Origin of the sequence: Anaerolinea thermophila, from assembly GCF_020723905.1 — a bacterium.
Taxonomy (GTDB): Bacteria; Chloroflexota; Anaerolineae; order Anaerolineales; family Anaerolineaceae; genus Anaerolinea; species Anaerolinea thermophila_A.
Window position 1 is genome coordinate 1 of sequence record NZ_DYHZ01000001.1, and the last position, 57,671, is coordinate 57,671.

Annotated in this window: 54 protein-coding genes (1 of these 54 running past the window's edge); 21 read left to right on the plus strand and 33 right to left on the minus strand. The window is 52.5% G+C overall.

The window, feature by feature from the left end; genetic code table 11:
- Positions 1 to 91: 91 nt before the first annotated feature.
- The 7 genes from fusA to LHF31_RS00035 form a co-directional block, all read right to left on the minus strand.
- Positions 92 to 2,164 carry an elongation factor G gene (fusA, locus tag LHF31_RS00005; protein ID WP_298004916.1) on the minus strand — a complete coding sequence of 691 codons (2,073 nt, stop codon included), beginning with the start codon at positions 2,162 to 2,164 and terminating at the stop codon, positions 92 to 94.
- Between the two features lie 26 nt (positions 2,165 to 2,190).
- Positions 2,191 to 2,658 carry a 30S ribosomal protein S7 gene (gene rpsG / locus LHF31_RS00010; protein WP_298004912.1) on the minus strand — a complete coding sequence of 156 codons (468 nt, stop codon included), beginning with the start codon at positions 2,656 to 2,658 and terminating at the stop codon, positions 2,191 to 2,193.
- 27 nt (positions 2,659 to 2,685) lie between these two features.
- On the minus strand, positions 2,686 to 3,102 hold the full coding sequence (gene rpsL, locus LHF31_RS00015) for a 30S ribosomal protein S12 (RefSeq protein ID WP_298004909.1): 417 nt from the start codon (positions 3,100 to 3,102) through the stop codon (positions 2,686 to 2,688).
- A gap of 153 nt (positions 3,103 to 3,255) precedes the next feature.
- Positions 3,256 to 7,203 (minus strand): DNA-directed RNA polymerase subunit beta, encoded by a 3,948-nt coding sequence (locus tag LHF31_RS00020; protein WP_298004907.1) that lies wholly within the window; start codon positions 7,201 to 7,203, stop codon positions 3,256 to 3,258.
- 147 nt (positions 7,204 to 7,350) lie between these two features.
- Positions 7,351 to 7,839, minus strand: a complete 489-nt coding sequence (locus tag LHF31_RS00025) for a low molecular weight protein arginine phosphatase (protein WP_303773034.1) — start codon at positions 7,837 to 7,839, stop codon at positions 7,351 to 7,353.
- Positions 7,840 to 7,850: 11 nt separating this feature from the next.
- Complete coding sequence (gene gmd, locus LHF31_RS00030; RefSeq protein ID WP_298005451.1) at positions 7,851 to 8,924, minus strand: GDP-mannose 4,6-dehydratase; 1,074 nt, start codon at positions 8,922 to 8,924, stop codon at positions 7,851 to 7,853.
- Between the two features lie 88 nt (positions 8,925 to 9,012).
- Entirely contained in the window at positions 9,013 to 9,909 is an 897-nt protein-coding gene (locus tag LHF31_RS00035; RefSeq protein WP_298005454.1) for a TIGR01777 family oxidoreductase, read from the minus strand.
- Positions 9,910 to 9,979: 70 nt separating this feature from the next.
- Here LHF31_RS00035 and LHF31_RS00040 point away from each other — a divergent pair, with 70 nt between their 5' ends.
- On the plus strand, positions 9,980 to 10,483 hold the full coding sequence (locus LHF31_RS00040) for an HNH endonuclease (protein ID WP_298005457.1): 504 nt from the start codon (positions 9,980 to 9,982) through the stop codon (positions 10,481 to 10,483).
- Between the two features lie 71 nt (positions 10,484 to 10,554).
- On the opposite strand, the gene LHF31_RS00045 is transcribed toward LHF31_RS00040, so the two are convergent.
- The 10 genes from LHF31_RS00045 to LHF31_RS00090 form a co-directional block, all read right to left on the minus strand.
- Positions 10,555 to 11,976, minus strand: a complete 1,422-nt coding sequence (locus LHF31_RS00045; RefSeq protein WP_298005460.1) for a stage II sporulation protein M — start codon at positions 11,974 to 11,976, stop codon at positions 10,555 to 10,557.
- On the minus strand, positions 11,966 to 12,895 hold the full coding sequence (locus LHF31_RS00050; protein ID WP_298005463.1) for an ABC transporter ATP-binding protein: 930 nt from the start codon (positions 12,893 to 12,895) through the stop codon (positions 11,966 to 11,968). Before LHF31_RS00050 ends, LHF31_RS00045 begins: the two co-directional genes overlap by 11 nt.
- 46 nt (positions 12,896 to 12,941) lie before the next feature.
- Positions 12,942 to 13,754 carry a prolipoprotein diacylglyceryl transferase gene (lgt, locus tag LHF31_RS00055; RefSeq protein WP_298005468.1) on the minus strand — a complete coding sequence of 271 codons (813 nt, stop codon included), beginning with the start codon at positions 13,752 to 13,754 and terminating at the stop codon, positions 12,942 to 12,944.
- Positions 13,755 to 13,769: 15 nt separating this feature from the next.
- On the minus strand, positions 13,770 to 14,402 hold the full coding sequence (locus LHF31_RS00060; RefSeq protein WP_298005471.1) for a CDP-alcohol phosphatidyltransferase family protein: 633 nt from the start codon (positions 14,400 to 14,402) through the stop codon (positions 13,770 to 13,772).
- A gap of 79 nt (positions 14,403 to 14,481) precedes the next feature.
- Positions 14,482 to 16,638, minus strand: a complete 2,157-nt coding sequence (locus tag LHF31_RS00065) for a DNA translocase FtsK (RefSeq protein ID WP_298005474.1) — start codon at positions 16,636 to 16,638, stop codon at positions 14,482 to 14,484.
- Positions 16,635 to 17,582, minus strand: coding sequence for a 30S ribosomal protein S1 (locus tag LHF31_RS00070; RefSeq protein WP_303773040.1), 948 nt, complete (start codon positions 17,580 to 17,582; stop codon positions 16,635 to 16,637). Before LHF31_RS00070 ends, LHF31_RS00065 begins: the two co-directional genes overlap by 4 nt.
- 56 nt (positions 17,583 to 17,638) lie before the next feature.
- Complete coding sequence (locus LHF31_RS00075; RefSeq protein WP_298008997.1) at positions 17,639 to 19,540, minus strand: histidine kinase N-terminal 7TM domain-containing protein; 1,902 nt, start codon at positions 19,538 to 19,540, stop codon at positions 17,639 to 17,641.
- 39 nt (positions 19,541 to 19,579) lie between these two features.
- Positions 19,580 to 20,122: a GNAT family N-acetyltransferase gene (locus tag LHF31_RS00080; protein WP_298009000.1), complete on the minus strand. Its 543-nt coding sequence runs from the start codon at positions 20,120 to 20,122 to the stop codon at positions 19,580 to 19,582.
- 9 nt (positions 20,123 to 20,131) lie between these two features.
- A complete protein-coding gene (locus LHF31_RS00085) occupies positions 20,132 to 20,815 on the minus strand; it encodes a hypothetical protein (RefSeq protein ID WP_298009004.1) in 684 nt (227 codons plus the stop codon).
- A 51-nt stretch (positions 20,816 to 20,866) separates the two neighbouring features.
- Positions 20,867 to 21,703: a purine-nucleoside phosphorylase gene (locus tag LHF31_RS00090; RefSeq protein ID WP_298009007.1), complete on the minus strand. Its 837-nt coding sequence runs from the start codon at positions 21,701 to 21,703 to the stop codon at positions 20,867 to 20,869.
- Positions 21,704 to 21,971: 268 nt separating this feature from the next.
- Between LHF31_RS00090 and LHF31_RS00095 the strand changes: the two genes are divergently transcribed.
- Positions 21,972 to 24,161: an HD domain-containing phosphohydrolase gene (locus tag LHF31_RS00095; RefSeq protein WP_303773044.1), complete on the plus strand. Its 2,190-nt coding sequence runs from the start codon at positions 21,972 to 21,974 to the stop codon at positions 24,159 to 24,161.
- Positions 24,158 to 25,735 carry a diguanylate cyclase gene (locus LHF31_RS00100; protein ID WP_303773046.1) on the plus strand — a complete coding sequence of 526 codons (1,578 nt, stop codon included), beginning with the start codon at positions 24,158 to 24,160 and terminating at the stop codon, positions 25,733 to 25,735. Before LHF31_RS00095 ends, LHF31_RS00100 begins: the two co-directional genes overlap by 4 nt.
- 39 nt (positions 25,736 to 25,774) lie before the next feature.
- Here LHF31_RS00100 and ltaE read toward each other — a convergent pair whose 3' ends face one another.
- From ltaE to LHF31_RS00160, 13 genes are read right to left on the minus strand one after another with little or no spacing between them, the layout of a single operon-like run.
- Positions 25,775 to 26,833 (minus strand): low-specificity L-threonine aldolase, encoded by a 1,059-nt coding sequence (gene ltaE, locus LHF31_RS00105; protein WP_303773048.1) that lies wholly within the window; start codon positions 26,831 to 26,833, stop codon positions 25,775 to 25,777.
- Entirely contained in the window at positions 26,830 to 27,762 is a 933-nt protein-coding gene (locus tag LHF31_RS00110; protein ID WP_303773050.1) for an RluA family pseudouridine synthase, read from the minus strand. Before LHF31_RS00110 ends, ltaE begins: the two co-directional genes overlap by 4 nt.
- Entirely contained in the window at positions 27,762 to 28,292 is a 531-nt protein-coding gene (gene lspA, locus LHF31_RS00115; RefSeq protein ID WP_369685040.1) for a signal peptidase II, read from the minus strand. Before lspA ends, LHF31_RS00110 begins: the two co-directional genes overlap by 1 nt.
- On the minus strand, positions 28,180 to 28,719 hold the full coding sequence (locus tag LHF31_RS14585) for a DUF123 domain-containing protein (protein ID WP_369685041.1): 540 nt from the start codon (positions 28,717 to 28,719) through the stop codon (positions 28,180 to 28,182). The genes lspA and LHF31_RS14585 overlap by 113 nt, the downstream gene beginning before the upstream one ends.
- Before the next feature lie 47 nt (positions 28,720 to 28,766).
- Complete coding sequence (gltX, locus tag LHF31_RS00120; protein WP_303773054.1) at positions 28,767 to 30,260, minus strand: glutamate--tRNA ligase; 1,494 nt, start codon at positions 30,258 to 30,260, stop codon at positions 28,767 to 28,769.
- A 21-nt stretch (positions 30,261 to 30,281) separates the two neighbouring features.
- Entirely contained in the window at positions 30,282 to 31,409 is a 1,128-nt protein-coding gene (locus LHF31_RS00125) for an FtsW/RodA/SpoVE family cell cycle protein (RefSeq protein ID WP_303773055.1), read from the minus strand.
- Positions 31,410 to 31,447: 38 nt separating this feature from the next.
- Entirely contained in the window at positions 31,448 to 31,711 is a 264-nt protein-coding gene (minE, locus tag LHF31_RS00130; protein ID WP_303773057.1) for a cell division topological specificity factor MinE, read from the minus strand.
- A 1-nt stretch (position 31,712) separates the two neighbouring features.
- A complete protein-coding gene (gene minD / locus LHF31_RS00135) occupies positions 31,713 to 32,516 on the minus strand; it encodes a septum site-determining protein MinD (protein WP_303773059.1) in 804 nt (267 codons plus the stop codon).
- Between the two features lie 15 nt (positions 32,517 to 32,531).
- On the minus strand, positions 32,532 to 33,218 hold the full coding sequence (gene minC, locus LHF31_RS00140; protein WP_303773061.1) for a septum site-determining protein MinC: 687 nt from the start codon (positions 33,216 to 33,218) through the stop codon (positions 32,532 to 32,534).
- A 4-nt stretch (positions 33,219 to 33,222) separates the two neighbouring features.
- Complete coding sequence (mrdA, locus tag LHF31_RS00145; protein WP_303773063.1) at positions 33,223 to 35,325, minus strand: penicillin-binding protein 2; 2,103 nt, start codon at positions 35,323 to 35,325, stop codon at positions 33,223 to 33,225.
- On the minus strand, positions 35,322 to 35,822 hold the full coding sequence (locus LHF31_RS00150; protein WP_303773064.1) for a hypothetical protein: 501 nt from the start codon (positions 35,820 to 35,822) through the stop codon (positions 35,322 to 35,324). The genes mrdA and LHF31_RS00150 overlap by 4 nt, the downstream gene beginning before the upstream one ends.
- Positions 35,823 to 35,828: 6 nt before the next feature.
- Positions 35,829 to 36,677, minus strand: a complete 849-nt coding sequence (gene mreC, locus LHF31_RS00155; protein WP_303773065.1) for a rod shape-determining protein MreC — start codon at positions 36,675 to 36,677, stop codon at positions 35,829 to 35,831.
- Between the two features lie 29 nt (positions 36,678 to 36,706).
- The gene (locus LHF31_RS00160) at positions 36,707 to 37,771 is read right to left on the minus strand and encodes a rod shape-determining protein (protein ID WP_298007080.1); all 1,065 of its coding nucleotides are present in this window, start codon (positions 37,769 to 37,771) and stop codon (positions 36,707 to 36,709) included.
- Positions 37,772 to 37,997: 226 nt separating this feature from the next.
- On the opposite strand from LHF31_RS00160, the gene LHF31_RS00165 reads away from it, so the two are divergent.
- From LHF31_RS00165 to modA, 10 genes are all read left to right on the plus strand, one after another.
- The gene (locus tag LHF31_RS00165) at positions 37,998 to 39,935 is read left to right on the plus strand and encodes a molybdopterin-dependent oxidoreductase (protein ID WP_303773067.1); all 1,938 of its coding nucleotides are present in this window, start codon (positions 37,998 to 38,000) and stop codon (positions 39,933 to 39,935) included.
- 29 nt (positions 39,936 to 39,964) lie between these two features.
- The gene (locus tag LHF31_RS00170) at positions 39,965 to 40,507 is read left to right on the plus strand and encodes an NADP oxidoreductase (protein WP_298008118.1); all 543 of its coding nucleotides are present in this window, start codon (positions 39,965 to 39,967) and stop codon (positions 40,505 to 40,507) included.
- A gap of 13 nt (positions 40,508 to 40,520) precedes the next feature.
- Entirely contained in the window at positions 40,521 to 41,948 is a 1,428-nt protein-coding gene (locus LHF31_RS00175) for a Ni/Fe hydrogenase subunit alpha (RefSeq protein WP_303773071.1), read from the plus strand.
- 95 nt (positions 41,949 to 42,043) lie between these two features.
- A complete protein-coding gene (locus tag LHF31_RS00180; RefSeq protein ID WP_303773072.1) occupies positions 42,044 to 42,553 on the plus strand; it encodes a hydrogenase maturation protease in 510 nt (169 codons plus the stop codon).
- Positions 42,554 to 42,627: 74 nt separating this feature from the next.
- A complete protein-coding gene (prfA, locus tag LHF31_RS00185; RefSeq protein WP_303773074.1) occupies positions 42,628 to 43,701 on the plus strand; it encodes a peptide chain release factor 1 in 1,074 nt (357 codons plus the stop codon).
- The gene (gene prmC, locus LHF31_RS00190) at positions 43,691 to 44,545 is read left to right on the plus strand and encodes a peptide chain release factor N(5)-glutamine methyltransferase (protein WP_303773076.1); all 855 of its coding nucleotides are present in this window, start codon (positions 43,691 to 43,693) and stop codon (positions 44,543 to 44,545) included. The genes prfA and prmC overlap by 11 nt, the downstream gene beginning before the upstream one ends.
- Before the next feature lie 298 nt (positions 44,546 to 44,843).
- Positions 44,844 to 45,749: an ABC transporter ATP-binding protein gene (locus LHF31_RS00195; RefSeq protein WP_303773078.1), complete on the plus strand. Its 906-nt coding sequence runs from the start codon at positions 44,844 to 44,846 to the stop codon at positions 45,747 to 45,749.
- Complete coding sequence (locus tag LHF31_RS00200; RefSeq protein ID WP_303773080.1) at positions 45,746 to 46,954, plus strand: ABC transporter permease; 1,209 nt, start codon at positions 45,746 to 45,748, stop codon at positions 46,952 to 46,954. Before LHF31_RS00195 ends, LHF31_RS00200 begins: the two co-directional genes overlap by 4 nt.
- Positions 46,955 to 46,964: 10 nt before the next feature.
- Positions 46,965 to 48,197 carry an ABC transporter permease gene (locus tag LHF31_RS00205; protein WP_303773082.1) on the plus strand — a complete coding sequence of 411 codons (1,233 nt, stop codon included), beginning with the start codon at positions 46,965 to 46,967 and terminating at the stop codon, positions 48,195 to 48,197.
- A 37-nt stretch (positions 48,198 to 48,234) separates the two neighbouring features.
- Positions 48,235 to 49,029, plus strand: coding sequence for a molybdate ABC transporter substrate-binding protein (modA, locus tag LHF31_RS00210; RefSeq protein ID WP_303773084.1), 795 nt, complete (start codon positions 48,235 to 48,237; stop codon positions 49,027 to 49,029).
- Positions 49,030 to 49,038: 9 nt separating this feature from the next.
- Here modA and LHF31_RS00215 read toward each other — a convergent pair whose 3' ends face one another.
- A complete protein-coding gene (locus LHF31_RS00215; protein WP_303773086.1) occupies positions 49,039 to 49,746 on the minus strand; it encodes a hypothetical protein in 708 nt (235 codons plus the stop codon).
- 159 nt (positions 49,747 to 49,905) lie between these two features.
- Between LHF31_RS00215 and LHF31_RS00220 the strand changes: the two genes are divergently transcribed.
- From LHF31_RS00220 to LHF31_RS00250, 7 genes are read left to right on the plus strand one after another with little or no spacing between them, the layout of a single operon-like run.
- The gene (locus LHF31_RS00220) at positions 49,906 to 50,790 is read left to right on the plus strand and encodes a DUF4129 domain-containing protein (protein WP_303773087.1); all 885 of its coding nucleotides are present in this window, start codon (positions 49,906 to 49,908) and stop codon (positions 50,788 to 50,790) included.
- Positions 50,787 to 51,443, plus strand: a complete 657-nt coding sequence (locus LHF31_RS00225; protein WP_303773088.1) for a hypothetical protein — start codon at positions 50,787 to 50,789, stop codon at positions 51,441 to 51,443. The genes LHF31_RS00220 and LHF31_RS00225 overlap by 4 nt, the downstream gene beginning before the upstream one ends.
- On the plus strand, positions 51,443 to 52,405 hold the full coding sequence (locus tag LHF31_RS00230) for a MoxR family ATPase (RefSeq protein ID WP_298008094.1): 963 nt from the start codon (positions 51,443 to 51,445) through the stop codon (positions 52,403 to 52,405). Before LHF31_RS00225 ends, LHF31_RS00230 begins: the two co-directional genes overlap by 1 nt.
- A gap of 1 nt (position 52,406) precedes the next feature.
- A complete protein-coding gene (locus tag LHF31_RS00235) occupies positions 52,407 to 53,696 on the plus strand; it encodes a DUF58 domain-containing protein (protein ID WP_303773089.1) in 1,290 nt (429 codons plus the stop codon).
- Positions 53,693 to 54,241 carry a hypothetical protein gene (locus LHF31_RS00240; RefSeq protein WP_303773091.1) on the plus strand — a complete coding sequence of 183 codons (549 nt, stop codon included), beginning with the start codon at positions 53,693 to 53,695 and terminating at the stop codon, positions 54,239 to 54,241. The genes LHF31_RS00235 and LHF31_RS00240 overlap by 4 nt, the downstream gene beginning before the upstream one ends.
- A 3-nt stretch (positions 54,242 to 54,244) precedes the next feature.
- Complete coding sequence (locus LHF31_RS00245; protein WP_303773093.1) at positions 54,245 to 55,078, plus strand: sugar phosphate isomerase/epimerase; 834 nt, start codon at positions 54,245 to 54,247, stop codon at positions 55,076 to 55,078.
- A 29-nt stretch (positions 55,079 to 55,107) separates the two neighbouring features.
- On the plus strand, positions 55,108 to 55,419 hold the full coding sequence (locus LHF31_RS00250) for a hypothetical protein (protein WP_303773095.1): 312 nt from the start codon (positions 55,108 to 55,110) through the stop codon (positions 55,417 to 55,419).
- A gap of 30 nt (positions 55,420 to 55,449) precedes the next feature.
- Here LHF31_RS00250 and LHF31_RS00255 read toward each other — a convergent pair whose 3' ends face one another.
- On the minus strand, positions 55,450 to 56,304 hold the full coding sequence (locus LHF31_RS00255; protein WP_298008084.1) for a CPBP family intramembrane glutamic endopeptidase: 855 nt from the start codon (positions 56,302 to 56,304) through the stop codon (positions 55,450 to 55,452).
- A gap of 48 nt (positions 56,305 to 56,352) precedes the next feature.
- On the minus strand, positions 56,353 to 56,778 hold the full coding sequence (locus tag LHF31_RS00260) for a DUF4870 domain-containing protein (protein WP_298008082.1): 426 nt from the start codon (positions 56,776 to 56,778) through the stop codon (positions 56,353 to 56,355).
- A 256-nt stretch (positions 56,779 to 57,034) separates the two neighbouring features.
- Here LHF31_RS00260 and coaE point away from each other — a divergent pair, with 256 nt between their 5' ends.
- Positions 57,035 to 57,671: the 5' portion of a dephospho-CoA kinase gene (coaE, locus tag LHF31_RS00265; RefSeq protein WP_298008080.1), read on the plus strand. 509 nt of this gene lie beyond the right edge of the window; the window shows 637 of its 1,146 coding nt (coding positions 1-637); the start codon lies at positions 57,035 to 57,037; its stop codon lies beyond the right edge, outside the window.

Below are 57,671 nucleotides of genomic sequence, written 5' to 3' on the forward strand. Positions count from 1 at the left end.
CCATCGTCCCTACGTTCAGATGCGGCTTCGTCCGTTCAAATTTCTGCTTCGCCATAAAAACACTCCTCCAAAATTTCTGGTGAATATCCGGTTATGAATTGAGAATCTTCTGCGCTACGGTGGCGCTCACGGGTGCGTAGTGATCGAACTCCATGGAGAAGACCCCACGTCCCTGAGTGGCTGAGCGCAACTCGGTCGCATATCCGAACATCTCTGCCAGCGGCACCATCGCCCGAACCGCCTGAGCGTTGCCAGGGCGAACTTCCATGCCCTGAATTTCACCACGGCGGGCGTTCAACTGCCCCAGCACATCGCCTAAAAACTCTTCTGGCACCACGACCTCAACCTTCATGATGGGTTCAAGCAAAACGGGCGAACCGCGTTGAATCCCTTCTTTGAAGGCAAAAATCGCCGCCATTTTGAACGACATCTCGTTCGAGTCAACCTCGTGATAGGAGCCGTCAATCAGCGTCACCTTGACATCCGTGACTGGATATCCGGCAAGAACGCCGCTCTCTGCGGCTTCAATCACGCCTTTTTGCACAGCAGGGACAAATTCCTGCGGTACAGCCCCACCGACAACTTTGCTCTCAAACTGAACACCATTCCCCCGCTCGACCGGTTCCATGCTGAGAACCACATGCCCATACATACCTTTTCCACCGGTCTGCTTGACATAGCGGTATTCCACCTTGGGCACCGGCCGGGTGATGGTTTCGCGGTAAGACACCTTGGGTTTCCCCACGTTTGCCTGTACGCGGAACTCCCGCAACATGCGGTCTACCAGCACATCCAGATGCAGTTCGCCCATACCGGAAATAATGGTTTGACCGGTATTTTCATCGGTGCGCACGCGGAAGGTTGGATCTTCTTCTGAAAGTTTGCGCAGGGCTTCTGCCATTTTGTCCTGGTCAGCAGTAGTCTTGGGTTCAATCGCCACCGAGATCACCGGTTCCGGGAACTGGATGCTTTCCAGCAGAATCTGCGCCTGCGGATCACACAGGGTATCGCCAGTAAAGGTGTCTTTCAACCCCAGAACGGCGCCGATATCACCCGCAGGAATTTCCTCCACGTCCTCACGCCGATCCGCATACATGCGCAAGAGGCGCCCAATGCGTTCCTTTCGCCCCTTGCCCGGGTTGTACACCATGGTATTGGTGGTCACCTTCCCCGAGTACACGCGGAAGTAAGCCAGCCGCCCCACATAGGGATCGGTGACAATTTTGAATACCAGCGCGCTCAACGGCGCATCATCGGAAACCGGTCGGGTAATCTCTTCGCCTGTATTGGGATCGGTTCCGCGTACCGGCGGAATATCCAGCGGCGAGGGCAGGTAATCAATGATCGCGTCCAGGACCGGCTGTACGCCTTTATTCTTTAACGAACTCCCGCAGAAAACCGGTGTGGCTCTATTCTCCAGCGTAGCCCGACGCAGTGCCGCTTTCAACTCTTCCACGGTGATTTCCTCACCCTCAAGGAATTTGACCGTAAGGTCATCATCCAGTTCGGCAATACGCTCCACCAGAATGGCGCGCCGTTCTTCGGCTTCATCACGGAGTTCCGCCGGGATTTCCCCATACACGGGTTCGCGGCCCAGTTCATCGCGCCAGGTGATGGCTTGCATGGTCAGCAAGTCCACCACACCAGAAAAGTTGGATTCAGCACCAATGGGGATTTGCATCGGAATCGGGTTGGCGCCCAACCGGTTGCGAATTGATTCAATCGAATACTCATAGGACGCACCGACCCGATCCATTTTGTTGATAAAACAAATACGCGGGACGTTATAACGATCTGCCTGTCGCCAGACAGTTTCGCTTTGTGGTTCTACCCCTTGAGTGGCATCGAACACCACCACACCGCCGTCTAAAACACGCAGGGAGCGCTGAACCTCCGCCGTAAAGTCAATATGACCTGGCGTATCAATGAGGTTAATCTGGTAATCTTTCCACTCGGCTGTGACTGCCGCAGAAACAATCGTAATTCCCCGCTCTCGTTCCTGCACCATCCAATCCGTTACAGTGGTGCCTTCGTCCACCGACCCCAACCGATAGGTTTTACCTGTGTAGAACAGGATCCGCTCGGTAGTCGTGGTCTTCCCTGCGTCAATATGAGCAATGATTCCGATGTTACGGCACCGCTCTAACGGAAATGTTCGAGCCATGCTTCACCTTTTTATACCTTGTAAAACTAAACCCGGAAGTGGGAGAATGCCCGGTTAGCCTCCGCCATCTTGTGGGTTTCTTCGCGCTTGCGCACGGCAGCACCCTGATTGTTATTGGCATCCAGCAGTTCAGCCGCCAACTTTTCAGAGAAAGACTTGCCCGAGCGGGCTTTGGCAGCCTGGATAATCCAGCGCATGGCTAACGTCATGCGGCGGCGCGCAGGAACTTCCAACGGCACCTGATAAGTAGCCCCACCCACGCGGCGCGGACGAACTTCCATGATCGGACCGACGTTCTTAATCGCCTGTTCAAAAATATCCACTGCAGGGCGACCAGTCTTTTCCTGCACCATTTCCAAGGCATCATAGACCAGCCGTGCCGCAAGGCTTTTCTTACCGCGGCGCATGACCCGGTTGATAAACTCCTGCACTAACACGCTGTTATAGCGCACATCCGGATTGATTTCTCGGACTTCAGGTTTGGTACGACGCATATTTCCCTACTCCATGATCCAAAAAGACTATTTCGGCCGCTTCGCGCCGTACTTTGAACGACCCTGGCGCCGCTTGGCAACACCGGTGGTATCCAGCGTGCCGCGAACGATGTGATAACGCACACCCGGCAAGTCTTTCACGCGGCCGCCACGCACCAGCACCACCGAGTGCTCCTGCAACTGATGCCCCTCACCCGGAATATACGCCGTGACTTCGATACCGTTCGTCAGGCGCACGCGGGCAATTTTCCGCAAAGCCGAGTTCGGCTTCTTGGGGGTCATCGTACGGACTACGGTGCAAACCCCACGTTTCTGCGGGGAGCCACCCTCCTTGGGAAGACGGCGCTGCTTGTACACATTGAGAATGTACTGCAGAGCAGGCGCTTTGCTCTTCACCTTTTTCGATTCGCGTCCTTTTCGAATGAGTTGATTGATGGTTGGCACCTTCTTGCCTCCAAAAAATATATATCAGTACGGTTTGATAGCGTTTCTTTTCTCCATAAAGGGAGGCCATCATTTCACCTTGCACAGATGGCCTCGCCTCTATTTCCGTGTCTATGACAGGCAACGGGCAAGGATTATATCACAACTCCCGGGCTATAGCAAGTCATCCTCGCCATCGCCGCTTCCCAGTCCTAAATCCTCACCCAAGCCAAGCAAGCCCGTCTCAATCTTTGGCGGTCGTACACGCTCTTCATCTTTACCAAAGCGCACCACCTCGCCATTTTCCATAATGGCTTCGACCGCTACACCCAGGCTTTGCAGTTCCTTGACCAGCACGCGGAAAGCCGCCGGTATGCTGGGCTCTTCAATGGGTTCGTTCTTGACAATTGCCTCATAGGTGGCGACACGTCCCTGAACATCATCAGATTTCACGGTGAGCATTTCCTGCAGGGTATGTGCCGCACCGTAGGCTTCCAGCGCCCACACTTCCATTTCACCAAAGCGCTGACCACCAAACTGCGCTTTACCACCCAGCGGCTGCTGAGTAACCAGACTGTACGGGCCTGTAGAGCGGGCGTGAACTTTGTCTTCCACCAGGTGGTGCAGTTTCAACATGGTCATCACGCCTACTGTCACCGGCTGATCGTAGTACTCACCGGTCTTACCATCGCGCAGACGTTGTTTGCCCAGCAACGGCATGGGGTTACCGGTCTGGCGCATGTAATCTTCTGCCACCTCACGGATTTTCTCATTGGCAACGTTGCTGACATCCACACCCTGCGATTCCAGCCAGATGCGCAGACAGACTTCAATGGCGTTGAGATCCTTAGACGAGATCGCCGGGGCTTTCAAGCCAACATCCTCAAATTGCAGGATGGAATCAGGGTCATAGCCCTTATCGCGGAGCCACTCAGTGAGGGTAGAGCGGCGAGCATATACCTCATCTTCGCCCAGTCGGTTTATGTCGTATCCGCGCTCACCCAACCATTGCTGAATGTACAAAGTGCGCACTTCATTATCATCCCGGAAATCTTCCGGAGCAGCGCCCTGCTCCTTGGCCATCTGCCAGGCAGCATCAACGGTTTCTTTCCATGCCAGGTCAATCAGATAGGCACGTGCCAGTTCGGCTTCAATTTCGGTTTCGTTTGCACCATCGAAGACAGGGGTAATGGCGCGGAACCCCAGACGCATTGCCGCCCAACCCAGATGAGTTTCAAGCACCTGCCCAATGTTCATACGTCCGGGCACACCCAGGGGGTTAAGGATGATATCCACCGGGGTACCATCTTCAAGGAAGGGCATATCTTCCACCGGCACGACCCGAGAGACCACGCCTTTGTTCCCGTGGCGCCCTGCCATTTTATCTCCCGCAGTGATCTTACGGCGCTGTGCAACCGACACACGCACCATCATATCCACACCGGCAGGCAAATCGGTATTGTCCTGACGGGTGAAGACTTTCACATCCACCACTTTACCCCGCTCGCCATGTGGCATGCGCAGGGAAGTATCTTTCACATCCCGGGACTTTTCACCAAAGATTGCCCGCAACAGGCGCTCTTCAGGAGTGAGTTCTTTTTCACCTTTGGGAGTAATTTTGCCAACCAGAATGTCGTTGGGTCCCACCTCAGCACCGATGCGAATGATGCCGTTTTCGTCCAGATCTTTGATGGCATCCTCACCCACATTCGGAATGTCACGGGTAATCTCTTCCGGTCCCAGTTTGGTGTCGCGGGCTTCGATTTCGTACTTTTCGATGTGGACAGAGGTAAATTTATCTTCCTGAACCAGGCGTTCAGAAATCAGGATGGCGTCTTCAAAGTTTCCGCCCTCCCAGGAAAGGAAAGCCACCACCACGTTTTGACCCAGAGCCAGATTCCCATTGACGGTGGAACTGGAGTCCGCCAGAACATCTCCCTTGCGGACAATCTGTCCCTTACGCACTGCAGGACGCTGATCAATACAGGTGGACTGGTTGGAACGCTGGTATTTGCGTAGTTGATACACCCGCACACCGCTGGGGGTTCGCAGGACAACCTGCCGCCCGTTGACCGAAATCACCTCGCCATCCTCTTCCGCAACCAGCACCTGTCCGGAGTCGCGTGCGGCATACAGTTCCATACCGGTAGAGACAATGGGGATCTCCGGGCGCACCAGAGGAACGGCCTGCGCCTGCATGTTCGATCCCATCAAAGCACGGTTGGCATCATCATGCTCAAGGAAGGGGATAAGCGCAGCGCTGATGCCCACCACCTGATTGGGAGCGACATCCATGTAGTTAATGCTATCCGGTGAGGCTTCGGTGAAGTCTGAGTGATAGCGGCAGGAAATCCGATCCTGAATGAATTCGTTGTATTCGTTGAGCAGGGAGTTCGCCTGCGCAATCATGAATTTATCTTCGGCGTCGGCGGAGAGGTACTCCACATCATCCGACACAAACGGCACCACAAAGATGGTCGATTTGTTCAGTTTCTGGATTGCCGGGAGCATTTCCGCGGTCACGCGTTCACCTTCGCGGGCAATCACCTCACCCGTTTCGGGATCGGTGAGGGTTTCGCGGAGTTTACGTCCTACCAGACGTTCATCTCTGGAAGAGAGCGATTTAATCACCCGGCGATAGGGCGTCTCAATAAAGCCGTATTCGTTCACCCGGGAGAAGGACGCCAGACGTCCAATCAAACCAATGTTTGGACCTTCAGGCGTCTCAATCGGGCAAATTCGGCCATAGTGGGAGTGGTGCACATCGCGGACATCAAATCCTGCCCGTTCACGGCGCAAGCCACCAGGACCCAGCGCCGAGAGAGTGCGCTTATGACGCAGTTCGGCAAGCGGGTTGGTCTGATCCATGAACTGAGATAACTGGCTGGAGCCAAAGAACTCACGCAGTGCCGCCACCACCGGTCGAATGTTGACCAGGCTCATCGGCGTCACCTGTTCCTGATCACGGATGGACATGCGTTCTTTGATGACCCGCTCCATGCGGCGCAGTCCAATGCGCAGTTTGTTCTGGATGAGTTCACCCACCGTCTTGACCCGGCGATTGCCGAGGTGGTCAATATCATCCTTGTCTTCGCGCTCGTTGTTGATAAGGATCATCCGTCGAATCAGATTGAGGATGTCCCACTTGGTAATGGTGCGGTGTGTGACGGGGATTTTATCGGACAAATCCAGTTTCTGATTGAGTTTGTAACGCCCCACCCGCTCCAGATCGTAATGACGCTGGTCAAACAACTGCTCTTCCAGGAACTGGCGGGCGTTTTCCAGGGTAGCGGGGTCTCCCGGGCGCATCCGCTTGAAGAACTCCAGCAACGCCGCCTGAGCAATTGTTAACCCGCCGGTCAAATCCCAAACCGGTTCCTGGCGCATCGTCGAGGCAATAAAGAGACGTTCAGGATTGTTATCCACATCCTGGAAGAGTGCCAGCAGTTCCTCATCCGTCCCTTCCTTAAGGGGACTTTCACCACCAAGACCATCGTCAACTGCCGCCAGAGCGCGCAGGAAAATGGTAATGGGTACGGTGCGCTTGCGGTTGAATTTGAGAATCAGGTAATCATTTTTACGGGTCTCAAATTCCATCCATGCGCCGCGATCGGGAATCAATTTTGCCATTGCCAGGCGGCGCCCTGTGGCACGATCCACGGGAGCGTCAAAATACACGCCCGGCGAGCGGATCAACTGCGAGACAACCACGCGCTCTGTACCATTAATGATGAACGTGCCTTTATCGGTCATTTCCGGGAAATCACCCAGGAAGATTTCCTGCCGGATGGGTTCAGGCACTTCGGGACCAGCCAGCAACACCCCCACGTACAGCGGGCTGGCATAGGTCAAATCCTTTTCCACACACTCTTCAATGGAGTGCTTCGGCTCCCCAAAGCGAATGCGCAGGTTAAACTGCTGAGCCTCCTGCGAACGCCCGGGGAAATACAATTTCATCCCCTTGTTGTAAGATTCAATTGGGGAAATCTCATCAAACAGATCAATCAATCCTTCTTGCTTGAGCCGTTTGAACGAGTCAACCTGAACATCAATCAGATCGGGAAGATCGAAAACAACCGGAATACGCGCGTAAGACTTCGTGGTTGTCAATTCGGAAGCCATGCTTTTCTCCTGCACCTCATACTTTAGACCGGATCCTGTCCTGCGATAAACACAATACGTGCATTTTACGCAAAAGGCAATTATACCCGAACGGATCTGTTTGGGTCAAGAAACTGGACATTCTTTTTTTTCAAATACCCCACTACTTTAATCCGACGAAACCTCACTGTCAAAGCCCGCTAAGGATAAGATCCGCGCTAACCCTCTTTCGATTAAGGAGTCCAACTCGGCGGCAGTTTTTTCATATTCCTCCAGCGAGGCGCCATACGGATCTTCAACAGGCAGGGATTCTCCTGCCATTTCACTCAACAAATAAATTCTTGAAGCCAGATGAGGAAATTCCACCTGTAAGGCTTCTTTGTGACCCGGCTCCATGACCAGAATGAGATCAAACATTTCCAGCAAATAACTGGAGACTGTCTTGGAACGGTGGGCACGAATGTTCAGACCGCGTTTTTCCATGGCGAGAATGGCGTTTTGCGACGCCGCCTGTCCATCGTAAGCCCATGTTCCGGCAGAATCCACCAGCCATTGTTCGGGATGAAGTCCATTTGAGTTCAAGCGCGCCAAAAAGAGCGCCGCTGCCATGGGCGAACGACAGATATTGGCTGTACAAACGAACAACACCGCGGGCATCGGTAATTTTCCTAATGATCATCCATGGAGATAACCTGCTTCTCCCAGCGGTGCCAGTTCCCGAAGCGTTCCTGGAGAATGCGTTTCCCTTCGCCTGGACATTCCAACCCCATCAATTCCAGATCGGCATCCACCATGATTCGCACCAGTTCGCGGAAGCGAACTTTCGGCTCCCAGCCCAGCACAGTACGGGCTTTTGTGGCATCGGCAAGCAGATAATCTACCTCGGTTGGACGGAAGTAACGCGGGTCAATTTTGACGTATTCATGCCAGTCCATATCGAGGTAGCCAAAGGCTTCATCCAGAAATTCACGCACCGTATGGGCTTCACCCGTTCCGATTACAAAGTCATCGGGTTCATCACGGTTGAGCATCATCCACATGGCTTCAACGTATTCCGGAGCATACCCCCAGTCCCGGCGGGAGTCCAGGTTACCCAGGTAAAGCACCTTTTGTTTGCCCGCCCGAATGGATGCCAGCGCGCGGGTAATCTTACGGGTCACAAAAGTTTCTCCACGCCGTGGACTTTCATGGTTAAAGAGAATTCCATTCACTGCAAAAATGTGATAGGCTTCCCGGTAATTGCGGGTGAGCCAGTAGGAATACAGTTTGGCTACAGCGTAGGGGCTGCGCGGTTCAAAGGGGGTGTTTTCATTCTGAGGAGGCTTGGCGCTCCCAAACATCTCACTGGAAGAAGCCTGATAAAAACGAGCCTTAACACCGCTTTTGCGAATGGCTTCCAGAATGCGTGCCGTACCTAACCCGGTGACATCGCCGGTAAACTCCGGCATATCAAAACTCACCCGCACATGGCTTTGAGCGCCAAGATGATAAATCTCATCCGGGCGAATGTTATAAATGATATCCAGCAGAGTATCCGAAGCGGTCAAATCGCCATAATGAAGGTATAAGTGCACCGGATCTCCGTTGGCATGGGGATCACGGTAAATGTGATCGATACGGCGGGTGTTGAAAGTGCTTGCGCGTCGAATCATTCCATGAACTTCGTATCCTTTGGAAAGGAGCAGTTCAGCCAGATACGAACCATCCTGTCCGGTAATCCCCGTGATGAGTGCCTTTTTCAATTTCTTGCCTCCCAAACAAAAGTAGAGCCAGTGCCAGAGTATACCATACTCTGGAAATGTGTTTGGAACAACCTCTCTTCAACTGGTTTCATTCCAATAAATTCCGCAAAGCCTCTTCCAGGTGGGGATACGCAAACACAAACCCCTCCGCCAGTAAGCGGGCAGGCACAACCCGTTGGCCATCCAGCACCAGTGTGCTCATCTCCCCCAGCAAGACACGCAGGGCAAATCCCGGAACCGGAAGCCAGCAGGGTCGGCGAAGTACCTTTGCCAGCGTGCACATGAAATCCTGATTTTGTACGGGAGTAGGTGCAGTCAGGTTATACACCCCCCGGGCAGAGGTTGTCTCAATGAGAAATCGCATGGCACGCACCTGATCCTGAATATGGATCCAGGATATCCATTGCCTTCCAGACCCCAGAGGACCACCCACCCCCAGGCGAACGGGCAACACCATACGATTCAGCACGCCTCCTTCACGCGCCAGCACCACCCCCGTGCGGATGATCACCCGGCGAACTCCCAGATCCTCCACTTCACGGGTAGATTGTTCCCACGCTCTCCCTACCTGAGCAAGAAAATCTTCCCCACCGGGTGCCGCCTCATCCAGCGCTAAATCGCCTGATTGAGTTCCATAGTATCCAATTGCAGAGGACTGAATCAGCACCTCCGGCTTGCGGCTTGCCTGAAAAAATGCCTGCGAGACCATTTTGCCAGCCTGTAACCGGCTCTCCTGGATCCGCTGTTTCTTTTCCTTTGTCCAGCGTCCAGCGCCGATATTTTCTCCTGCAAGATTCACTACCGCCCGGGCATTCTCCATCTCCAGAGGCAAATCTTCCCAGCCAATCTGGCGAAATTGCCCCCCTGAAGCACCTCTTCGAGGGCTTCGGCTGACAATGACCACTTCCCAGCCTGCCGATTGCATTTCTCTGCAAAAGGACTGTCCTATCAACCCACTGCCGCCTGTTACGATGACTGATGGCATAAAAACCTCCGATCTTTTGATTGATATACTACTTTTTATTCCCTGAAAGGGTTCGTGCTATAATTTTGTTATGCACGAACCTGTACTGGTGTTGAATGCCAACTTTGAACCGATTCATGTATGTGACATGCGTCGGGCAGTTGGGCTTTTAATGAGTGAGAAAGCCACCATGGTGGTCAACGGAAGAGGCAACATTCTCACAGTCAGCCGTGTCATCCCACGTCCCTCGGTGATTCGACTGCAAAAAATGATTTCACGCCCCCGCCCGCGGCTGAAACTCACCCGCCGCGAGGTGTTCCGCCGCGATAATTACACCTGTCAATACTGCGGTAAACATACCACCGACCTGACCGTAGATCATGTCATTCCCCGCCATCTGGGCGGAAAACACTGCTGGACCAACGTGGTTGCTGCCTGTCCGGTTTGTAATCATCGCAAAGGTGGACGCACGCTGGAAGAAGCCGGTATGAAATTACTCCGCCCGCCAGCAGAACCTCCCATGTCGGCTCAATATATCTTTGGCAGACACCTGGAAGAAAATAAGGAGTGGGAACAATTCCTGGTGGGCTGGTAATTTCTATCCAGTTCTATCATAACAAAAAACAGGGCGCTGTGTGCGCCCTGTTCGTTTCCGTCAAAGGTTTTTCAAGAGCCGAGTATCGCCAGAACCAGTTGAGGGGTGACGAAGGCTTCAATAAATGCCGCAACCAGAAGCAAGGGAACAACAATCCCTACCATAATCTTTGCCCAATCGGCAAGGGATCTCAATAACACTTCACCAATGGTAAAATCGCGCGCGGGAGTGGCTAAGGCAGCGCCAATTTTCAACACTGCCGCAGTAGCAAAAATCGCCGCAGGTACTTCAAAAATCCCGTGGGGAACGATCATCGCCAGAATAGGGAGAAGAGAAACCTGATTGGTGGAAAGAAACGCTCCCAGAAAGCCTACTGCCGCCATTGTTCCCATGATGGGTAAAGCCCCAACCACGCCAAAGGTGAAGATGCCCAGCACCATAGACAGCAACAACACCCGTAAGTTTTGCCAGAAAATCAACAGAAACATGCCTGGCTGATTTCCCAGCAATGCCTGCCGAAGCCGTTCAATATCGGGCAGGTTTTGTTGTTCAAGTTTGCTGGCGGTCACCAACACAGGATACTGTTGAAGCATATAAGCCCCAATCGCCATTCCCACCAGTGCAATCGCCAGCGTCAGAATCGATGGAACCAGTAATTCCCGAAAAGTGGGAAAAACTTTCTGTACGTACCATTCCGAAAGAGAACGCGCTTCACCCTTGAACTGTTTCCAGAAGACCTGCCATGCCCAGGCAGGTTTGAGCACGTCAATCTCACGCCCCAGCACCTTCTCGCGATTGAAATGGGACACCCCTACCCGGCTCAACAGGACAGCCAAAATGAATGTGCCCAGCAGGACCCACCAGAGGGTCATCTCATTACCCCAGAACATCACCAGCGCTTCCCATTGAATCAGAAAAGCCACAGGTAAAACAATAAACGAGGACAGCAGGTTTGCCGCTCTCACCGAAGTTGCCTGACTGGAAATGACCACCGCCCCTGAAACCATCATGACTGCCTGAATGGTGGTAAGAAGAAAGATTTGTGTCATGATGATGGGCTGCGGGAGGGATATCCCCCGGTTGACCAACCCAACCAGATAGACAATCATGGCAAGATAACTTCCCAGCAAAGGCATGAGTGTTGAGGCAAGTAACTTTCCAACGTAAATTTGCCAGTCCAGCAACGGAGTGTTGAGCAGAGGCTCAATGCTGTTGCGTTCTTTTTCACCGGCAAAGGACTCCAGCGCAATCACCAGCGAAACCGAGATCGGGAAAAAACCCACTACCATGAACAGGAACGGCACCAGACGATCCGCAACAATGGACGCGCCATATTCCGAGGTGAAGTCCAGCATTTCACGAACCGTCCAGTTCATGATGAACGGAAAGCCCAAAGCCAGAATCAGAATGGGGAAAATGATACGCCAGTCGCGAAGTTGATCCCTTAACTCGCGGCGTACTAAAATCCAAACCGGACGAAGTTCAGTCCACATCCTCTTTCTCCATTCGAATTGCCTTTAAGAACACCTCTTCCAGACTACGCGGCACTTCCTGAAATGAGAGGACCTCTACCTGCTGGTGGAACAAGGCTCTGAGCAATTCAGGATTGTTGACCCGGGGATGTGCAACCTGGAACCGCACCCAATCTTCCCCTCTGGCTGTCACAGTAACGCCCTCCGGCAACTGCAGGGCTACCCCATTAAGTGGATGAGCCAGTCGGGCAAGAAACTCAGGGGCTCCCAACTGTTGTTCTTTAACCTCTTCCAGTGCCCCCTGCAAAATGATACGTCCACGATGAATGATTGCAACATCATCAGCCAGTTCTTCCCCTTCCACCAGATTGTGCGTGCACAGTAAAATGGTTCTTCCCTGTCCGCGCATATGGGCGATGGCATTGCGCACGACCCGGGCGGATTCAGGATCCATTGCAGAAGTAGGTTCATCCAGCATCAATACCGGCGGATTATGCAAAATAGCGCGCACCAGAGCCAGTTTCTGGCGCATCCCTTTGGAAAATTCTCCCAAGCGCTTTTTCTCTGTGCCATTCAGTTCGAATTCTTCCAAAAGGGGTCTTGCCCGCCGACGCACCTCGGTTTCGGTCATACCGTAAAGGCTGCCAAAGAATTCCAGATACTCCCATAACGACATACGGGAATACAAGCCATGATGTTCGGTAAGAACGCCTACTGAGGCTCGCACCTTTTGGGCTTCACGAACAATATCATAACCCGCCACCCGCGCGCTTCCCTGTGTGGGTTTAAGGAGGGAAGAAAGCATGCGAATCGTGGTCGTCTTGCCAGCGCCATTTTTCCCCAAAAGCGCCAGCACGCGCCCTTCCGCAACCGAGAAGGAGACCTGATTAACGGCAACAAAATCGTCAAAAACTTTTGTCAGACCCTCAGCATGAATCATCCAAAACCTCTACCATTAATATAAAAGAAAACCGACATAAAAAAGATTACAGTTCCTTATCAGTTCTCCGATGACGCCAGAACAAAATCGCACCAGACACTACAGCCACCGCCAGCATAATCACCTGGTTTGCGTTGAGCGTCCCCCACGGCGCTGGATCCAGACGTAAAAATTCCAGAGCAAAACGCCCAATGCCATAAATCATCGCATACATCAAGAACACATCCCAGGTCTTGAGTTTTCCTGCAAAACGCCTTGATGCCCAGAGCAAGAAGCCCATGTTCAACAGGTTCCAGAGAAACTCATACAGGAACAGAGGATGATAATACTCCACACTGGCATACTGGGGCAAGCGATGAGCAGGGTCTATATAAAGTTTCCATGGCAAATTTGTGGGTGCGCCATACAGTTCCTGGTTGAAATAATTTCCCCACCGTCCAATAGCCTGGGCAAGAGCCAGACCGGGAGCAATTGCATCTGCCCAGACTCCCAGCGGGAATTTCTTGCTCCGCGAATAAATCCATACGGCAATTAAACCGCCAATGACCGCGCCCGGGATTCCCAATCCGCCCCGGCGCAGATTCAGCATATCCAGAGGGTGAGTGAAATAATATGCTGTGGTGATACCCTGTTCCACCATCGAGGCTGGCGGAAGAAGCACATGCCACAACCTCGCCCCAATGATGCCACCGATCAATGCAATGGGCAGTAAATCCCAAGCCAGATCGGGGTTTTCTCCATACCGTCTGGCTTCACGGCTGGCAAGCCAGGTTGCCGCTACAGCACCCAAAACAATCAAAATACCATAGTAATAAATCTTAAACGTACCAATCAAAATCCCGTCGAACTGGATAGACATATGGCTTTTTCCTCCTCATCCTTCTCGTTTTACGGTTGTGCGTTCATACGCCTGTTTACGCACGTGCCATATTCGTTGTAAGGCAGTGATGTTTCCAAAAAAGGCAATCAATGCCAGCGAGATTATCGGTTGATTGAAAATCAACCCCGGCACCAGCACAAGAAAACGTTCGACCCGCGTGAACAATCCAATCTTGGTTTCAAACCCCACCGACTGCGCCCTGGCACGAATGTAAGACACCAGCACCGAACCCGCTGCAGCGAGATAGACCATCAACACCCCCAGCCAGAGGTCCTCCCTTAAAAAATAAATCAGCAAGCCAAGGAAAATGACCAGTTCAGAGTAGCGGTCGGTCACCGAGTCCACAAAAGCGCCAAATTCACTGGACAAACCGCGCAATCGCGCCATCGTTCCATCCAAAGCGTCAATCGGTCCCATCAGTAAAATCACCACACCGCCCGCGGGAATGTGCCCCAGCGCCAGAAGCACTGCCCCAAAGACATTCCCCACCAGTCCCAGGATGGTCATAGTATTGGGCATAATGCCAAGGCGATTGAAGAACATCGCCACTGGTTCGAGCACATTCTTGAAAGTCTTACGGAGAAAATCGGTGAAGGTCACTGGTTCTTTCCTGACAATCTGTTCCACAGTTTCACCTCAATGGGAAAGATAAACATATACCGATAACCGGCACTGCGCCTTATGCTATCTTACCCATGAGGAACTGTCAAGAACCCTGTTCGTTTTCCTCGCCATCTTCCGGCAAGGGTGGCAAAAGTACCTCGCGGTCCTTTCCACCCCCTTGTGAGGGACCCACAATTTCCATCTCTTCCATGAGATCAATCAAACGGGCGGCGCGGGGATATCCAATGCGCATCCGCCGCTGGAGCAAAGAAGCACTGGCACGCCGGGCTTGCCGGACAATACGAATGGCTTCTTCCAGCAAAGCATCGCCTTCTTCCTCAGCGGCATTGACCAGAAACTCCTCCCATGGCACCGGCACTGGTTCTTCAGAAGCAGGCACTTGCTTTTGCCAGTAAGCGATGATGCGCTCCACCTCTTGATCGGCAACCATGACCCCCTGGGCACGCTGGGGAGTACCCACTTCAGGGTTCAGGAAGAGCATATCCCCCTTTCCAAGCAGGGTTTCAGCGCCTACCACATCCAGAATGACACGCGAATCCACCGACGATGCCACGCTGAAGGCAATACGGGCAGGGAAGTTGGCTTTAATTAAACCGGTAATCACATCTGTTGAAGGGCGCTGTGTGGCTACCACCAGATGAATGCCAATGGCACGCGCTTTCTGAGCCAGACGCACCAGCGCCGGCTCGGTGTGTTCTGGAGCCGTCATCATTAGATCTGCCAGTTCATCCACAACCACCACAATTCTCGGCAGGGGAGATTGTCCGCGTTTCTCTGCACGGCGGTTATAGGTTTCCAGATCACGAGCGCGGGCTTGCTCGAGAACTTTGTAACGATTCTCCATCTCTGCCACTGCCCACTGTAGAACAGCCACCATGCGCTCCATTTGAGTCTCAACCTTGCCCAGCAAATGCGGCAACCCATTAAAACGAGAAAGTTCTACCATTTTGGGATCCAGCAGTACCAGACGCAAGCGTTCCGGGGTGTTATTCATCACAAGGCAGGTCACAATGGCAGACACACACACCGATTTTCCGGAACCGGTTGTGCCTGCAATCAATAAATGGGGCATTCGCGCCAGGTCCGCCACCACTGCCTGACCCGAAACATCCTTACCCAGTGCCAGCGCCAGAGGAGAATTCAGGCGCTGGAAGGCTTCATCCTGCATCAGAGAACGCAACCGGACCACGGTATTACGAGGGTTGGGCACTTCAATGCCCACATAGGAACGTCCCGGCACAGGGGCTTCGATTCGTAAACGCTCTGCTGAAAGCGCCATGGCAAGGTCGCGCTGTAAGGCAGAGATTTGAGCGACCCTCACCTTCATATGGGTGACTTCGCCATCAGCCCCCGTCCGCTCCACATAGCCCGGCTCCACCGCATACTGGGTAATGGTGGGGCCCACCCGATAGCCAACCACCTTTACCGGCAATCCAAACTCTGCGAGCACCTGCTCGATACGCAAACCGGTCTCAATAATGGTATCTTCGTCAGGGGCGGCGGATTGTTCCTCCACCAGCAAATCCAGAGGAGGTAAGCGGGAATCGCGCTGTGCCTGTGAAAGGGGTTTATCGGGTTCACTTTCTTCAGAAGGGCGGGTTGAGGTTGACGACAAAGGGCTCTGGACAGCCACTGTTGCTGTAGAAGTGCTCATCGCATCCAGCCATTTTAAAAGTGCCTGAAAACCCCATCCTAAAAGTCCACTGCCATATGATAACAACACCAGCAGGGCAAACAGCAGGACAATGGTAATCCACGGATAGGGGAAAGCCACCTCCAGCAAACTCGCCAGCCCCCATCCGATCACCCCACCATCTTTCCCGCTTTCTGCACGGGTGAGATCCATTCCTCCAAATACTGCCAGTAAGGCTAAAAGGAAAAAAGCACTGGCTTCCAGAGCCAGTGTACGCCCAAGAGAAATATGGGGAAATTCCTGAAAGTAATGGCGGAAGCAAAGCAACCCCAGCAGGATGAAAACTGCCACCATCCCCCAGGCGAGCCAGCCAAAAGCCATGCGGATACTACCCACCCAGGCATCCAGGAGGACACCCCGAGACCATCCTGCCAGACCAAGGAAGGTCATAAAAGCCCATGCCATTAAAAAGATACCCAGAATATCCCATCCAAAACGGCGAAAACGCCCCCACCACTCCATACCAGTTGTGGTTGTGGTTTCTTCGCCAGTTGGAGGAGATCCTGGAGATACCCCTGTGGGCTTGCGTTTTGGTTCTAACTTCATTCGATTCGAACCAGCCCTAAGCCAAGCCGGCGACGCTCGGCATCCAGATGCAGAATGCGCACCTGCACCTTTTGCCCAACCGTCATCACCTTTTCAATGTCCTTTACCCCATCGGGCAGGGACATGGTCGAGATGTGGATCAACCCTTCCACCCCTTCTTTCAGGCGGGCAAAGGCACCAAACCGCATGATCGCGGTCACTTCGGCTTCCACGACATCACCGGGACGGTAAATTTGGGGCAAAGCCTCCCAGGGATTGGGACAAAGCCGCTTGAGGCTGAGCGCTACCCTTCCATTTTCAGCCGAAACCGTTAGCACCAGGGCGCGCACCGGATCGCCCACCCGCAGAATATCAGTCGGGTGTTGCACCCTCCCCCACGACAGTTCGGAGACATGAATTAGCCCTTCCAGACCACCCAAATCCACAAAAGCGCCAAAGTCGGTGACGTTCGTCACAGTTCCATTGACAATTTCGCCCGCGCGCAGGGTGCTGAAAAGTTGCCGGCGTTTCCCCTCGCCAGCCAGCGCCGCGCGTTCTGAAAGGACAATCCTCTCAGACTGCATCTCACATTCAATGACCTTGAGGGAAAGAATCCGCCCCACGTAATTTGCCAGGCTCTGCCTGCGTTGTTCCTCGTCGCCGGGGACACAGGGCATCTCCACCAGATGAGACACCGGTACAAACCCTTGAATATCCTCCCCGCGCACCAAGAGCCCGCCGCGATTGAAGCCGTACACCTCCAGTTTGACAACTTCGTCGTTTTCCAGATACTGGCGTGCTTTTGCCCAGTTGACACTGGCAGAGATTCCCGTGGATTTTGCTCCGGAAGACCTGAGCAGATTTTCTCCATAGACCTGCTCATCCGCAAGCACCGAAGCCCACCAGCCTTCATCCATAGGCATCTCCACTTCCTCAATACTGGCAACTGATCGCCTTACCGCCATTTCTTACCTCCATACCCCATCTCTGTAAGTTGTTAAGAATAAAATACCAACCGCGGCTATTCCTGCTTCTGGTTGGCTCCCTCCCGAGCATCCATTTCCATTTCCAGAATGGCTTTTGCGACGGCTTCAATGGCAACCCGCTGTTTCCGATAAAGATCTGCTTCTGACATGGCTAAACGCATCGCAATATCACGCACCTTGCGCCCTTCAACAAACTTCATTTCCAGAATATTATACAATATCCATTCACCGGTGAACTTTCTTTCGCCCTCGGGTTTTACCTGATCAATGGCTTGCCGGAGCACCGCGCGGAGTGCGTTGGCTTGATTGCCATTATGTTCACGCAGGGCTTCCTGAACAACCCTGTACTTCATCAGGGGATTATTGAGCAATTTAGGACCACCCCAGTAATGCGAAAGCGCTTCCCGCACCCATGTCGCCACATCTTCAGGGGCTTCTGGGACCTCCGCTTGCATGAATTCCTGACGATCATACTGACCTGCAGTGCGAAGACGCTGAATAAAATCTGCCTGAGGAGTAAGGGCTTCCAGAGCGGAAAAAATCCGTTCCTGGAGTTTACGGTCGCGCAGTGCCATCGCCGCCCGATCAATCAACATCCAGATGGTTTCATCCGGCTCAAGCGCTACCTCTTTGCCTTCCACGCCGCTCACCCCAATGAACCCCAGCAGAGGGCTTTCTTCTCCATTATGAAGCGGGAAAAGCCAGTCTCCCTCCCAGATGAAATAGCGGGCTTCTCGGGCTTTTTCCCACTCCGGATAAATCTTCAGAGGAGATTGCGTTGGATCCTCCAGACGTTCAAAACGGGTTTTGCCCTGTGAAAGAATGAACTGGGAGCCGGATTCCAGACCGACCAGATAGGCTCCTTCCGCCTGAGTGCGGTCCATCAAAGCGACCAGAATCATCTCCAGGAACTGACGCAGGTCGTTCCGCGTTACCAGTCTCTCTTCCAGACGCCGTAAAATTTCCAGTTCTTCACGATCGTTTCCTGCAAAGAGAATGCGTTCTCCCAAAGGCGACAGCAGAGTAATGAGATACTCCAGAATCAAAATGGTGGCAACCATTGCAACCGGCACAAGGATGCTGGCGTTGTACCCAAGCACATCACCACCGCGCCGGATTAATGTCACCACGCCCAGCGTTGCCGATGCAGTAAAGGGACCTCGCATCAGCCACTTGAACAGGCGCGCCTTGACCACCCGGTCCGGCATCATCACCCCGAAGAAAGCCACAACATACGCCATAACCACCAGCAAGGTTCCTACCAGAGCATTGACCAGTGCCGCCAAGCCCCAGAACCAGATGGGATGCCGCAAGGGAAAATCAGGGTTATAAGGGAGGAAGGGGAATACCCCTAGAATTAACGCTACCGAACTGAATACCAGATAGAACATGCGGCGCCGACTGGCAGAGAGCGTCGATCGCCGCATGGCACGAACCAGTAAACTGATACCAATCCCACAAAGGGTGATCAGGTAAACGAGAAAAACATTGGTCAGAGGGGTGGGCTGAAAATGGCTGATTTTCCCCTCCACACTGACCACCGGACCAATCAGCCAGCCAAATGGAATGGACAATAAGAAAAGGAAAGAGATAAAATACGCCAGACGCGAAAGGAAACGCCTTCGCCCCCGGCTGGGCTGTCCCGTGGTGGCTAACACGGCATCCGCAAAATGCAGGTAGGTGGCAGGTAGAAAAACCACTCCTGCCCACTGCACCTGCAACCAGAACATTTGGTCCGCACTTGAAGAGGCAATGTTACCCATTGATTCGGCAGTAAACGCCACCACCACGCATACCAGAATCAAGGCAAAAGAGCGAACCACTCGATTGAACAAATTGAACGCCAGAGCATAGAGCAAAAGCGCAAAGGCTGTTATGGCAATCCCGGCAGTGAAAATATCACTGAGCGCTCGAAGGATACCCTGTAGTGCAATCATGCCGTCATTCTGCATACTTTCCCAGCCAGTTCGTTCTCATCAACGCAAAGATTGCGCAAAGAATAAGGCAATGTCTTGATTCGCAAAGTAAGCGTCGCTGAAACCCGAAAATTCATAGCCAAGTTTTTTTGCCAGTTGAATGGCAGGATAATTCTTGGACTGCATTTCCAGCATAATCCGGCGATATCTCCGCTCGAGGGCATAATCCTGCACCGCAATCAAAAGCGCAGTGCCAATGCCCTCACGGCGCAAATCGTGACGCACGATTAAATCTTTTACCCACAAATTGCCCGATGTGATTTCCAGCGCCAGACGAGCAAACCCTACCGGTATACTGGAAAGGCTGGCGGTGAGAAAGATATCTTTGTCGAGCCAGCCTTCCTGAAAAATATCCTCCAGAGAACGGGGGTATTCAACCAGAACTTCCCGCGGAAGACGCACCTCACGAAAACGCACCTGAATCTGCTCTTCCTCCCCACCCCGATCCATTTGCCATACTTTCACAGTATAGTAAGAGGGAACAATCTGGCTGAGCGCCGGGAGATCCGATGATACGGCAGGACGAATGGCTACTTGTGGCATGGCATTCCTTTAAGGTGAATTGATAATCCGTACCTGAATCACACAGGCAGGGAAGACATTGTTCTGGTTATCAGTGACCACCAGGCGCAAACGATAATCTCCGGGGACAATCTGGCTGACATCCCAGTATCCAATCAATGCGTTCACTTTTGGGCGGTTATCCGCAGCAATGGTCACCCAATCTTCCGAGTCCATACTGGCGTACTCATATTTGAAAAACCCCAGATTTGGAACATTCACCGTCCCCTTTAATTCTACAGTTTTTTCAATTTCTTCGCCGGGACGGGGTGAAATCCACTCAATCTGGCCCTCAATACAGCCTTCCTGTGAAGGGGTTACCGTCATGATGAGATTCGATGGGGTAGGCGTACTGGCTTGAGGTGTAGTGAGCGGAGCGAAGGGGGTCTCAAGCACATTGAGGGTTGGGGTTTGAAAAACCGGTTTGCCCATATAAGCAGGAGCAACAAACGAAACCAGAAAGAACTCGGCAAATACCAGCAATACCATCAACCCCATCATGGTGAGAGCGGACAGGATTTTACGGCGGGCAATCTCCCGTTCAATGCCAAAAATGGATTTTCGGTACTCTTCCCAGGCAGATAAAAGCCGCCACAGATAGATTAACGCGACTCCTCCAGCGAGGAAATACACTCCGCTTTCGTACTGCTGAAGAAAACGGATCAGGTCGTCCATAATCCTGTGACGGCATTCAATCCCGACAAATCTGTGATTGCAGATTCAGGGTTAGAGTCTCTGCAATACCCGGGTAATCAGCGTTTCCAGTTTGGGAACAATTTGCTTTCCTGCCTCAAGCACCTCTTCGTGGGTGGTGATGGTATTGCCATCCAGATTGGCTTTATTGCTGATGCCAGAAAACGCCAGAACACGCATACCGGCATGTCTGGCAACAATGGCTTCTGGCACAGTGGACATTCCCACTGCATCCGCACCGATGATGCGCAGGAAACGCAAATCCGCAGGGGTTTCAAAAGAAGGACCGGACAATCCTACATACACCCCTTCCCGCAGGGCAATTCCGGCTTTTTGGGCTTCCTCCCGGGCAATTTGCAACAATTCCCGGTCGTACACCTGACTCATGTCCGGGAATCGAGGACCAAACTCATCCAGATTGGGACCTCGCAACGGATTGAAACCGGTCATTCCCATCAGAGATAAGTGGTCCGTGATAAGCATGACGTCGCCCGGCTCAAACTCCGGGTGAATGGCACCTGCCGCATTGGTCAAAATCACTGTGTTGATTCCCAGACGCTTCATCACCCGAATCGGCAGGGTTACCTCTGCCATGGAATATCCTTCGTAGAAATGAGCGCGCCCCTGTTGTACAAGCACCTGTGTTCCAGCCAGTTCCCCAATGACCAGTCTGCCGGCATGTCCCGGCACGGTAGAGACCGGCCAGTGAGGAATGGTAGGGTACTCAATATATACAGGGTTTCGTATCTGATCCGCCAGCCCTCCTAACCCCGAACCCAGCACCAGTCCGACCACTGGCTGGACATCCAATCGCTGGCGAATGGACTGCGCGGCTTCGTCAATCTCCCTTAACGAGAAAAATTCCGGCATGAATGCTTCTCCTTGAACGCTTTATCCGCATGAAGAATGTGTGGGTTCTCCCCTGCTGGATTATATCAGAGTTTAAAGTGGTCTGAAGAACGCACCAGCAGGGAGGTGTCATGAATTTCTGGTTATAAGAATCTATTCCTTACAAAACTGAAATGAAGCCGAAATGTTACTGTAATTGTGTTTCAACACAGGGTATGCTAGACTTCTAACAGACGATGTTATCAACCGTTCCGCCACTTCATCTCATTGCAGTTTGAGTTCTTTCCTCATGAAACCATCCTCCCTGATTTCTTCTCCCCTCATCACCGGAAAACCGAAAGAGACCGTTCACGCGGAGGTAGAAGGCATTGATGCCGGACATGAGAACAGTGAAGAAGTGCGGCAATTAAAAGCCAGAATCCAGGCTCTGGAACAACAATTACTTCTCCAGCGCATTCAGAATGAACAACTGCTCAGGCTCAACCAGTTCAATCAGCAACTGGAAACGATGGAGGATATTCCTGTCGAAGCACAGCTGGCGGCAAATGTGCTTCATCAAACCCTGCATGCCTCTTTATGCATGGTGCTGGGATTTTCCCCCGCTTCCCAACGCCTGCAACTGCTTGCTGTAGCAGGTCCAGATGCCACGCTGATTCCTCCCGGATTTCAACACAGCATCACCCGCGGTTTGATTGGGCGCGCCATTCGCTCCCGCAAAACGCTGTTACGGCACCATCAAACCGAAGAGCCGCCTTTTAAACTCATTCCCCAGCTGTACCCATCTCAACTGGTCTGCCCTCTGCTGGATAACGGCAATCTGGAGGGGGTGCTGTTTATTGCCTCTCGGGAGATGGAATATTTTTCCCCACAGGACATCCCCTTCGTAGAAGCCCTGGGAATGAGGCTGACCAGCGCATGGTCGTATCAACGCTACCGCAACACGCTGGCAGACCTTGTACAGTCGGCGGCACTACTCACATCCACATTGAACTTAAACCAGTTAATGGAGAAAATTGCCGAAATTGCCCGCCAGAGCACGTATGCACACGCGGGAGTCATTGCGGTGCGTTACGAAGAAACCTGGCGCTGGGCACATGCGGGATCCATAGGCGGAACTGCCCTGAGCGAAACCTTACAGGAAATCGTCAATCATGTCTATCAAACGGGTATAGCCATCCGGGTTCGTGACATCCGCCGAGACCCGCGTACCAGCCATCTGGATCTGCGCGATCCCACCCTGCGTTCCATGCTGGTATCTCCCATCCTGCGGGAAAGTCAGCCTCTCGGGGTCATTTTGACCATTGGGAAAAAGCAGGGACTGAATTTTAATGAACAGGATGAGTTTTTGCTGGACTTAATTGGTACACACGCCGCTGTAGCCATCGAGCGCAGTTTTCTGGATGAAGAACTGCGTTCATCGTTGATGGTTACGCAAATGCTTCATGAACTGAGCATGCGGATCGCTGAGTCGGACGATTTGAACGCAGCGGCGCAGGTCATTGCTCTCACGGCTTACCGCATGTTCCAGGCAAGCGCCTGCGGCATGGTGCTGTATGGATTGGACGGTGAGATGGAGATCAGTTTACAGTATCCATCGGACGATACGGACATTTCCCATCCCATGGAAGTTATTCAGCAAGCCATGCAATCCCGCCAGATTTCCACCCAACGGGTGAACGAATGGGTTTCGCTGATGGCATTTCCGCTCCAGACCCACCGGCGCTGTTACGGCGCGTTGTGGCTGGAATTGATGGAAAGTTCCAGCAGGAACAATCACTATCCTGTTGATGAGGTGAGATTGCTTATCAATCAAGCCAGCATTGCACTGGAGCGATCGATATTACTGGCAGAAACGCGTCGCCAGGCGCATGAACTGGCACAAGCCTTCGATCAACTGGAACGCTCATACGACCAGACACTTCTGGCACTGATGAACTCACTGGACGCCCGCGATCACGAAACCGAACGTCACGTTTTACGGGTGCGCGAGATTGCCCTGAGAATCGCTCAGGAAATGGGTGTATCTCCTGCGGATCAAAAAGCCCTGGAAAGGGGAGCACTTTTACACGATATCGGTAAAATAGGTATTAGTGACACCATTCTTCACAAACCCGACTCATTAAATGAGCATGAATGGCGTCTCATGCGGGAACATCCACTTATTGGGGCGCGCATCATCCGGGAGATTCCATTCCTCAGCAATGCCATCCCCGTCATTGAATATCACCATGAGCGCTGGGATGGAAGCGGTTATCCGAAGGGACTGAAAGGAGAAGAGATTCCCCTGCTGGCGCGAATTTTCTCGGTTGCTGACGTGCTGGATGCTCTGCTCTCCGATCGCCCTTATCGGAAGCGTATTAACGTCGAAGATGCTCTTCAATACATTCGATCGCAATCCGGAAAGCAGTTTGATCCGGCGGTTGTCAATGCTTTGATGCGTTGCCTGCAAAAGAATACTCTGCATCTACTCGAAGCATGAGCCATTTTCTAAGCCGTATTGTACGAGTACCCGAAACCGGCAGAGACCAGCGCCTGTTATTGCCCATTCTTCTGGGCAGCGCCGGGATTGCGTTTTTTTTGTTTGTTTACGGGTATGTAGAAGGTACATCTATCACCCAACGCTGGATCAATGTCCTGAGCGGGTTAGCCCTGTTCGCTTATTTCCTGATTCAAAATCTTTTCCTGAAAACCGACTGGCACCAAAACCCTCTCACTGGCGTGGGGGTGTTCCTTTTTCACGTGGCTTTTGTGCTCTGGTTCACCCTGATTGAACCGTACAGTATTCGCTGGATTCAACTGGCAGTTGCCACTCTCTTCTTTATCAACATCACTATTTTGATGGGGCGGTGGTTTGCTTATGCCGTTCTGGGGATGGTGATCTTCCTGCTTTCCCCGCTGTTCCCAATCAACGTATTTCCCCAAATTTATATCACCTGGGACCGCCCTTTGAGTTTAATTTTATCCGCCACAATCATCAATGAGACATTCCACTGGATGAAAAAACGGATCGAGAAGCAGGTGGAAAGGCTCGAAATTATCAATCAAATGACCCGCAGTCTGGCATTTTCCATCGAGCCTTCTCAGGTCACTTCGTTGATGAGCAGTGCCATTCAATCGGCGCTCAACGCCGATACCTACTATATTGGATTCCTGGAAAACAGTCATCTGCGCCTGGTTTTGCTCTATGACGACGGCGAATTTTTTGAAGATCAACAGGTGGAACTCGAAAACACCTTTTCAGGCTGGGTGGTCATCAACCAGCGTTCTTTGCTGGTAAAGGACATAGACAAAGAAGCCGCCCGGCTGGGAATTACCCTGAAAAGCATCGGTAAGCCGGAACGGAGCCGTTCCTGGATGGGAACCCCGTTACAAACCCATGAGAAACTTTACGGCATGGTAGCGGTGGCTTCATATCAGGTCAATGCTTTCAATGATAGCGATCTGGAATTGCTAGAATCGTTTGCCCAGCAGGCAGCCATTTCACTGGAAAATGCCTTCCATCATCAGGAAGTTGAAACGCGATCCATGCAGGACAGCCTGACCTCCGCATTGAACCACGGAGCATTCCTGCAAAAACTCACCGAAGAATGTCAGAAAGCCTTACGAGGCGGTTATCCGCTCAGTTTAATCATGCTGGATATTGATCATTTCAAGGAATACAACGACCGATACGGGCATCTTGCAGGTGATCAGGTGTTGATCGAAATCACCCAATATATTCAACGATACCTGAAAAGCACCGACTGGGTGGGACGCTGGGGCGGCGAGGAATTTGCCGTCATTTTACCGAACGCCACCATTCTCCAGGCATGGGGAGTAGCCCGCCGCATCCAGAAATCTTTGACGCGCATGGAATTAAAAGATCGAGAAGGGAATCCCATCCCCGCCCCCACCATCAGCCAGGGAATTGCCTGCTTCCCCATGGAAGCGAGTGAAATCTACGCGCTGATTGACCTTGCCGACCAGCGCCTGTATCAGGCAAAAAGCCGCGGACGGGATCAAATCGAAACGCCGTTACCCGTATCCGAAATGGATGAAGAGGTACAACAATAAAAACATGTCCTCATGGATGGAGCCACAAGGACATATGGTTTATTGAGGGGAATATGGTCGCAGTACCTGAGCAAATGCCGCTACGGCGCGATGTATATCCTCATCATTAACCCAGTAATGGGTAACCAGCCGAAAGCGGCGGGTATCCACCCAATCCACTTTGACACCCAATTTTTCCAGTTCTGCCGAAACCTCAGGGGCATCCACGGAAATGCCTTCTTCCAGACACAGATACACCATATTGGTCTGGGGGTGAGGATTTTCCACAACCAGCCCTTTGACTCCGCAAAGCCGTTCGGCAAGCAAACGGGCGCGGTCATGATCTTCTGCCAGACGATCCACCATTTTCTCCAGGGCAATGATGCCAGCCGCAGCAAGAATGCCCGCCTGGCGCATACCGCCTCCTAACTGCTTGCGAATGCGACGTGCCCTGTAAATGAACTCTCGAGAACCACATAAAACCGATCCAACCGGGGCACACAGTCCCTTGCTCAGACAAAAGGTCACCGAGTCGGCATCTCGCACCAGATCTGCCACTGGCACCTGCAAAGCCACCGCCGCGTTGAAAATCCGTGCGCCATCCACATGCAGTTTCAACTGCTTCTCTCGCGCAAAAGCGCCAACCACCTGCATATACTCGGGTGTTAAAACCACCCCGCCACAGCGGTTGTGGGTATTTTCCAGAATAATTAATCGGCTGGTCGGGTAATGGGGGTCATCCTCACGTACAGCCTTGCGTAAGTCATCCAATCGAAGGGTGCCATCAGGCTGATTGGGAACCACAAAAGGGTGCACCCCGCCCAGCGCCGCAGAACCCCCTGCCTCAAAGAGATACGTATGGGAGAGGTGCCCCACAATCATCTCATCGCCGCGACCACAGTGGGTCAAAATGGCGGCAAGGTTGCCCATCGTCCCCGAGGGGATAAACAAGCCCGCTTCTTTTCCCAGTTTTTCTGCGGCAAGTTCTTCCAGACGATTTACGGTGGGATCTTCCCCCATGACATCATCCCCTACCTCTGCCTGTGCCATCGCTTGACGCATTTCGGGGGTAGGATGCGTGACCGTATCCGAACGTAAATCAATGAAACCCTGAATCATAACGTTGTCCTTCCACGCAAAATTTGAAGAACCTGTTCCAGTTCCGGGGGTAAAGGCGCTTCGAACGTGCGCGGAGTTTGCTCCCCCGGCAGTTGAATGGTCAACCGGTAGGCATGAAGGAAATGGCGATCCAGTGGAACCGTGGAATGCTTTCGTCCATACACCAGATCACCCGCTACTGGACAGCCAATAAACGCCAGATGCACGCGAATCTGATGGGTGCGTCCGGTTAACGGATGCACTTCCAGAAGCGCGTGAGATGGAAACTCTTCCCGGGTAAAGTACTCCGTGATTGACTCGCGCCCTTTTTCCGGCGGCACAACTGCCATGCGCTGTCGATTGCGGGGATCACGCCCAATCGGCGCTTCAATTCGCCCGGTTGGCGTTGGGGGATGTCCATCCACCAGCGCCAGATACATTTTCTGAACCCGGCGCAGACGGAATTGATCCTGCAACCAGCGGTGGGCGCGGTCATTCTTTGCCAGTAAGATCAATCCGGATGTATCCTTGTCCAGGCGATGCACCACACCCGGGCGTTCCTCCCCATGAATACCTTCCAGATCGGGAATGTGCGCCAGCGCAGCGTGCACCAGCGTACCGCGATCATGTCCTGCCGAAGGGTGCACGACCATTCCAGCGGGCTTATTGACCAGCACGAGATCTTGATTTTCAAAGAGAATATCCAGGGGAATGGGCTCAGGTTCCAGCGAAGTGGGTTGAGGAGGTGGAACGCGGATCTCTACCTCCATACCGGCTTCTACTGGAAATCCCGTCTTCTGAACCAGTTTACCGGAGACGCGCACAAAACCGTCGCGTATCAGCCCCTGGATTTGAGAACGGCTGAAATCAGGAAAATGGGCAACCAGAAACTTATCCAGACGCCCTTCCTGATGAGATTCACAGGTGAAGACAAAGACCTGATCTTCCATTACTGCACAACCGGATTTTCAGGTGGGCTCTCTCTGGATTCCTGAGCCAGACGGCGTTCACGCCGCTCTTGCAGGTAAACCCCCAGCAGCAGAATAATAACCCCAATGGTGATGCTGGAATCGGCAATATTAAAGACAGGGAACGTGCCAACCGAAATGAAATCGGTGACATATCCCTGATGGAGACGATCAATCATATTTCCCAGTGCGCCGCCCAACTGCAAACTCATGGCAAGGCGCAAACTCCAATCCTGATCCGGCACTCGAGGGTAATACAGGACAATGAAAACAGCAATAATGATGGCTAAAAAGATGAACCAGTCCCCCTTACCCTGAAACAGCCCAAACGCCACACCGGTGTTGTACCAGTGGACAAAGCGGGCATACGGCATCAGCCAGTCCCAGGGCGCCCACATCTCACCCGGTGCAAGGTGGGCGCGAACAAGGGCTTTGGTCCATTGATCCAGCAATATCACTGCTCCAGAAACCAGCAGGAGCATCCAGTAATTTCGCAAGAGTCTCTTCAACAATCTTCCTCCAAGCGTGATGCCCTCCCATTGTACCAAAAAACACCCAATGCGCGGAGCATTGCCGGGAGCAATCACTGGCGCCAAACCCCGGTAGAGGGATACTTGCCTGCGGGTGAACAATGAGGGCTTGCGCCCAGTCACACTCAGCATGTACCCCTTCACGCCACCCGGCTCCCAACAGAGTCAGATACGGTTTCAACCAGTCCAGGTGCCAGTGGGGGTGGGCAGGAACACTCAAATGATACCCCAGACGCGCACGCAATCCTCCCCGTCCCCACGCGCTACCGGTGTAAAAATACAACCCTTCCGGCAAGAACACAGGGGGAAAGCGTCCAACCCGGTACTCTCCAGGTTTCTCTAAAGAAAAGGCGAGAAAATACGTCCCCGGTTCATCAGGGAATGGGAGTGCAACCGTTATCTTCTTCATGCCTTGTGATCCAGGCAAAAGATCGGGAATACCCGCTCTCCGATAGATTATGCCATGGCTTCCAGCAATTCAATGGCACGGCGCACCCGCTTAAGGCAGGTATCCCGCCCGATGATCTCCATACTCTCGAATAAAGGCGGACTGACGGTTTGTCCGGTAACGGCTACCCGCAAAATTCCAAATACCTGCCCCGCCGAGAGCCCCAGTTCCTCCACCAGCGCTCGCATGGGCGGTTCGGCAACCGCAGGCGATACATCTGAAAGGCTTTCCAGCACTTCCAGACTGCGCCGGGCAACCTGTGCCGCTTCTGCCGGAGTCAGTCCTTTGGGAACCAGCGCCGCGGGGTCGGGAACAATTTCGTCTTTGAAGAAAAAGCCCGCCATGGCGACAACATCATCCAAGGTGGTCAGGCGCGGTTGAATGAGCGGAGCAATGCGGAGCAGTTTCTCATCCTCTACTGTGTATCCGGCAGAAATCAGAAACGGTTTGACCCGCTGGGCGAAATCGGGCAGCGCCAGGTGACGAATGTGCAAACCGTTGAAGTGGTCCAGTTTGGTGAAATTGATGGCTGCCGGAGAGGGGTTCAACCCTTCCAGAGAGAATTTTTCAATCAGGTCGGGCATGGTGAAAAATTCGGTGTGGTCGTCGTAACTCCACCCCATCAAAGCAATCCAGTTCACCACGGCTTCAGGAAGATACCCCAGATCTTTAAAATCGGTGACGAAAATGGAGTAGCCATCTTTCATCAAGTCGGCGGCTTCCCGCTTGCTCATTTTCCCCTTTCCGCTGGGCTTAAGGAACACAGAGAGATGAATAAACTCCGGTTCCTGCCACCCAAAAGCGCGGATAATGAGAGCATGCAAGGGGAAGGTTGGCAACCATTCAGCACCCCGGAAGACATGAGTGATCTTCATCAGGTGGTCATCCACCATTGCAGCAAGGTGATACAACGCCAGCCCATCGGATTTGACAATGACGTAATCGTCAATCAGGCGATTCTCCACGGTAATCTCCCCGCGGAGGAGATCCCTCACCACGGTTACACCCTCGCGGGGCGTCTTAAAGCGAATGACGTGACGCTCACCTCGAGCCACTCTACGGGCGGCTTCGTCAGGGTCAATGTTCCGGCAGGTGCCATCGTAATGTGGTTGTTCCTTGCGGGCTTGCTGTTCCTGACGCACTTTTTCCAGGCGTTCGGGGGTGCAGAAACAATAATACGCGTGCCCGCTCTCCACCAGCTGGCGGGCGTAGTGGAGATAAATGTCTTTACGCTCACTCTGGCGGTACGGTCCATAAGGGCCTCCCACATCGGGACCTTCATCCCACTGTAAGCCCAGCCAGTGCATCCCATCAATCAATTCCTGCTCAGCGGTGGGCACATAACGCTTCTGGTCGGTATCCTCAATTCTCAGGATAAACTGCCCCCCGGTTTTCCGTGCCAGCAGGTAGTTATAAAGCGCCGTTCGTCCACTCCCCAGGTGCATCCGTCCGGTAGGGGATGGTGCAAACCGCACCCGCACAGGTTTACTGTAATCGGTCATTCGCTCGCTCCAGTGATCGAATTAGAATTCCAGCACTTTGTGGCGGCTGACAACGCTTTCCACCAATCCAATGCCGAAGGCTAATGATAACATGGAACTGCCACCGTAACTGATAAATGGCAGAGTCAAACCCGTAACCGGAATGACGTTCAGATTCACACCAATATTCACCGCCATTTGAAAGAACAACAACACGCCAAAACCATAAGCGATCAAGGCACCAAAGGGATCAGCGGCAAGTGCAGCAGCGCGGAAACAACGGAGGATGACAAATAACAACAACAAAATGATCACCACCGTACCCACAAAGCCAAATTCTGCCGCCATGGCAGAAAAAATAAAGTCGGTATGGCGCACCTTGAGGAAGCGCAACTGCACCTGCGTGCTGTGTCCATAGCCGCTCCCAAACAACCCTCCAGAACCGATACTGATTAAGGCTTGCTGTACGTTGAAGATGTTCCCATGCCGCGAATTGGGATCCGGAAAGAGAAAGTCCACAATGCGCTTTAACTGATAGTCCTCAATAAAAGGAATTTTTTGCCCGCTAAACAGCATGAAGATAATGACCAGTAAGAGGACAATGGTCACCCCCAGTAAAATCCATAAATACTTGACCGGCAAGCCGCTCACCCACAGCATGGAAAACCAGATGACCATAATCACAATGGAAGTAGAGAGGTTGGGCTGGAGGAGAATCCAGATCACCACGCCAAAAGTGAGCAGAAAACTCTGCAGAATCCAGCGCACATCCTTTTTTCGGTCCTGGGTACGGGCAAAGAAATCTGCCAGCACGATAATCATGATGATTTTTGCCAGTTCAGACGGCTGAATCAAAATCAAGCCGGTATCCAGCCAGCGCGCCGACCCAAAGAAGGCAGTACCAAAGACAAAAATAATTAGAAGAGAAATAATGGCGCCAATGTACAGCACCCGGGATAGCGCCGAAAAATAGCGATAATCCAGGGATGCCATGAATAGAATCACCACAAACCCGATGATGACGTAAATGGTCTGACGCTGAACCAGTTCTGCCAGCACTTCGTTACCGGCAATGGCAGAACGAATCATGGCAATGCCAAAAATGGAAAGGATGACCACCGCCCCTAACAGCCAGTAATCAAAGTGTTTCCATGTCTCACGCTGAATCATACAAGGTACCTTTAAACACCCATTTACAGCCTGAACGCTTATCGTTTCCGGGGGGCGGGCTTGAGTGGAATATCCGCCAGCAAACGATGCTCACGACCTTCCTGAGACATGGTGATATGAACACGGGCTGGATCGATGGCAATGTAGCGCTCGATCACCGCCAGCAAATCATTCTTCAACTGTTCCATCTGAGCCGGCGACAAATCGGTGCGGTCATTAATCAAAACCAGTTTGAGGCGTTCTTTCGCCTGATCGGCGCTCTTGTTTCGTTGACCCATAAGCCAGTCCAGCCACCCTGCCATATCAACTGCCTCCCGAACGCATCATCCTTGCCAGTTTACTGAAGAAGTCCTGGCGATCATCCAGTTTCATCAAGGGGACGTTTTCGCCGTTCAAACGGCGGGCGATATTATGGAACGCCTCACCAGCGCGTGTTTTCCCGTTGAGTGCAATGGGTTGTCCACGGTTGGTGCTGATGATCACATTTTCATCCTCTGGAACGATTCCCAGCAAATCAATTGCCAGCAGTTCCAGCACATCCTCTGGAGAAAGCATCTCGTTGCGTTTGACCATGGCAGGATTAACCCGGTTGAGGATCAAACGGGCAGGTCCTTTTTCTTCTGCCTCCACCAGCCCCACAACCCGATCGGCATCCCGCACTGCAGAGACTTCCGGATTGGTCACCACCACCACCTGGTCTGCGGGGGCAATGGCATTGCGAAAACCGCGCTCAATTCCCGCAGGTGAATCGATACAAATGAAATCGAATTCCGGGCGCAGTTCATCACACAGGCGCACCATATCAGAGGGAGAAAGGGCATTTTTATCCCGGGTCTGCGCGGCAGGGATGAGATACAGTTCAGGCAAGCGTTTATCCCGAATCATTGCCTGGCGCAGACGGCAACGTCCTTCCACCACGTCCACCACATCATAGACAATGCGGTTTTCCAAGCCCAGCACTAAATCCAGATTGCGTAAGCCAATATCCCCATCAATGCACACCACTTTCTTGCCTAAAAGCGCCAGGGCTACCGCCACATTCGCGGTGGTGGTCGTCTTGCCTACGCCACCTTTTCCAGAGGTAAAAGTAATAACGCTTGCTGTCATCTGTGTACTGCTCCCTTATTTCTTCGATTTCCAGGTTTCGACAATGGCTCGTCCCTCTTCTATCCGCACCATTTGCGGTTCAGATTTTCCTTTGCGAGGCGGCAAAGTCACAGGAAAACCGGCTATACGCACACTGGTTGGATCCAGTTCTAATGCACAAATCACTGCCTGCTCATTTCCATCCATACCGGCATGCACACTGCCTTTCAGTTTTCCCCATACCAGAACATTGCCGCCCGCCAACACCTCACCACCGGGGTTAACGTCCCCCAGGATCACAATATGTCCATGATGAGAGACTTTGAATCCCGAACGCACCGTACGTTGCACGAGAATGGCATTTTCTCCCTGGAGATGACTTTCCAGAGGACGGATGGTGCGCTCAGGGCGGGGAGTTGAGAGGCGCGTTGCCAGTCCAAGGGCTTGAGCGTTTTGCTCCGTCACCGGAGAACGGCTGATAACCGCGTAAAGGGTAATGCCCCATTCCGAAAATTGATCGCGGAGAGCCCCCAGTTCAGCGGCATGAACGAGATGGTCACCCACATCCAGAGCCACACGCGCGCCTTTCAAAAAACCCAACCGCTCTTCCATGGTTTGCAGAAGCGCCGGACGGAGTTCTTCCCAGGAACCTTCTGAAAGGGTGATGAGCAACCCATCCCGCACGCCTTTGATGGTGACTGCCTGCCGCCTCTGCATGATCATGGCATTATTTCCCCGCATCAATGGACTTCAACTCAAAGTAGCCTTCCATCACTTTACGCACAATCGGTGCGGCTACGCTTGCACCTTCGCCACCATTATACACGAAAGCCACAACAGCAATTTCCGGGTCATCGTATGGAGCATAGCCAAAATACCAGGAATGTGTGGGCCAGTTCCCGCGGATACACAGCCCCTGCTGATTGGCAATGTTGTCGCAGTACTCAGCGGTGCCGGTTTTTCCGGCTGAGTTCTGCACCGGGCTGTCGGTAAAAACATTTTTGGCTGTTCCTTCGGTGACAACCAGGCGCATGGCTTCTTTCGCCAGCGAAACCACCCACGGCTGGACGGTTTTACGCTCGCCAGTCAGAAGATTGTTCTCATCGTATACCCGAATGACGGGATCCCTGGTGATATCCCACTTCAAACGTGGCTCAAAAGGTTTGACCACATTGCCTTCCGCGTCCAGCACGTCCCGAATCAACGTGGGTTGCATGTACTTTCCATCGTTGGCGAGGATGGCTGCAGAAACCAGCACCTGAAGCGGCGTTGCCAGCACATACCCCTGCCCCATGGAGGCGATGTAGGTATCACCCGTAGTCCAGGACTCACCCTGCGTACGGCGTTTCCAGTCCGGATCGGGGATCAAACCGTTGGCTTCGCCGGGTAATTCAATCCCAGTCAGGATGCCATACCCCAGCGCGCGGGAGTATTCGCCAAGACGCCAGATTCCCAAACCGGAAACACCGTCCGGAGCATACCCACCGCCGATTTTATAGAAATACACATCGCAGGAAAGCGCCACCCCACGCAACCAGTTAACATCGCCATGTCCATTCTGGTCATAACACACATAATCAAATGGCGTACCCGGAGAGTTAGGCAGAGCCTTCTGAATAATGGTGATTTTACCGGGGTCGTTCAGTTCCTGCTCTGGCGTGACCACCCCTTCATTCAGCGCGCCAACTGCCGTAGGTAATTTGAACACTGATCCTGGGGGATGCTCCGCAGAGATGGCATGATTGAAAAGTGGTTTGTTCGGGTCTGCCAGCAGTTGTCTGTAGTAATACTCCGGAATAAACCGCGCCATACGGTTATTCTCATAGGAAGGATAAGAAACCAGCGCCAGAATTTCCCCCGTCTTGGGATTCATGGCGATCACCACGCCGCTGGAGGAACGAATTTTATTTAAACGGCGGTTCCAGTAATCAATCGTGCCTACCAGGGCTTCCTGCGCCACGCTTTGCAGGCGAGTATCCAGCGTCAGGCGGATGGTGTTACCGGGAACAGGTTCAATGGGCGGCTCGAGATTGCGCAATTCTTTCCCGGCTCCATCAACTTCCACCACGCGTTTACCATTCCGCCCCGCCAGAATATCCTGCATGGTGGCTTCAATTCCGGCATACCCCACCTTATCCCGTCCGGAAACCAGACCTTTTTCCTCATAATATTCCTGCTGACCGGCAGGAACCGGTCCCAGAAAGCCCACTACCACTGCTGTCAAGGAACCGGTGGGATAATCACGGACGGGTTCTGTTTCAATGCCTACTCCGGGCAGATCAGCAGAGCGGGCGCGAATGATCATCGCCGTCTCCGCAGGCACATTGCAGGCAACCCGCATGGGCGAGTAAGGCGCGTTGGTATCGGCGATATAGACGATTTGAGCAATGCCCAGATCGGTCTGGCAGGGTGAGAAGGCTTTAACTGTTTGTTCGTTAATCACCCCCTGGCTGACCGGAATGCCCACCAGTTCGGATAACTTGCGGTACACTTCCTGAACCCGATCATCCAGCGCCGTGTTCAGCGCATCCGGATCGCCGCCGGCAGTGGGATCACCCGGCAGGTAGGCAGGGGTAATGGTTACATGATATGCCGGTACATTACGTGCCAGAATAAAGCCGTTGCGATCCATGATCAAACCCCGCTGGGTCGGGACGCTGATTTCTGTACGGCGGTTTTCATCGGCTCGGGCGGCAAAATCGGCGCCCTGAACGATCTGGTATTCGAACAGTTTATAAATGTAAAATCCCACAATCAAAATGACCAGCGCATACACCACCGCCAGTCGTGATCGCTCCAATCCTTCATGATGAATGGATGGGAAACTCATATTTCCACCTCTTCTGAAACCACAGAACGGCTCACATCTACCGTCAAAGCATATATCGGCAATGCCAGCACAAGATTGAGGAATACAGCCGGTAAAATCACCAGATTCAGGCTTTCCACGATGGAAATTGGCACCTCCTGGGCTTGCAGTGCCAGCATTTGCATGAACAGCATTCCCAGCGAGCCTGCAAGGGTAGTGAGGAGCATTGCCAGTACCGGTGTTTGCCAGACCTGACGCCGGAGAAAGCGCGCAAAGGCAACCACCCCAACATATCCTAGCACCGGAATAAACCAGGGAACGGCTGATACCAGGCCCATTAAAATTCCTGCCATCACTGCCCACTCATAAATGGTTGAAATCCGTTCCTGTAGAGCCAGCGCTGCCAGCACCAAAAGCACTACATCCGCCGTGCCATGGAGCAAGGGGATATTGCTGACCACTACGCTTTGAAAAATGGTCAGGAGAATGACAATGGGAAGTCCCAGCAGAATACCCATTTTTCCTCAAGGAACAGGAGAGACCGGTTGAAGCGGAGAAAGATCTACAGGTGCAAAATTGGTGATGACCAGTACTATTCGGATAGTCCGAAAATCCACAGCGGGTTGAATGAGCGCCGTTTGAAAGAGAGTGGTTTCCTGCTGTCGTAAAGCGGCAACCTGCCCTACCAGAATATTCTCCGGATAATTTCCACCCAAACCAGAGGTCAGGACAACATCCCCGACCTTCAGGCTGGCTTCCTGGGGAAGCATTTCCAGTGTCAGTTCACCAGTGAGTGAACCGCTGAGAATGGCTTCCACCTCACTGTTGGCAATTTTCACATTCACGGCGGCACCCGGATCGGTAATCAACTGCACACGGGCGCCGTTAGCAATGACCGCATCAATTCTGCCTACCAGTCCTTCGGCAGTAACTACCGGCATTCCACGGCGCAAGCCATCATCTGAGCCTTTGTCAATAAAGATGTATTGAAGGAACGGACTGGGGTCGCGTCCAATTACAGAGGCTCCCACAAACCGGTCTCCAGGGCGTGAACGGGCAAAATCCAACAACGCGCTGGTCGTTTGGGCTTTACGGAGTTCCTGTTGCAGTTCAATGACCTGACTGCGTAAGCGGGCATTTTCCTCTTCCAGCAAAGCCACCTGCTGACGCAACGCCGCCATCTCCTGCGGGGAACTGACCAGTTCGTAGAATGCCAGATAACGGGTCATTAACCAGCGTTGTGTTGCAATCCATGGGGCTGAAGCAAGGCGCACCATTGGATTGAGATAGCCCCCCAGTGCCAGGAAAAGCAACCCTGCCACAATCAAAAAGATGACGCCTGTGCGCCAGAATCGTTCCAGGAAACCCGTCATTCTAAAAAGAAGTCAATTTCTTCCCCGAATTATGCCCGGGCGCCGTTTCGTTCTACGGAAGCGAGATAATTACGATAACGATCGAGATTCTCCAATACGATGCCGGCTCCCCGAGCCACACAGGTCATCGGATCTTCCGCTACCCAAACGCGCAATCCCAGTTCTTCACTTAATCGTTCCGATAACCCCTGCAAAAGCGCTCCACCACCTGCCAGACACACACCGGTTTCGATTAAGTCTGCTACAATTTCAGGCGGTGCTTCGTCCAGTGCATCCTTAATGGTATCCACAATCACCTGTAAGGAACCTGAAATTGCCTCACGGATTTCTACCGAGGAAACTTCCAGAGATTCTGGCAAGCCGCTGATAAGATTACGCCCCCGAACGATCATGGTCTTTTCCTGCGGAAGGGGGTATGCTGAGCCAATCTGAATCTTCACCTGCTCCGCCATTCGCTCGCCGATGAACAGGTTGTACTTATTGCGAATGTACTGGATGATGTCCTGATCCAGTTCATCGCCAGCAACCCGCAACGAACGAGAGACTACAATCTCACCCATGGAGATGATGGCAACCTCGGTTGTGCCACCGCCAATATCCACAATCATGGTTCCACGTACTTCCGAGACAGGCAAGCCCGCGCCTAAAGCCGCCGCCCGGGGTTCTTCAACCAGATACACTTCCCGCGCCCCTGCCGCTGAAGCCGCGTCCATCACGGCACGGCGCTCCACTTCGGTAGCCCCCGAGGGGATACCAATCACCACGCGAGGACTGGGCGCAGGCACAATGGATTGCTGATGTGCCTTATCAATGAAGTACTGTAACATGGCGCGGGTGATTTCAAACTCCGAGATAACCCCATCTCGCAGAGGGCGTACAGCAATCACATTCGCGGGAGTCCGTCCAACCATTTCTTTGGCACGCAAACCCACCTCCAGTGGACGACGCGTTGGTTTTTCAATCGTCACCCATGAAGGTTCATTAATCACAATCCCTTTCCCGCGAACATGTACAAGTGTGTTCGCAGTCCCCAGATCAATGCCAATATCCAGGGAGAATAAACCTAAAAGCCACCGAAATGGATCAAACGCCAATGGTTTGTCGCTCCTGTTCTTTACCCAAAAATCTTAAAACACTCCTTGAATGAGGATTATACCATTATTCATCTCCATCTATTTTGTGGAGATTCTTGTTGCTTCGCAACCGCACTTATGATGAATGTCACTTGCCCTTTGACCATTCTAAAACTAGAATGGGATGGAAGGTATTATAAATCCACCACAGGAACAATCCTTTACATTCCCCGGGAGACATCTTTCTATGGTTACTTTGACAATTGATGGCAGAACTGTTGAGGTTCCTGAGGGCACAACGGTGCTACGCGCCGCAGAAAAGGCGGGAATTAAGATTCCTACCCTCTGTGACCACCCCCATTTACAACCCTTTGGCGGTTGTCGTGTTTGTGTTGTGGAAGTAGAAGGTTTGCGCACCCTGCAACCCTCCTGCACACTGCCGGTAAGCCAGAATATGGTGGTGCATACCAACACTCCCAAAGTGCTGGCTGCTCGCAAGTTCGTCCTTACACTTATCTTTAGCGATCGGAACCATTTCTGCCCTTACTGCCAGGTTTCTGGAGGTGATTGCGAACTTCAGAACACCGCACTGGAAATGGGCATGACCCACTGGGACTACCAACCGGCATGGAAGCCGTATCCAGTGGATGCCTCTCATCCCAATCTGGTCATTGATCACAATCGTTGTATCCTGTGCCGGCGTTGCGTACGCGCCTGCGGCGAACTGGTGGGTAATTATACGCTGGGCATTGAGGAACGCGGCGCCAACAGCATGTTGATTGCTGATACCGGCGTGCCATTTGGCGAAAGTACCTGCATCTCCTGCGGCACCTGCTCGCAGGTTTGCCCCACAGGCGCAATCATCGACCGGCGCAGCGCCTATCAAGGGCTGGAAAAAAAGACCGAAAGCACCCATACCGTTTGTGTGCAATGCTCAGTGGGATGTGGTGTGGAAGTGCTTACCCGCGATAACCGTCTTGTACGCATCCTGGGCGACTGGGATGCAACCGTCAACGGCGGTGTGATTTGCAAGATGGGACGCTTTGACCCGCTCGATGACACCCGCGAACGAGTCAAGACTCCACTGGTGCGCAAAGATGGCAAGTTGCAACCCGCTTCGTGGGATGAAGCCCTGGAAGTGATTGCCCGGGAAATCAAAGCCCATCAGGGCAAAGATATAGCCGGGCTGGTTTCTCCGCGACTACCCGCTGAAGCCCTTGCTGCCTTCCATTCCCTGTTCAAAGAGGGATTGCAGGCAGAGATGGTTGCCAGCATGGATGGCAGTGGCCTGGCTTCTCTGCTTGCCGCCGAAACGGGCATCCATGAAGATACGCTGGATGTGCTCCATCGCGCTGACTGTGTGGTCACGGTCGGGTTGGATCTGTACAGTGATCATCAGGTTTTGGGATTCTTCATCAAACGGCGGCTGAACACTTCTACAGCGCTTGTGGTTGTGGACAGCCATGAAAACCGATTTGCCGAGTACGCCCGCGTTGCCCTCAAACCCACGGTGGGAAAGGAAAGCGTTGCCCTGCAAGCCCTGGTGGCAGCCATTCGGGAAGGACACAACGGCGCTTCAGGCAATCTGAGCGAACTGGCAGGCAAAGCCGGAGTCGCTGAAACAGACATTGCTAAAGTCGCGGATATGATTCGCAAATCCGGAACCACCGTATTTGTGTACGGGCAGGGACTGGATGAAAACGCCGCCAAAGCCCTGCTGGAAGTCATCCAACAGGTGGGCGATAATGCCAAACTGGTCAGTGCCAAAGGCGCGGCAAACAGCCTCCTCGCCGGGCAACTGGGACTGTCTAAGCCCTTCAATCCTAAGGGACATCAAGCCGTATTGATTGCACTGGGCGATGACGAACCCTCCAATACCCTCATTCAACAGTTGGAAGGGGTTGAATTCCTTGCGGTGGCTGCCAGCCATGTATCCCGTTTGACGGCAATGGCGAATGTGGTGTTGCCTGTGGAAATGTGGGCAGAGCAGGAAGGCACCTACATCAATCTTGAGGGGCGCGTACAGAAGGCTAAAGCCGCATTGCAACCGACTGAATGGGTGCGCTCCAGCACCGATGCCCTGATGGAACTCGGAAAACTGCTCAAGGTACCCGTAAACACCGACTGGCAGACCGCATTCACATCCAAACCTTCTCCCGTCACTTTGATTGGAGAGCCTGCTTAATGGAATGTATTTGAAAGGAGTGATTGACCATGGCAAAACCTAAACTTGCTTCCGATTGGATGGCAGGATGCGCAGGATGTCACATGTCTTTACTGGATATTGACGAGCGCATTCTGCAAATTGCCGAACTGGTTGATATCCGCGCTACCCCCATTACCGATCTGAAAGAGCCTGATGAAAGCGGCGTGGATGTTGGGATTTTAGAAGGTGGCATCAACAATACTGCAAACGAGGAAGTTGCCCACAAAATGCGTAAACGCTGTAAATTACTGGTAGCCCTGGGCGACTGCGCTGTGTTTGGCGGCGTACCCGCTATGCGTAACTTCTTCAAAATGGAAGAGGTTCTGCGTCGGGCATATATTGAAACCGAAAGCACTGATGAAGAGGGTAAAATTCCCGATGATCCGGAACTCGCCAGAATGACCAGAGTGCGCGCTGTTCACGAAGTGGTACCCGTGGATGTGTTTGTCCCCGGTTGTCCGCCCGATCCGGATGTCATCTTCTATGTGCTCAGCGAACTGGCGCAAGGGCGCATTCCGGAATTAAAAGACGAAAAACTCCAGTGGCATTAGTGAGGAGGGAATAATGGTAGCGCAAAAAATTACCATTGAGCCGGTAACCCGCATTGAAGGACATGCCAAGGTGACCATTCACCTGGATGATACGGGAAAAGTCCAGCGGGCTTACATGCATGTAAATGAATTCCGCGGCTTTGAGAAATTCTGCGAAGGCAGAATGGTTTTTGAAATGCCGTATATCACCCCGCGCATCTGCGGAATCTGCCCGGTCAGCCACCATCTGGCGGCATCCAAAGCCGCAGATATTGTGCTGGGTTGCCCTCCTCCCCGCCCTGCCTCCCTGCTGAGGGAATTGATGCACATGGGGCAAATTGTCCAGAGTCACGGCATGCACTTCTTTGAACTGGCAGGACCTGACCTGCTGCTCGGTTTTGATGCCGATCCCGCCATTCGCAACGTGATTGGCGTGGCGCAGATGAATACGGAACTGGCTGTACGTGCGGTAAACCTGCGCAAGTGGGGTCAGTCCATCATCGCCATCCTGGGCGGCAAACGGGTGCACCCGAATTTCTCAGTACCGGGCGGTGTTAACAAAGCCCTCTCCCCCGCCGAACGGGATGAAATCCTGGCCGGACTGGACGAGTCCATCTCCACCATCCAGACAGGGATTCAAATCATTCGGGATTGGGCTGAAGCGAATATGGAAGACATCCGCAAGTTTGCAGTCTTCCCCACCGGCTACCTGGGCTTGATCACCCCCGAAAACGGACTGGAATTATACGATGGCGAAATCCGCCTTATCGGGCGAGATGGCGTGCAACTGGAGCGCTTCAGCGCTCAGAATTACCTCGACTACATCGCTGAACATGTCGAGTCCTGGTCTTACCTGAAGTTCCCGTATTACAAGAAACTGGGCTGGCCTAACGGGGTGTATCGCGTGGGACCGCTGGGACGCCTGAACATTGCTGAAAAAATTGATACTCCACTGGCAAACGAAGAACTGAAACGCTTTAAAGCCCTCAACCCCGGCAAACCGGTGGAAAATACGCTGTATTACCATTATGCGCGCATGATTGAATGCCTGTTTGCAGCAGAACGAGTGCGCTTCCTGCTGGATGACCCGGACATTCTCAGCACAGATATCCTCAACACCCGCAAAGAGGTAAGAGGTGAAGGCGTGGGCGTTATCGAAGCGCCGCGCGGCACCCTCCTGCACCATTACTGGACGGACCAAAACGGGCAAATCAAGAAAGTCAATCTTATTGTTTCTACGGGTCACAACAACTGGGCAATGAGCGAAGCCGTTGATTCGGTGGCAAAGACCTACATTACCGGTCCAAAGGTCACTGAAGGGATGCTCAACCGTGTTGAAGCGGCAATCCGCGCATACGACCCCTGCCTCTCCTGCTCCACCCATGCCGTCGGGCAAATGCCCATCGTCATGGATGTGGTGGATGCAGAAGGAAATCTGGTGCAAACCCTGCGCCGGGATTAGGATTAGGTTTCTCTCTTGTTGATGACATCCTTCCCTGCAAATACCGGCAGGGAAGGATGCTTTTTTAACCAGGGCATCGAGTATAATACTTCTCCGTGAAAACACTGGTACTGGGATACGGTAATATTGATCGGCAGGATGATGGCGTGGCATGGCACTTTCTGCGCGCGCTTGCAGAGCATTGGGGGTACGTTCTGCCGGAATATCCCGAAGAAAACCCTGTGTTGTCTACCCCCACCCTGGAAATGCACTTTTATCTTCAGTTGATGCCTGAAATGGCAGAGTGGATGGCAGATTTTTCCCGCATCGTCTTTGTGGATGCCCATACCGGCGTTGTCCCCGAAGAAATTCACCTGGAAGAAGTCCAGCCAGTCTTTCAGCCCTCCCCCCTCACCCATCACCTGACGCCGTCTGCATGCCTCTCCCTGACCCATGCCCTTTATGGTAAAAAGCCCAGGGCTGTGCTGCTTTCACTCCGGGGTTATATCTTTGGCTTTGACCGCTCGCTTTCTTCTCAAACCGCAGAACTTATTCCACAGGCACTTCAGGCACTGGAAACCTGGCTGAGGCAATCCTCACAGGAAAATCTTCTTTCAAAACCTTAAAGCGCCACGCTCATGCGGTCTGGTATAATATTCCCTCTGGGTGTATGACCTTAAAAGGATTATAACGAACGGTTATGCTGGAAAAACTGATTGCGATTGAAAACCGATACGAAGAGTTAAACCGCCTTCTGGAAGAAAACGCGGATGATTACCAGAAGGTTATTGAACTTTCCAAAGAGCGCGCCGACCTCGAACCAATCGTGGAAAAAGCACAGGAATATCGAACAGTGCTGAAACAAATTGAGGAAGCGCGCAGTTTACTGGAAAGTGGTGATGAGGAATTACGCGAACTTGCCGAAGCCGATCTGGAAACGCTCGTACCGCGGCAGGAAGCACTGGAAAAAGAGTTGAAGACAATGCTCATCCCCAAAGATCCCCGCGATGAGCGCAACGTGATTGTGGAAATCCGCGCGGGAACGGGCGGCGAGGAAGCTGCGCTGTTCGCGGGAGATTTGTTCCGCATGTACAGCCGTTACGCCGAAAAACGCGGCTGGAGCGTCGAAATCATCTCCCAGAACGAGACCGGTATCGGTGGATACAAAGAAATCATCTTCATGGTTAAAGGGAAAGGCGCTTATTCCAGATTAAAGTACGAATCGGGTGTGCATCGGGTGCAACGAATTCCTGTGACCGAGTCCTCCGGGCGCATTCACACATCCACCGCAACCGTTGCGGTTCTGGCAGAAGTGGATGAAGTGGATGTCCACATTCCCGAATCGGATATTGAAATTGAAGTGTACCGTTCTGCGGGCGCGGGCGGGCAAAACGTGCAGAAGAATTCCACCGCTGTACGCATTACCCATCTACCCACAGGTATCGTGGTTGCCTGTCAGGACGAGCGTTCGCAATTGCAAAATAAATTGCGCGCCCTGAGCATTTTGCGGGCAAAATTGTTCGAAATGGAAGAGCAAAAACGCCAGCAAGAACTGGACGCTACCCGCCGCTCGCAAGTGGGGACGGGCGAACGAGCGGAGAAAATCCGTACCTATAATTTCCCGCAGTCGCGTGTCACCGATCACCGCATTGGCATTTCCTCTTACAACCTGCCCGCTGTGCTGGATGGCGAAATTGACCTGTTCATTGACGAACTGTCCCTGCGCAGTGAGGCAGAACGTCTGGCTGCCGGCTCTGACGAGGATGAAGAATAGCCTGACCCTGGGGGAGTGGCTTCAGCAAGCCCGTGAGACTTTGCAAGCCCTATCCGATACCGCTAGCATCGAAGTACAGGTGCTGGCGGCACATGTTTTAAAGCACCCGCGCACCTGGATTATCACTCATCCGGAAAGGATTTTAACCGCTGAAGAGGAAAATGCGCTTTACGGGTTACTCTCTCAACTGATGAAAGGCGTACCTCTCCCCTACCTGACCGGCAGGCAGGAATTTTTTGGGCTGGAATTCGAGGTAACACCCGACGTCCTTATCCCCCGTCCAGAAACCGAATTACTGGTTGAAACTGCCATTGAATGGTTGAAGAGATTTCCATCGCGCCGCCGGGTCGCTGATGTGGGCACCGGCTCAGGCTGTATTGCCGTGTCCATTGCCCACACCCTGCCAGAAGTACAGGTGCTGGCAACAGACTGCTCTAGAGGCGCTTTGAAGGTGGCTCAATGGAACGCAGAAAAGCACCGGGTCACTTCTCAGATTCGCTGGGTGCAATGCAATTTGCTCACTGCGTGCGCCGGTCCTCTGGATCTGGTATGCGCTAACCTTCCATACATCCCCACACCTGCACTTGCCGAAACTCCACCAGCCCGTTTTGAGCCTGTTTCTGCACTGGACGGAGGATACACCGGCGTGGAAAAAATTGCCGCGCTCCTGCGAGATGCTCCGCGCTGGCTTGCTCCCGGGGGAGGTATTTTGCTGGAAATTCAATGGGATCAGGGCAGGCAGGTTACCGGAGTTGCCCGAGAAGTTTTCCCCACAGCGTCCATTCAAGTGTTACAGGATTTTGCCCATCTGGACCGGGTCGTTCAAATTCAAACCATCCTTTGAGCAGATACATTTCAGAGACTTCTTATCTAATTTTTAATCTTTTTTCAGGCACCCTTAACCTTTTTCCTGTATTTTTAAAGTGCATTCTCCTCTAGAATTCTCCTATGCGGGAATGAGTGGCAGCATTCTCACACAGGGGAATTCTATTTTTTTCACCTTCGCATTCAGAATCTGTCAAAAATTATTTCCCTGACCTTTATTTAGTCTGTTTATGGTTATAATTTTGTTTTGTGTTCTTCTGCACAAGGACACGAAGATTTCTACGCATCAGCACACTCTGAAAGAAGGTTTTTCACCAATGGCTACCATTCAGGTCCACGAAATAACCAAGCGATTTGGTCATCAAACTGCCGTCAATCAGGTGACTTTCAATGTAGAACCCGGAGAAATTTTCGGACTGCTCGGTCCCAATGGCGCCGGAAAAACCACCACCATCCGCATCATTCTGGATATCTTCAAACCCGATAGCGGCTCAGTAGAAGTGCTGGGCGGGAAAATGACCGAAGAAAAGAAAAACCGCATCGGCTACCTGCCAGAAGAACGCGGACTGTATCAGGACATCTCTCTGGAAATGTGCCTGAATTATCTGGTTCGTCTCAAGGGATTAAAACCTTCTCAGGCGGCGCAGCGGGTTGCCGACTTAATGAAGCAATTCGACCTTTATGAACACCGCAAGAAAAAGGTCAAGGAACTGAGCAAGGGCATGCAGCAAAAAGCCCAGATAATTGCTACCCTGGCGCATGAACCGGATTTGATCATTGTGGACGAGCCTTTCAGCGGACTGGATCCGGTCAACACGCAAATGGTGAAAGACCTGTTGCGCGAAGAACGTAATAAGGGAAGGACCATCATCATGTCCACCCATCAGATGCATCAGGTTGAAGAGTTGTGCGACCGGCTGGTATTGATTAATCACGGCAAGGTCATGCTGTATGGCAAGATCAATGAGATTCGTCGAAACTTTGCATCTCACAAGGTCGTGGTACATCCGCTTGGCGAACTTCCCGCATACCTGCCGGGTGTCCTTCAGGTCGAACAGGTCAACTCAGGATATCTGCTACATGTGGACACCGGAACAACCCCGCAAGAAATTTTGAAATCTCTGGTAGAGGCAAACATTCCGCTGGAAAAATTCGAAATTGCCATGCCCACGCTGGATGATATTTTCATTCAGGTGGTCACTGCTCAGGGAGAAGAAGCATGAGAAAAGCATGGATTGTCTTTCTCCACGAATACGTGCGTCATGTTAAAAACAAACGCTTTCTCTTTGGTTTACTCTCATTGCCTTTAGCCATCCTGTTGATGACAGGGGTAGCAATTGCCGCCGTTTTTCTCAGTTTCGATTTCCGTCCGGTTGGGGTGATTGACCGCTCAGGATTATTTCAGGACGCCCAATCATTTAAGGAGATGCCATTCAAGGAGATCTCATTTTTCTTGCAGGTTCTTCCCTATGACGATGAAGAAGCCGCCCGACGGGCACTGGATCAGGGCGACATTCAGGCATTTTTTATCATTGAACCTGATTATCTTACCACCGGGAAGGTACGCTCGATTTCTCAAACAGGCGTGGATTCGATAGTAACAGATGTTGTATCTCAATACCTGCTTACCCATCTGCTGAAAAACGAAAACCCTCTGGTAAAAACCCGCATCCTGGAAGGACCCCGCCTGGAGTTTGAAACCCTGGATGGAAAGGAACCCATAAACAACTCTTCGCTGTTTACGTCTGTCCTGATTTTTCTCTTTGGAATAATCTTTTTCTTTTCGATCAATATCACTGGCAACTATCTTCTGCAAGCCCTGGTGGACGAGAAGGAAAATCGCACCATCGAGATCCTCTTTACCTCACTTTCAACAGATCAGTTGATGATCGGCAAAATTTTTGGGAATTTAAGCGTCGGATTGACCCAAATCTTCTTCTGGTTTGCCATTCCTCTGGCGCTGGGGGTATTTGCCCTGCGAACACTTCCCCTGCCCAACACACTCAACCTAGATCTCTCCGCCATAAGGCTGATGATGTTGCTGGCAGTTCCGGCGTTTATCATGGTATCAGCATTGATGATGCTGGCCGGCGCTACCGCAACGGAAGCCCGCGAAGCCCAACAGGTTGTCGCTCTCTTCAGCATGCTCTTCTTCATCCCACTGTTTATTCTGGACATTCTGATAGAAAATCCTGACAGCCCGCTTTCCATTGGGTTTTCATTTTTCCCCTTTACAGCGCCGCTAATGCTTCCTTTGCGTTCTGTGGTAACCAGGATCCCCTTCTGGCAAATCGCCGTTTCCGAAGGGATTCTGGTGCTGTGTGCGGCAGGCGCTATCTGGCTGGCTAGCCGCGCTTTCCGACTGGGTATGTTGCGGTACGGGAAGAAAGTCACACTGATGGAAATTTTCCGTTCTCGGGTGTCATAAGGAAAGCCCTATGAACAAAACCTGGATCGTCTTGAGACACGAAATCAATACCCTTTTGCACAGCCGATCTTTTCTGCTCGGCGTGTTTTTGTTTCCAGCGTTGGGTTTTTTGATATTACTGGGCGTTGGAATACTCCAAAAAAACATGGAGATTTACACCTCACCTGAGGCGCTGTCAGGAGAAGCACAAAGCGACGTCAAAGGTCTGGTGGATTACAGTGGAATCATCCGTGAGATTCCCGCAGAATTGAAGGGTAGGATGCAACCCTTCAATGATGAGGAAAGTGGTTTACAGGCACTGGAAGCAGGCAAAATTACTGTTTTGTTTGTGGTCTCTGAGGATTACCTGAAAACCGGGAAAGTGAGAAGAATTTCTCCCCGCAGGAATCCTTTCTCCGGCGATTTCCGCGCTTATCCTGTGGACTGGCTGATTGAATACAATCTGTTCAAAGACCGCCCGGATTTGCTTCAACGCCTCGTTCAGCCCATGAATCTTGAGGAAGAAACCCTCTCCTCGAAGAAATCACGACGAGATCAAAATGAACTGCAGGCTTTTGCAATTCCATACGGAACCTCAATGATTTTTTACCTCCTCATTTTCTGGAATTCATCACTCATGTTGAGTAGCGTTAACACCGAAAAGAAAAATCGGGTCATTGAAATTCTGTTGACATCAATCACTCCCCATGAAATAATGGCTGGGAAAATGCTGGGACTGGGCATCATGGGACTTTTTCAAACCCTGATCTGGTTGACTGCCGCCCGTCTGGCGCTTTCCTTTGCAGGACGCTCCATCTCAATTCTTCAAGGGCTTCAGATTCCTCAAGAAATTCTTGTCTGGGGCATTGTGTACTTTCTGCTGGGTTATGCCGTTTTCTCCAGTATGATGGCGTCTATTGGCGCACTGGCGCCTAACCTGAGAGAAGCCTCTCAGGTCACCATTCTGGTTGCCCTCCCTTTATACATTCCATTCCTGTTTCTGAATGTCTTAATTTTCCGCCCGGATTCAATCGTCTCTGTGGCATTAAGTCTGTTCCCGCTCACCTCTCCGGTTGCCATGATAACACGTCTATCAGCAACCGCGGTACCATTCTGGCAGTTGACATTAGCGGCAATTTTGCAGGTGCTGACAGCATGGCTGGTCATCCGCATGGCTGCAGGGATGTTCAGGGCACAAAATTTGCTTTCCGGTCAAACCTTTAACCTGAAAGTGTTCATCAAAGCGCTGGCGGGAAAAGCCTGAGCGCATACAAACTCCTTTTTCAGGATCGAGGAATCCCATGCTGAAATCAAACCGCTTTTTCTCTGTCGCGTTAGTCTTGATTCTGATACTCTCTGCCTGCACGTCGCAAAGCACCCCGACATCCTCCAATACTTTGTCCATCATGGCAGCAACCTCGCTGAGCGAATGCATGAAATCTTTTGAGAAGCGATTCTCCAAAACGAACACCGATACTGCATTATCCTTCAGCTTTGCCCCCTCCCAACAACTGGCACAGCAGATTCTACAAGGCGCCAGCGCCGATCTATTTCTCAGCGCAGATGCCGAACCCGTGCAACAACTGGTGGAGAAAGGATTCATCCATCCAGATGAGCACGGGGAATTCATCGCCAACCGTCTGCTGGTGATAGCCCATTTGCACTCGCCGGTGGTTCGATTACTGGATTTAACAAAGCCAGGAGTCAAAATTCTCCTTGCGAGTCCGGAATCTCCCGCGGGAAAGTATACCCGGCAACTGCTGGATAAACTTGACAGGGAATTTGGAGAAAATTACAAAGAAAAAGTGCTGAAGAATGTGGTCTCTTATGAAAGCACTGTCCGCTCGGTGGTCACCAAAGTGGAATTAGGGGAAGCGGATGCAGGAATTGTTTACCAGAGCGATATTTACCCTTCCTACACAGACAAAGTGCGTCAAATCCTCATTCCCGATTCCATAAATATCACTGCCGCGTATCATTATGGCATCTTAAAAACAGGTTCCCGGCAGGGCGATGCCAGGAACTTCGTGGAACTTCTTTTATCTTCCGAGGGACAGGACCTGTTCCAGCAATGCGGCTTCCTGCCCATTCAGTAAAAGCAAGCCTTATCCTCTGAATTCGCCGGCAACCGGGCGGTCGGGGATTTTCAACCACGTTTCCAGTTGTTGCTCGAGGAACTGGGCAATTTCGGGAGAATCGAAATTGTCCAGCAGTTTTACATCTCTGCCATCCTGCAGGACAGCGTGAAGGGCATAACTCACAGAAGAGCCCTTGGAATTCTCAGTCACTTTTTTCTTGCAATACAACTGGCGAATTTCCGATACCGGCAGGGTTTTCTCCCCCAGCCAGGGAAGCGGCTCAAACCAGACCGCCAGTTCGTCACGGGTCAGTTCCACCACTGTGCGGTTGAAGAAGCCAGTGAGCACCGAATAAGTGAGCCCAACCCCAACTGCCACATGGGCAACGGGAAAACAAATTGCAATCCAGGGAGCTCCGGTGGTGAATGCCATACCGTACCAGAAAACCAGAAAAACATCCCACGCCAGCGCAAAGAAAGCCAGAGGGATATACTTGAGTGAAAACCAGCGGTGAATCATGCGCACCCGGTCTGGCAGGCGTTCGATTTTGACCGATTCAGGCGCTGCAACACGGGGACGAATTTTCCCAACAGTAGATTCGGGCTTCCCGATCAAGTTCTTAAGCAGATATTCGTTACCGCAGTACTGACACTGATACCGTTCTGGCTCCAGCAAAGAAGGCGCCATTTTTGCGCCGCAGGTTGGACAGTTCATCACAATCCATTCTTGTGCCATACACTCTCCTGCCTAAAGTATAAAACAAACGCGGAAGATGCCACTCTACAAAAATGTAAAAGAAAGGTCAAGATGTGATACCATAAAAATAGACCAAAATAAATCATACTTCCTCCGGGATGTGGCATTCATACGGAAAGACCTTAAGAGTGTATTCGAATGAACAGGCTGACTGCACGACAAACCCTACTGATCCTAACGGGCGCTCTCTTGCTCTTCTCCATCATACTCAGCGCCGGACTGACAGGATTAACGTTAAGCCCGGGGTTGATTTACGGAAATCAACGACTGAATCAAACAGAAGACCTCACCGGTAGCCTCCCCGACGCCACGCCACTGCTCGGTTTCTTTCAGGTCGTCCTGGGGCTGGCATTGACCCTGTTCCCTGTTTACCTCGTGTACATGCTCATCCACCCCCAGCGGCGCAAGAAATTGCTCCGCTACCTGGCAGTGTTTGCCCTGTTCCTATTCCTCTTTGAGCGACTGCGGCAAGCCATGAACAACCTGAATCCGGAAGGGTTTGGATTTGCAGGCGGGGAGTCCGGCGCATCGCAGGAAGCCTTGCCCATTCCACCGCTGGCAGATTTTGTAGCCAATCCGCCTTCCTGGCTTGTCAATTCCGTGGCAGTCTTCACGGTCATTTTTATCGCACTTACATTCTTCAGCGTGATCTGGTTGTATTTCCGCAGGCGGGAGAGAACCCGTTACCCGCTGGCTCAGGTGGAATTTGAAGCCTCCAGAGCACTCGAAAACCTGCAATCGGGCGCTGATTTGCGCGAAACCATCATTGAATGCTATCGGAGAATGGTCAAAGTCGTTGCTGAAAGCCGCGGAGTGCAACGGGCAAATGCGGTTACGCCTCATGAATTCATTCAAACTCTTGTCCAGCAAGGATTACCCGAACAACCCGTCTACCGTTTGACCCAACTCTTTGAAGATGCGCGCTACGGTCACTTTTCCAGCACGCCCCGCCAGCAAATGGAAGCCACCGGATGCCTGGAAGAAATTGTTGCGGCGTGTCAACGTACGGAGCAAACCACATGAATCTACCTCGCAAAACGTTCTGGCTGTGGCTGATGCTCTCCGTTGGGGTTGCCGTATTGCTGACGGTAATTTTCCGTCAGCAAATCCGTGCATACCTTGTCGAACCTCTTTCCTATGTGATCTGGTATGCGCAACTCATCATCCATACTGTACCGCAACCGCTGTTCTGGGCGGTCATGATTCTGGGAGGAATGTACCTGATTGGAAAGGCAGTTCTGGAAGGTTTACCTTCTTCAGAACAATTATCCGAACCCCGGGATGGTGTTGCCAGTATGTCCCGGTATCGTTACTGGTTATGGTATTTTGGCGCTTTTTCCAGAAACCGTTTTGCCAGTGAAAACCTGGCACGGCATCTGGCGCATCTGGTCATAGAAATTGTCGGGTATCAGGAACATCTCACCAGCGAGGAAGTGGAAAAGAAAATCCGTGAGGGAACGCTGAATCTGCCGGAGGAAGTACTTACATTTCTGCGCACCCGCCGCCTCACAGCGCCCGAACATCCCACAAACACCCCCAAAGTCTGGATTGAACGCCTGCGTGCCCGGCTTTTCCAGCCTCCCGGAACCATTTCCTCTTCCAATCAGGAAGAAACCATTTATCGCCTGAAAGAGGTGGTCACTTTTATCGAAGAAAGAATTGGAGGATCAAATTGATGTCTGTTCATCCACCCGTCCACGAAGTTGCCAGTTTATCCAAAGCCATCCTCGATGAGGTCAGCAAAGCCATTGTCGGAAAACAGGACGTGCTGGAAAAAATCCTGACCACCTTTCTGGCAGGCGGGCATGTTTTGCTGGAAGACTACCCCGGACTGGCAAAAACCCTGATTGCCAATTCGTTTGCCCAGGTACTGGGTATGACCTTCAAACGCATCCAGTTCACCCCCGATTTGCTTCCGGGAGACATCACCGGAGGATACGTGTATAACCGCGCCAGCAACACCTTTGTGCTCCGCCAGGGTCCGGTTTTCGCCCACATCGTCCTTGCCGATGAAATCAACCGCGCTTCGCCGCGTACACAAGCCGCACTGCTGGAAGCCATGCAGGAATATCAGGTTACACTGGAAGGCGAAACCATGAAACTGCCCGAACCGTTTCTGGTGGTAGCCACTCAAAATCCTATTGAGTACGAAGGCACTTTTCCGCTTCCCGAAGCGCAGTTAGACCGCTTTTTGATTAAACTCTCGGTGGGATACCCCAGCCCGGAAGAAGAACAGGAAATCCTGCGCCGCCGCCGTGACAGACGGCAGGATGCCATTACCCTTCAGCCGGTCACCAACGCAGAGGGATTCCTGCACATGCGCCAGATTATTGAAGAAGTTTACGTGGACCCGGACCTGGAAAAATACATTGTGGATCTGGTGCACCGCACCCGTGTGCACCGGCAGGTTGCCGTAGGTGCCAGCCCGCGTGGAGCCCTGGCACTTCTAAAACTGGGAAGAGCCTTCGCCGCCATCAAGGGTAGAGCCTATGTTCTCCCGGATGACATCAAATCTTTTGCCCGGGTTGCTTTACAACATCGCATCATCCTGCAACCGGATTTGTGGACCACCCCTCAAGCCGTCGAGCGTATTCTGGGAGAGATTCTCAACAGCGTACCCGTTCCCGTTGTGGACTGAGATGAACAGCAGAACAGCCTTCCTGTTGCTTCTGATTTTTGGTTTTCTCATCACCGGGTTGATCAGCCTGAATGGTGCAGTCATTGCCCTGGCCATTCCTCTCCTGGTGTATCTGGGCATCGCCTTGTGGTACAGCCCCACACCACCGGATCTGGTGGCTTTCCGCACGCTTCCTCTGGAAACAGTGTTTCCCGATACGCCGGTCGAGGTAAACATCTTCCTGAAAAACAATGGCGGTGATCTACCAGAAGTTCTCATTGAAGACAACGTCCCCGAAGGGCTGACCGTGCTGGATGGCGAGACCTCCCGGTTTCTGCCTCTTCCTGCTGGCGAGGAAATTCAGTTGTCTTACGTTGTGAAAGGTGGGAGAGGAGATTACCGGTTTACCACTCTTCAGGTCAGTTACCGTGAAGGGGCAGGGTTGTTTGAAGGCAAAATTGCTGTGCAGGCATCCCATCGTTTGATGGTACGTCCGCGTCCCCGCCCTTTGCGCTCCATACCCATTCGTCCGCCGCAAACGCGCGGCTTTGCCGGTCCAATTCCCTCCCGTCAGGGCGGCGTGGGAGTTGATTTCTTCCTGGTTCGCGAATACCAACCCGGAGACCCCATGCGGCGGATTAACTGGAAGGTAACTGCGCGGGAAGAGCAAAATTTATTCACCAATCTCTTCGAACAACAGCGGGTTGCTGACGTCGGTATCATTCTGGATGCACGTGAGCAAAGTTATGGAGGGTCGAACGACCATCTCCTTTTCGAATATGCAGTTGATGCCGCCGCATCCATAGCAGATGCCTTCTTAAGAGACGGCAACCGGGTGGGGATGCTGGTGTACGGGGCAGGGATTGACACCGCCTTCCCCGGTGCGGGAAAAATCCAGCATCAACGCATCCTTCAGGTACTGGCAAGAGCACATCTGGGTAGCAACTACGCACTCGAATCGCTTTCCTATCTGCCTACGCGGTTCTTCCCCCCGCACTCTCAAGTGGTGCTTATCAGCCCTCTCCAACCTCATGACACGGAGATTCTCATCACACTGAGAGCACACGGATATCAGGTGCTGGTTCTCAGTCCCGACCTGATTCGATTCGACGCCGGACAGGTAGCACCGAACTCTCCCGAAGAACTGGCTCTGCGCATTGCTCTCGCTGAACGCAAGTTCGCTTTACAAAAACTCCGTAGGGCGGGCATCCAGGTACTGGATTGGGACGTTACGCTACCCCTGGAGCAGGTGGTGCGTCAAGCCATCCCCTTGCGCCCTCACCTGAGACGTGGAATGGGAATGCCGGTATGAAAGCGCATCACATGCTAACCGCCACCATCATCCTCACGACCCTGTTTCCTGTATGGGGTTTTGTCACACAGGGCATGTACACTGCTGCTGGAATCAACCTAGCACTTGGGTTCCTGTGGCTGGTGCTGAAGTGGAAAACCATATACTGGGCAACCCCTGTTCTCTTTTTGATTGTTTGTATGGAAAATGCCCTGCTCCCCTTCTTTCAAATCTCGCCATTTCTGGCATTGCTCTCCGTGGTATGCGGGCTGGCAAGTTGGGATCTGCATGCATTTGCCAGACGTATGAGCGCTCTGAAAGACCCCGATTTGATCGCCCGCTTTGAACGCCATCACCTGATGCGGTTGGGCCTAACCCTGTTTGGCGGCTTGGTGCTGGGTGCTGCGGGACTAACTATCCACTTTCGTCTGGGATTTTTCGTTGCCTTTTTGCTGGGTATTGCCGCCCTGCTTGCATTCTGGTATCTGATTGTGCAAATCGCCCCTGCGCCTCAACGCCCACCGAGAACTACCTCTTTTCCCAGAGAAAACCAGGAGGAGGAATGACCTATGCGTCTGGGAGGTCCGTTATTTCAATCCTATCATTCCCCTGAAGAATGGGTGGCTGTGGTTCAAAAATACGGGTATCGCGCCGTGTACTGTCCGGTGGATGTAAACACCTCTCTGGAGACGATCCGACAGTACGAAATTGCCGCTCAACGGGCTGATCTGATTATTGCCGAGGTAGGCGCCTGGAGTAATCCGCTCAGCCCCGATGAACAGGAACGCCAGAAAGCCCTCACCCTTTGCAAACAAGCCCTGGCGCTGGCAGATGAAATTGGCGCTCTCTGCGCAGTTAACATTTCCGGTTCCCGCGGGGATAAATGGGACGGTCCAGATCCGCGTAACCTCACCGCAGAAACATTTGATATGATTGTTCAGACCGTGCGCGACATTCTCGACAGCGTGAAGCCCCGCCGGGCATATTACACCCTGGAGCCCATGCCGTGGATGTACCCTGACTCAGTAGACCACTACCTTGACCTCATCCGCGCCATAAACCGCCCTATGTTTGGGGTGCACCTGGACCCCGTTAACCTCATCAACAGCCCCCAGCGATACTTTGAAAATGCCCGCCTGATCAAGGATTGTTTCGAGCGCCTCGGTCCATGGATCAAATCCTGCCATGCTAAAGACATCCTTCTGCGCCCCCATCTCACCACCCATCTGGACGAAGTGCGTCCGGGTCTGGGTGGACTGGATTATCGCACCTTTTTACGAGAAGCCCATCGTTTACCTCAAGATGTCCCGTTGATGCTGGAGCACATGACCGAAGAGAACGATTATTTGCTTGCGGCGCAGTACATTCGGCAGATTGCCTCAGAGGAAGGGTTATCCCTGTAGTCGAAACGATTATGGGTGGAGTGTTGCTTATGGAAGAAGAATACCGGTTGCAACTGCGTCTGGAACAGGCAAAAGAAGTGGTGCGCAGGCTGGAACGCATTTCTGCCGATTCCTGCTGGGCACACCAATCCAGTGGGGTGCGGGGCTCATTGTGGCGCACGATTGAACGGTTGGAAAAAGCCCGCCTTGGAAAAGCCTCCTTTCGCCCGGACGACCTGATCCATCTGGAAAATCTTCTTAATGAAGCCCACGCCATGCTGGTCGCCGCCGCCCGTGAGATTCCTGACCCGCAGGTAAACAATCACCCTTCAGGGCAGGAAACCCCGCCACGTGAAGGGTGATTTTAAACTCCCGGTCAGGTAACAAATCGGTTACTGCACCGCAGACGCTGACTGAACTTCGGAACGCTTCCGCCAGAAGATCAGCACCAATACCACCCCTACCAGAGCCAGTCCAATACCAAATTCATCAATTAAATACGGGCTGAGCGTGGATTGCCCGGTCAGAGGCGTAAACACACCCTGAATGAAAACATTGTGGCTGGCATGGAAAATCACCGCCCCCCAGAAACTCCCCGATTTGAGGCGCATCCAGGCAAGTACAAAACTGATGCCAAGCACCATGAGGGTGAAGCAAATCAATCCCAGCCAGCGCGGTGCGGCTGAATTATGGTATTCAGAGAAGAGAATCAGGGGGTAATGCCACACCGCCCAGATTCCCCCGCTAATCAACGCAGTTGCAGGAAAAGAGGTGAGGCGTGCCAGTTCCGGGACCAGTAAACCACGCCAGCCGATTTCTTCGCCCAGCGCGGCAAAAACAGAACCCAGCATCCCCAGAGTACCCATCATCAGGACATAATTTACAAGGAAACCGGAAGTGGATACCGGCATACCGGTCTGTGCTGCCATTTCCTGCGCCATCGCTTCGCCTTTAAAGGGTGCTGCGCCGCTCAACCAGACGATACCGTATACAATCAATCCATACAGGACCGGCAATCCATACCCCAGCAACAGGAATCGCAGGGGCTTCAGGCTCCATCCCAATCCGCGGATATTCTTCTGAAAAACCATCTGCGTGAGCAATGCAGCAATGCCCGGACACCACATCAAACCAATTGTCCAGCCCTCCAGGTTTCCCGAAACGAAAATGAGCGCATAGAACACACTGCTCAACACGACTGTGAGGACAAGAAAGAGGATGATTTTCTTCTTCGGCAAAGTCATCATAGAGATATCTTCCTCCAGTAATTCGGGTAGATTTCAGCAAAGAAAGCCCTACCCTTCCAGCGTGCCACGTACCCAGTCTCCAATTAACCAGTAACGGAAATCACGCCCCTGGCTGGTCTCAACCGCCCCGACAATACCATATACAGGCACAGCCAGAGGGACCAGTGTAAAGGCGCAGGCAAAGGGGATGAGACACAAGCCCACCAGAATGGCGCTCAACGCCCCAACAATGCCCCAGATGACCCCAACCAGTGCACCAAAACCAACCCATGCCACCAGTTGCAATACCAGCGACTGAAGCGCATGGTAAGCCACGTACCGCGAGCGGTCTTTGTAAGACAGGTAAATCACCAGCGCAACCACCGGGCCCAGCAATCCGGTGAAGAGGTTAATCAGAACGCTTAAATGCGCCAGCATTGCCCAGGTGCGCTCTTCGCTGGTTGTGGGGAAAACAACGTTTGTTTGTTCTGTCATGGTAAACCTCCCGATTATTCTATGAAAGTTTACGCATTTTCCGGTAAGAAGTTGCAAAATTCAAACGATTCAGGAAGAATTGGATATACAATCGAATCAACCCGGGATGGAATTGAGGTTATGAAACTTCATCCACGGATGGGCTTTGACCTCTCAGATATGGTTCCAGGCAGGTTGATTTGACATTCCAGGGAGGCAAGGCTAAAATCAAAAAGCACTGGAGATACTTTCCAAGCATTCCCCATCGGAGGACCGCGTGAGCAGTTGGCCCGGCAAATATGTGATTGGACTTACCGGAAATATTGGCACCGGCAAAAGCGTCGTCCGGCGCATGCTGGAACATCTGGGAGCCTACGGCATTGATGCCGACGCGCTGGCACATCGTGCCATCGCCAAAGGAGCACCGGGGTATCAACCGGTCATTGATCACTTTGGACGCTGGATTTTGACCCCTGAAGGGGAAATTGACCGAGCCAAACTGGCGCGCGTCGTCTTTGCAGATAGCGAAGCCCTGACCCGCCTGGAAAACATCATTCATCCGCTGGTGCGGCAGGGAATTGAGTGGCTGGTACAGCGATCTTCTCAAAAAGTCATCGTCATTGAAGCCATTAAACTCCTCGAAGCAGGTCTCCACAAAATGTGTGACAGTGTATGGGTGACTTATACCCCTCCAGAAATCCAACTGGCGCGGTTGATGCAGTACCGCAAAATGAGCGAAGCCGAAGCCCGTCAGCGCATTGCTGCCCAGCCACCTCAGGAGCAAAAAATCGGCGCTGCCACCGTAGTCATCCGAAACGACGGCACATTTGAGGAAACCTGGAAACAGGTCATGGCAGCATGGAAGCGGCTGGTACCACAAACCCTCGAAGCCGCACAGGAAGTACGCACCCAAC

Excerpts from the sequence above, each read along its gene's own strand:
- gltX (WP_303773054.1), bottom strand. The coding sequence starts at position 30,260 with ATGACCGATTACAGTAAACCTGTGCGGGTGCGGTTTGCACCATCCCCT.
- LHF31_RS00020 (WP_298004907.1), bottom strand. The coding sequence starts at position 7,203 with ATGGCTTCCGAATTGACAACCACGAAGTCTTACGCGCGTATTCCGGTT.
- LHF31_RS00035 (WP_298005454.1), bottom strand. The coding sequence starts at position 9,909 with ATGCCATCAGTCATCGTAACAGGCGGCAGTGGGTTGATAGGACAGTCC.
- LHF31_RS00095 (WP_303773044.1), top strand. The coding sequence starts at position 21,972 with ATGAAACCATCCTCCCTGATTTCTTCTCCCCTCATCACCGGAAAACCG.
- LHF31_RS00240 (WP_303773091.1), top strand. The coding sequence starts at position 53,693 with ATGAAAGCGCATCACATGCTAACCGCCACCATCATCCTCACGACCCTG.
- LHF31_RS00225 (WP_303773088.1), top strand. The coding sequence starts at position 50,787 with ATGAATCTACCTCGCAAAACGTTCTGGCTGTGGCTGATGCTCTCCGTT.
- minC (WP_303773061.1), bottom strand. The coding sequence starts at position 33,218 with ATGATCATGCAGAGGCGGCAGGCAGTCACCATCAAAGGCGTGCGGGAT.
- LHF31_RS00090 (WP_298009007.1), bottom strand. The coding sequence starts at position 21,703 with ATGCCGGAATTTTTCTCGTTAAGGGAGATTGACGAAGCCGCGCAGTCC.
- LHF31_RS00255 (WP_298008084.1), bottom strand. The coding sequence starts at position 56,304 with ATGATGACTTTGCCGAAGAAGAAAATCATCCTCTTTCTTGTCCTCACA.
- fusA (WP_298004916.1), bottom strand. The coding sequence starts at position 2,164 with ATGGCTCGAACATTTCCGTTAGAGCGGTGCCGTAACATCGGAATCATT.
- LHF31_RS00050 (WP_298005463.1), bottom strand. The coding sequence starts at position 12,895 with ATGATTCATGCTGAGGGTCTGACAAAAGTTTTTGACGATTTTGTTGCC.
- LHF31_RS00215 (WP_303773086.1), bottom strand. The coding sequence starts at position 49,746 with ATGGCACAAGAATGGATTGTGATGAACTGTCCAACCTGCGGCGCAAAA.
- LHF31_RS00200 (WP_303773080.1), top strand. The coding sequence starts at position 45,746 with ATGAGAAAAGCATGGATTGTCTTTCTCCACGAATACGTGCGTCATGTT.
- LHF31_RS00170 (WP_298008118.1), top strand. The coding sequence starts at position 39,965 with ATGGCAAAACCTAAACTTGCTTCCGATTGGATGGCAGGATGCGCAGGA.
- prmC (WP_303773076.1), top strand. The coding sequence starts at position 43,691 with ATGAAGAATAGCCTGACCCTGGGGGAGTGGCTTCAGCAAGCCCGTGAG.
- LHF31_RS00025 (WP_303773034.1), bottom strand. The coding sequence starts at position 7,839 with ATGCCCGCGGTGTTGTTCGTTTGTACAGCCAATATCTGTCGTTCGCCC.
- LHF31_RS00045 (WP_298005460.1), bottom strand. The coding sequence starts at position 11,976 with ATGTGGACTGAACTTCGTCCGGTTTGGATTTTAGTACGCCGCGAGTTA.
- LHF31_RS00125 (WP_303773055.1), bottom strand. The coding sequence starts at position 31,409 with ATGATTCAGCGTGAGACATGGAAACACTTTGATTACTGGCTGTTAGGG.
- ltaE (WP_303773048.1), bottom strand. The coding sequence starts at position 26,833 with ATGATTCAGGGTTTCATTGATTTACGTTCGGATACGGTCACGCATCCT.
- mrdA (WP_303773063.1), bottom strand. The coding sequence starts at position 35,325 with ATGAGTTTCCCATCCATTCATCATGAAGGATTGGAGCGATCACGACTG.
- mreC (WP_303773065.1), bottom strand. The coding sequence starts at position 36,677 with ATGACGGGTTTCCTGGAACGATTCTGGCGCACAGGCGTCATCTTTTTG.
- LHF31_RS00065 (WP_298005474.1), bottom strand. The coding sequence starts at position 16,638 with ATGAAGTTAGAACCAAAACGCAAGCCCACAGGGGTATCTCCAGGATCT.
- LHF31_RS00260 (WP_298008082.1), bottom strand. The coding sequence starts at position 56,778 with ATGACAGAACAAACAAACGTTGTTTTCCCCACAACCAGCGAAGAGCGC.
- LHF31_RS00205 (WP_303773082.1), top strand. The coding sequence starts at position 46,965 with ATGAACAAAACCTGGATCGTCTTGAGACACGAAATCAATACCCTTTTG.
- LHF31_RS00165 (WP_303773067.1), top strand. The coding sequence starts at position 37,998 with ATGGTTACTTTGACAATTGATGGCAGAACTGTTGAGGTTCCTGAGGGC.
- minD (WP_303773059.1), bottom strand. The coding sequence starts at position 32,516 with ATGACAGCAAGCGTTATTACTTTTACCTCTGGAAAAGGTGGCGTAGGC.
- minE (WP_303773057.1), bottom strand. The coding sequence starts at position 31,711 with ATGGCAGGGTGGCTGGACTGGCTTATGGGTCAACGAAACAAGAGCGCC.
- rpsG (WP_298004912.1), bottom strand. The coding sequence starts at position 2,658 with ATGCGTCGTACCAAACCTGAAGTCCGAGAAATCAATCCGGATGTGCGC.
- LHF31_RS00110 (WP_303773050.1), bottom strand. The coding sequence starts at position 27,762 with ATGGAAGATCAGGTCTTTGTCTTCACCTGTGAATCTCATCAGGAAGGG.
- LHF31_RS14585 (WP_369685041.1), bottom strand. The coding sequence starts at position 28,719 with ATGAAGAAGATAACGGTTGCACTCCCATTCCCTGATGAACCGGGGACG.
- LHF31_RS00230 (WP_298008094.1), top strand. The coding sequence starts at position 51,443 with ATGTCTGTTCATCCACCCGTCCACGAAGTTGCCAGTTTATCCAAAGCC.
- LHF31_RS00250 (WP_303773095.1), top strand. The coding sequence starts at position 55,108 with ATGGAAGAAGAATACCGGTTGCAACTGCGTCTGGAACAGGCAAAAGAA.
- LHF31_RS00150 (WP_303773064.1), bottom strand. The coding sequence starts at position 35,822 with ATGGGTATTCTGCTGGGACTTCCCATTGTCATTCTCCTGACCATTTTT.
- modA (WP_303773084.1), top strand. The coding sequence starts at position 48,235 with ATGCTGAAATCAAACCGCTTTTTCTCTGTCGCGTTAGTCTTGATTCTG.
- LHF31_RS00100 (WP_303773046.1), top strand. The coding sequence starts at position 24,158 with ATGAGCCATTTTCTAAGCCGTATTGTACGAGTACCCGAAACCGGCAGA.
- prfA (WP_303773074.1), top strand. The coding sequence starts at position 42,628 with ATGCTGGAAAAACTGATTGCGATTGAAAACCGATACGAAGAGTTAAAC.
- LHF31_RS00085 (WP_298009004.1), bottom strand. The coding sequence starts at position 20,815 with ATGGACGACCTGATCCGTTTTCTTCAGCAGTACGAAAGCGGAGTGTAT.
- LHF31_RS00235 (WP_303773089.1), top strand. The coding sequence starts at position 52,407 with ATGAACAGCAGAACAGCCTTCCTGTTGCTTCTGATTTTTGGTTTTCTC.
- LHF31_RS00070 (WP_303773040.1), bottom strand. The coding sequence starts at position 17,582 with ATGGCGGTAAGGCGATCAGTTGCCAGTATTGAGGAAGTGGAGATGCCT.
- LHF31_RS00195 (WP_303773078.1), top strand. The coding sequence starts at position 44,844 with ATGGCTACCATTCAGGTCCACGAAATAACCAAGCGATTTGGTCATCAA.
- LHF31_RS00075 (WP_298008997.1), bottom strand. The coding sequence starts at position 19,540 with ATGATTGCACTACAGGGTATCCTTCGAGCGCTCAGTGATATTTTCACT.
- LHF31_RS00175 (WP_303773071.1), top strand. The coding sequence starts at position 40,521 with ATGGTAGCGCAAAAAATTACCATTGAGCCGGTAACCCGCATTGAAGGA.
- lgt (WP_298005468.1), bottom strand. The coding sequence starts at position 13,754 with ATGTCTATCCAGTTCGACGGGATTTTGATTGGTACGTTTAAGATTTAT.
- LHF31_RS00220 (WP_303773087.1), top strand. The coding sequence starts at position 49,906 with ATGAACAGGCTGACTGCACGACAAACCCTACTGATCCTAACGGGCGCT.
- LHF31_RS00080 (WP_298009000.1), bottom strand. The coding sequence starts at position 20,122 with ATGCCACAAGTAGCCATTCGTCCTGCCGTATCATCGGATCTCCCGGCG.
- LHF31_RS00245 (WP_303773093.1), top strand. The coding sequence starts at position 54,245 with ATGCGTCTGGGAGGTCCGTTATTTCAATCCTATCATTCCCCTGAAGAA.
- LHF31_RS00040 (WP_298005457.1), top strand. The coding sequence starts at position 9,980 with ATGCACGAACCTGTACTGGTGTTGAATGCCAACTTTGAACCGATTCAT.